General features: G+C 49.2%; 54 protein-coding genes (2 of these 54 cut by a window edge). 25 read left to right on the top strand and 29 right to left on the bottom strand.

Going from position 1 to position 57,362, the window contains the following annotated elements:
- The 3 genes from N3Z11_RS14800 to N3Z11_RS14790 form a co-directional block, all read right to left on the bottom strand.
- On the bottom strand, positions 1-46 hold the 5' end (the start) of the coding sequence (locus N3Z11_RS14800) for an ATP-binding protein (RefSeq protein ID WP_260657971.1). It extends 1,274 nt beyond the left edge of the window; only the first 46 of its 1,320 coding nucleotides appear in the window; it begins with the start codon at positions 44-46; the stop codon falls past the left edge of the window.
- Complete coding sequence (locus tag N3Z11_RS14795; protein WP_260657970.1) at positions 46-723, bottom strand: response regulator transcription factor; 678 nt, start codon at positions 721-723, stop codon at positions 46-48. Before N3Z11_RS14795 ends, N3Z11_RS14800 begins: the two co-directional genes overlap by 1 nt.
- 115 nt (positions 724-838) lie before the next feature.
- Positions 839-1,348, bottom strand: coding sequence for a glycine zipper 2TM domain-containing protein (locus N3Z11_RS14790; protein ID WP_260657969.1), 510 nt, complete (start codon positions 1,346-1,348; stop codon positions 839-841).
- A 233-nt stretch (positions 1,349-1,581) separates the two neighbouring features.
- On the opposite strand from N3Z11_RS14790, the gene N3Z11_RS14785 reads away from it, so the two are divergent.
- On the top strand, positions 1,582-1,917 hold the full coding sequence (locus tag N3Z11_RS14785; protein WP_260657968.1) for a ComEA family DNA-binding protein: 336 nt from the start codon (positions 1,582-1,584) through the stop codon (positions 1,915-1,917).
- 179 nt (positions 1,918-2,096) lie between these two features.
- On the opposite strand, the gene N3Z11_RS14780 is transcribed toward N3Z11_RS14785, so the two are convergent.
- The 10 genes from N3Z11_RS14780 to N3Z11_RS14735 all read right to left on the bottom strand — a co-directional run bounded on the left by N3Z11_RS14780 (position 2,097) and on the right by N3Z11_RS14735 (position 13,558).
- Entirely contained in the window at positions 2,097-3,320 is a 1,224-nt protein-coding gene (locus N3Z11_RS14780) for an EAL and HDOD domain-containing protein (protein WP_260657967.1), read from the bottom strand.
- 134 nt (positions 3,321-3,454) lie between these two features.
- Entirely contained in the window at positions 3,455-4,945 is a 1,491-nt protein-coding gene (gene putP / locus N3Z11_RS14775) for a sodium/proline symporter PutP (protein WP_260657966.1), read from the bottom strand.
- Positions 4,946-5,134: 189 nt separating this feature from the next.
- Complete coding sequence (locus N3Z11_RS14770) at positions 5,135-5,857, bottom strand: DUF3379 domain-containing protein (RefSeq protein WP_260657965.1); 723 nt, start codon at positions 5,855-5,857, stop codon at positions 5,135-5,137.
- On the bottom strand, positions 5,850-6,362 hold the full coding sequence (locus N3Z11_RS14765; RefSeq protein ID WP_260657964.1) for a sigma-70 family RNA polymerase sigma factor: 513 nt from the start codon (positions 6,360-6,362) through the stop codon (positions 5,850-5,852). The genes N3Z11_RS14770 and N3Z11_RS14765 overlap by 8 nt, the downstream gene beginning before the upstream one ends.
- Before the next feature lie 188 nt (positions 6,363-6,550).
- Positions 6,551-8,263 carry a BatD family protein gene (locus tag N3Z11_RS14760; RefSeq protein WP_260657963.1) on the bottom strand — a complete coding sequence of 571 codons (1,713 nt, stop codon included), beginning with the start codon at positions 8,261-8,263 and terminating at the stop codon, positions 6,551-6,553.
- Positions 8,257-10,092 (bottom strand): VWA domain-containing protein, encoded by a 1,836-nt coding sequence (locus N3Z11_RS14755; RefSeq protein WP_260657962.1) that lies wholly within the window; start codon positions 10,090-10,092, stop codon positions 8,257-8,259. Before N3Z11_RS14755 ends, N3Z11_RS14760 begins: the two co-directional genes overlap by 7 nt.
- On the bottom strand, positions 10,082-11,083 hold the full coding sequence (locus N3Z11_RS14750) for a vWA domain-containing protein (protein ID WP_260657961.1): 1,002 nt from the start codon (positions 11,081-11,083) through the stop codon (positions 10,082-10,084). Before N3Z11_RS14750 ends, N3Z11_RS14755 begins: the two co-directional genes overlap by 11 nt.
- Positions 11,076-11,627: a DUF4381 domain-containing protein gene (locus N3Z11_RS14745; protein WP_260657960.1), complete on the bottom strand. Its 552-nt coding sequence runs from the start codon at positions 11,625-11,627 to the stop codon at positions 11,076-11,078. The genes N3Z11_RS14750 and N3Z11_RS14745 overlap by 8 nt, the downstream gene beginning before the upstream one ends.
- A complete protein-coding gene (locus N3Z11_RS14740) occupies positions 11,614-12,594 on the bottom strand; it encodes a DUF58 domain-containing protein (protein ID WP_260657959.1) in 981 nt (326 codons plus the stop codon). Before N3Z11_RS14740 ends, N3Z11_RS14745 begins: the two co-directional genes overlap by 14 nt.
- Before the next feature lie 13 nt (positions 12,595-12,607).
- Positions 12,608-13,558: an AAA family ATPase gene (locus tag N3Z11_RS14735; RefSeq protein WP_260657958.1), complete on the bottom strand. Its 951-nt coding sequence runs from the start codon at positions 13,556-13,558 to the stop codon at positions 12,608-12,610.
- 236 nt (positions 13,559-13,794) lie between these two features.
- Here N3Z11_RS14735 and fadI point away from each other — a divergent pair, with 236 nt between their 5' ends.
- Both fadI and fadJ read left to right on the top strand, forming a co-directional pair.
- Positions 13,795-15,105, top strand: coding sequence for an acetyl-CoA C-acyltransferase FadI (fadI, locus tag N3Z11_RS14730; protein ID WP_260657957.1), 1,311 nt, complete (start codon positions 13,795-13,797; stop codon positions 15,103-15,105).
- Positions 15,105-17,279 (top strand): fatty acid oxidation complex subunit alpha FadJ, encoded by a 2,175-nt coding sequence (gene fadJ, locus N3Z11_RS14725; protein WP_260657956.1) that lies wholly within the window; start codon positions 15,105-15,107, stop codon positions 17,277-17,279. The genes fadI and fadJ overlap by 1 nt, the downstream gene beginning before the upstream one ends.
- A 276-nt stretch (positions 17,280-17,555) precedes the next feature.
- Here the strand turns inward: fadJ and N3Z11_RS18065 are convergent, their stop codons facing one another.
- On the bottom strand, positions 17,556-18,365 hold the full coding sequence (locus tag N3Z11_RS18065; protein WP_313771363.1) for a LysR family transcriptional regulator: 810 nt from the start codon (positions 18,363-18,365) through the stop codon (positions 17,556-17,558).
- Between the two features lie 129 nt (positions 18,366-18,494).
- Here N3Z11_RS18065 and maoP point away from each other — a divergent pair, with 129 nt between their 5' ends.
- Both maoP and N3Z11_RS14710 read left to right on the top strand, forming a co-directional pair.
- Positions 18,495-18,842 carry a DUF413 domain-containing protein gene (gene maoP / locus N3Z11_RS14715; protein ID WP_260657955.1) on the top strand — a complete coding sequence of 116 codons (348 nt, stop codon included), beginning with the start codon at positions 18,495-18,497 and terminating at the stop codon, positions 18,840-18,842.
- A 9-nt stretch (positions 18,843-18,851) separates the two neighbouring features.
- Positions 18,852-19,040, top strand: a complete 189-nt coding sequence (locus N3Z11_RS14710; protein WP_260657954.1) for a hypothetical protein — start codon at positions 18,852-18,854, stop codon at positions 19,038-19,040.
- A gap of 274 nt (positions 19,041-19,314) precedes the next feature.
- Here the strand turns inward: N3Z11_RS14710 and N3Z11_RS14705 are convergent, their stop codons facing one another.
- Both N3Z11_RS14705 and N3Z11_RS14700 read right to left on the bottom strand, forming a co-directional pair.
- A complete protein-coding gene (locus N3Z11_RS14705; protein WP_260657953.1) occupies positions 19,315-21,564 on the bottom strand; it encodes a putative bifunctional diguanylate cyclase/phosphodiesterase in 2,250 nt (749 codons plus the stop codon).
- A gap of 158 nt (positions 21,565-21,722) precedes the next feature.
- Positions 21,723-24,497, bottom strand: coding sequence for an insulinase family protein (locus N3Z11_RS14700; RefSeq protein ID WP_260657952.1), 2,775 nt, complete (start codon positions 24,495-24,497; stop codon positions 21,723-21,725).
- A 170-nt stretch (positions 24,498-24,667) separates the two neighbouring features.
- Between N3Z11_RS14700 and sixA the strand changes: the two genes are divergently transcribed.
- Positions 24,668-25,156: a phosphohistidine phosphatase SixA gene (gene sixA / locus N3Z11_RS14695; RefSeq protein WP_260657951.1), complete on the top strand. Its 489-nt coding sequence runs from the start codon at positions 24,668-24,670 to the stop codon at positions 25,154-25,156.
- Between the two features lie 36 nt (positions 25,157-25,192).
- Here sixA and smrB read toward each other — a convergent pair whose 3' ends face one another.
- Positions 25,193-25,720 carry an endonuclease SmrB gene (gene smrB, locus N3Z11_RS14690; protein WP_260657950.1) on the bottom strand — a complete coding sequence of 176 codons (528 nt, stop codon included), beginning with the start codon at positions 25,718-25,720 and terminating at the stop codon, positions 25,193-25,195.
- Positions 25,721-25,755: 35 nt separating this feature from the next.
- On the opposite strand from smrB, the gene prmB reads away from it, so the two are divergent.
- The 4 genes from prmB (at position 25,756) to N3Z11_RS14670 (ending at position 30,330) form a co-directional block, all read left to right on the top strand.
- On the top strand, positions 25,756-26,706 hold the full coding sequence (gene prmB, locus N3Z11_RS14685; RefSeq protein ID WP_260657949.1) for a 50S ribosomal protein L3 N(5)-glutamine methyltransferase: 951 nt from the start codon (positions 25,756-25,758) through the stop codon (positions 26,704-26,706).
- Positions 26,707-26,708: 2 nt separating this feature from the next.
- A complete protein-coding gene (aroC, locus tag N3Z11_RS14680; RefSeq protein ID WP_260657948.1) occupies positions 26,709-27,815 on the top strand; it encodes a chorismate synthase in 1,107 nt (368 codons plus the stop codon).
- A 455-nt stretch (positions 27,816-28,270) separates the two neighbouring features.
- Positions 28,271-28,837 (top strand): 2OG-Fe(II) oxygenase, encoded by a 567-nt coding sequence (locus tag N3Z11_RS14675; RefSeq protein WP_260657947.1) that lies wholly within the window; start codon positions 28,271-28,273, stop codon positions 28,835-28,837.
- A 314-nt stretch (positions 28,838-29,151) separates the two neighbouring features.
- Positions 29,152-30,330 carry an MFS transporter gene (locus N3Z11_RS14670; protein WP_260657980.1) on the top strand — a complete coding sequence of 393 codons (1,179 nt, stop codon included), beginning with the start codon at positions 29,152-29,154 and terminating at the stop codon, positions 30,328-30,330.
- 94 nt (positions 30,331-30,424) lie between these two features.
- Here the strand turns inward: N3Z11_RS14670 and N3Z11_RS14665 are convergent, their stop codons facing one another.
- On the bottom strand, positions 30,425-31,825 hold the full coding sequence (locus N3Z11_RS14665; protein ID WP_260657946.1) for a coniferyl aldehyde dehydrogenase: 1,401 nt from the start codon (positions 31,823-31,825) through the stop codon (positions 30,425-30,427).
- A 152-nt stretch (positions 31,826-31,977) separates the two neighbouring features.
- On the opposite strand from N3Z11_RS14665, the gene N3Z11_RS14660 reads away from it, so the two are divergent.
- From N3Z11_RS14660 to N3Z11_RS14650, 3 genes are all read left to right on the top strand, one after another.
- The gene (locus N3Z11_RS14660) at positions 31,978-33,153 is read left to right on the top strand and encodes an ATP-NAD kinase family protein (protein WP_260657945.1); all 1,176 of its coding nucleotides are present in this window, start codon (positions 31,978-31,980) and stop codon (positions 33,151-33,153) included.
- Between the two features lie 2 nt (positions 33,154-33,155).
- Positions 33,156-33,437, top strand: a complete 282-nt coding sequence (locus N3Z11_RS14655) for a YfcL family protein (protein ID WP_260657944.1) — start codon at positions 33,156-33,158, stop codon at positions 33,435-33,437.
- A gap of 140 nt (positions 33,438-33,577) precedes the next feature.
- Positions 33,578-34,195 carry an FKBP-type peptidyl-prolyl cis-trans isomerase gene (locus N3Z11_RS14650; RefSeq protein WP_260657943.1) on the top strand — a complete coding sequence of 206 codons (618 nt, stop codon included), beginning with the start codon at positions 33,578-33,580 and terminating at the stop codon, positions 34,193-34,195.
- A gap of 90 nt (positions 34,196-34,285) precedes the next feature.
- On the opposite strand, the gene dsbB is transcribed toward N3Z11_RS14650, so the two are convergent.
- Positions 34,286-34,819 carry a disulfide bond formation protein DsbB gene (gene dsbB, locus N3Z11_RS14645; RefSeq protein ID WP_260657942.1) on the bottom strand — a complete coding sequence of 178 codons (534 nt, stop codon included), beginning with the start codon at positions 34,817-34,819 and terminating at the stop codon, positions 34,286-34,288.
- Positions 34,820-35,006: 187 nt separating this feature from the next.
- Here dsbB and fadR point away from each other — a divergent pair, with 187 nt between their 5' ends.
- The gene (fadR, locus tag N3Z11_RS14640) at positions 35,007-35,723 is read left to right on the top strand and encodes a fatty acid metabolism transcriptional regulator FadR (protein WP_260657941.1); all 717 of its coding nucleotides are present in this window, start codon (positions 35,007-35,009) and stop codon (positions 35,721-35,723) included.
- 237 nt (positions 35,724-35,960) lie between these two features.
- A complete protein-coding gene (locus tag N3Z11_RS14635; protein ID WP_260657940.1) occupies positions 35,961-38,222 on the top strand; it encodes an aminotransferase class V-fold PLP-dependent enzyme in 2,262 nt (753 codons plus the stop codon).
- A 138-nt stretch (positions 38,223-38,360) separates the two neighbouring features.
- On the opposite strand, the gene N3Z11_RS14630 is transcribed toward N3Z11_RS14635, so the two are convergent.
- Both N3Z11_RS14630 and N3Z11_RS14625 read right to left on the bottom strand, forming a co-directional pair.
- On the bottom strand, positions 38,361-39,068 hold the full coding sequence (locus N3Z11_RS14630) for a ChrR family anti-sigma-E factor (protein ID WP_260657939.1): 708 nt from the start codon (positions 39,066-39,068) through the stop codon (positions 38,361-38,363).
- A complete protein-coding gene (locus tag N3Z11_RS14625; RefSeq protein ID WP_260657938.1) occupies positions 39,052-39,645 on the bottom strand; it encodes a sigma-70 family RNA polymerase sigma factor in 594 nt (197 codons plus the stop codon). Before N3Z11_RS14625 ends, N3Z11_RS14630 begins: the two co-directional genes overlap by 17 nt.
- A 308-nt stretch (positions 39,646-39,953) precedes the next feature.
- On the opposite strand from N3Z11_RS14625, the gene N3Z11_RS14620 reads away from it, so the two are divergent.
- The gene (locus N3Z11_RS14620; protein ID WP_260657937.1) at positions 39,954-40,559 is read left to right on the top strand and encodes an FMN-dependent NADH-azoreductase; all 606 of its coding nucleotides are present in this window, start codon (positions 39,954-39,956) and stop codon (positions 40,557-40,559) included.
- A gap of 267 nt (positions 40,560-40,826) precedes the next feature.
- The gene (locus tag N3Z11_RS14615) at positions 40,827-43,289 is read left to right on the top strand and encodes a prolyl oligopeptidase family serine peptidase (protein WP_260657936.1); all 2,463 of its coding nucleotides are present in this window, start codon (positions 40,827-40,829) and stop codon (positions 43,287-43,289) included.
- Positions 43,290-43,389: 100 nt separating this feature from the next.
- Here N3Z11_RS14615 and N3Z11_RS14610 read toward each other — a convergent pair whose 3' ends face one another.
- Positions 43,390-44,187: a pseudouridine synthase gene (locus tag N3Z11_RS14610; RefSeq protein ID WP_260657935.1), complete on the bottom strand. Its 798-nt coding sequence runs from the start codon at positions 44,185-44,187 to the stop codon at positions 43,390-43,392.
- A gap of 83 nt (positions 44,188-44,270) precedes the next feature.
- Between N3Z11_RS14610 and N3Z11_RS14605 the strand changes: the two genes are divergently transcribed.
- Entirely contained in the window at positions 44,271-44,945 is a 675-nt protein-coding gene (locus N3Z11_RS14605; protein WP_260657934.1) for an RluA family pseudouridine synthase, read from the top strand.
- A gap of 10 nt (positions 44,946-44,955) precedes the next feature.
- On the opposite strand, the gene rrtA is transcribed toward N3Z11_RS14605, so the two are convergent.
- The gene (gene rrtA, locus N3Z11_RS14600; protein ID WP_260657933.1) at positions 44,956-45,582 is read right to left on the bottom strand and encodes a rhombosortase; all 627 of its coding nucleotides are present in this window, start codon (positions 45,580-45,582) and stop codon (positions 44,956-44,958) included.
- 153 nt (positions 45,583-45,735) lie between these two features.
- On the opposite strand from rrtA, the gene ggt reads away from it, so the two are divergent.
- Entirely contained in the window at positions 45,736-47,484 is a 1,749-nt protein-coding gene (gene ggt / locus N3Z11_RS14595; RefSeq protein WP_260657932.1) for a gamma-glutamyltransferase, read from the top strand.
- 12 nt (positions 47,485-47,496) lie between these two features.
- The gene (locus N3Z11_RS14590) at positions 47,497-48,243 is read left to right on the top strand and encodes an enoyl-CoA hydratase (RefSeq protein ID WP_260657931.1); all 747 of its coding nucleotides are present in this window, start codon (positions 47,497-47,499) and stop codon (positions 48,241-48,243) included.
- 1 nt (position 48,244) lies between these two features.
- On the opposite strand, the gene N3Z11_RS14585 is transcribed toward N3Z11_RS14590, so the two are convergent.
- Together N3Z11_RS14585 and cysK are read right to left on the bottom strand one after the other, a co-directional pair.
- Entirely contained in the window at positions 48,245-48,724 is a 480-nt protein-coding gene (locus tag N3Z11_RS14585) for a hypothetical protein (protein ID WP_260657930.1), read from the bottom strand.
- A gap of 112 nt (positions 48,725-48,836) precedes the next feature.
- The gene (cysK, locus tag N3Z11_RS14580; RefSeq protein WP_260657929.1) at positions 48,837-49,805 is read right to left on the bottom strand and encodes a cysteine synthase A; all 969 of its coding nucleotides are present in this window, start codon (positions 49,803-49,805) and stop codon (positions 48,837-48,839) included.
- Between the two features lie 109 nt (positions 49,806-49,914).
- Here cysK and N3Z11_RS14575 point away from each other — a divergent pair, with 109 nt between their 5' ends.
- The 4 genes from N3Z11_RS14575 (at position 49,915) to N3Z11_RS14560 (ending at position 54,381) form a co-directional block, all read left to right on the top strand.
- The gene (locus tag N3Z11_RS14575; protein ID WP_260657928.1) at positions 49,915-50,760 is read left to right on the top strand and encodes an AAA family ATPase; all 846 of its coding nucleotides are present in this window, start codon (positions 49,915-49,917) and stop codon (positions 50,758-50,760) included.
- Positions 50,761-50,763: 3 nt separating this feature from the next.
- Positions 50,764-51,939, top strand: coding sequence for a vWA domain-containing protein (locus N3Z11_RS14570; RefSeq protein WP_260657927.1), 1,176 nt, complete (start codon positions 50,764-50,766; stop codon positions 51,937-51,939).
- A gap of 99 nt (positions 51,940-52,038) precedes the next feature.
- Positions 52,039-53,094 carry an RDD family protein gene (locus tag N3Z11_RS14565; RefSeq protein ID WP_260657926.1) on the top strand — a complete coding sequence of 352 codons (1,056 nt, stop codon included), beginning with the start codon at positions 52,039-52,041 and terminating at the stop codon, positions 53,092-53,094.
- A 165-nt stretch (positions 53,095-53,259) separates the two neighbouring features.
- A complete protein-coding gene (locus N3Z11_RS14560; RefSeq protein ID WP_260657925.1) occupies positions 53,260-54,381 on the top strand; it encodes a beta-ketoacyl-ACP synthase III in 1,122 nt (373 codons plus the stop codon).
- Positions 54,382-54,406: 25 nt separating this feature from the next.
- Here the strand turns inward: N3Z11_RS14560 and N3Z11_RS14555 are convergent, their stop codons facing one another.
- Positions 54,407-54,709 (bottom strand): isoamylase early set domain-containing protein, encoded by a 303-nt coding sequence (locus N3Z11_RS14555; RefSeq protein WP_260657924.1) that lies wholly within the window; start codon positions 54,707-54,709, stop codon positions 54,407-54,409.
- Between the two features lie 114 nt (positions 54,710-54,823).
- Between N3Z11_RS14555 and N3Z11_RS14550 the strand changes: the two genes are divergently transcribed.
- The gene (locus N3Z11_RS14550; RefSeq protein WP_260657923.1) at positions 54,824-54,949 is read left to right on the top strand and encodes a hypothetical protein; all 126 of its coding nucleotides are present in this window, start codon (positions 54,824-54,826) and stop codon (positions 54,947-54,949) included.
- 111 nt (positions 54,950-55,060) lie between these two features.
- On the opposite strand, the gene N3Z11_RS14545 is transcribed toward N3Z11_RS14550, so the two are convergent.
- From N3Z11_RS14545 to pabB, 3 genes are all read right to left on the bottom strand, one after another.
- A complete protein-coding gene (locus tag N3Z11_RS14545; RefSeq protein WP_313771362.1) occupies positions 55,061-56,440 on the bottom strand; it encodes an L-serine ammonia-lyase in 1,380 nt (459 codons plus the stop codon).
- Between the two features lie 299 nt (positions 56,441-56,739).
- Positions 56,740-57,306 (bottom strand): CoA pyrophosphatase, encoded by a 567-nt coding sequence (locus N3Z11_RS14540; protein ID WP_260657922.1) that lies wholly within the window; start codon positions 57,304-57,306, stop codon positions 56,740-56,742.
- A 6-nt stretch (positions 57,307-57,312) separates the two neighbouring features.
- Positions 57,313-57,362, bottom strand: partial view of an aminodeoxychorismate synthase component I gene (pabB, locus tag N3Z11_RS14535; protein WP_260657921.1) — the final stretch only. It continues 1,330 nt past the right edge of the window; 50 of the gene's 1,380 nt are visible here — the last part of the coding sequence; its start codon lies beyond the right edge, outside the window — the gene reads right to left on this strand; it ends in the stop codon at positions 57,313-57,315.

Below are 57,362 nucleotides of genomic sequence, written 5' to 3'. Positions count from 1 at the left end.
GTACCAGACTGATCACTGCCTGCCGGACTTTCAGCGATAACATCATTAGTTCACGGCCAGGTTAAAACGGTAACCACGGCCACGTAATGTTTCGATAGGTTTTAACTCGCCATCAGGGTCGAGTTTTTTCCGAAGCCGCAGTACAAAAACTTCAATGACGTTGCTGTCGAGGTCAAAATCCTGATCGTAAATATGTTCGGTCAGTTCAGTTTTTGACACCACTTTGCTGGGGTTATGCATAAAGTACTCAAGTACTTTGTATTCGTAAGCGGTCAGCGGCACTTCGGTGCCCTGACAAAATACCTGCTGTGTTCTGCTGTTCAGACTGATAGGGCCGGCATTGAGTGTTGGATCGGGTTGACCCGCAGCGCGGCGGATCAGCGCATTACAACGTGCCAACAGTTCTTCCACATGAAAAGGTTTGGTCAGGTAATCGTCGGCACCTGCGTCCAGCCCCTGTACTTTCTCCTGCCAGCTGCCGCGGGCGGTCAGTACAATGATCGGGGTTTTGATGTCTTGTTGCCGTGCTTTTCTAATCAGCGACAAACCATCCATTTTGGGTAAACCAATATCAATAATGGCCAGATCGTAGGGGTATTCGCTAATTTTAAAAAAACCATCAGTACCGTCATGCGACACATCCACACTGAACTGTTGTTGGGTTAAATGGTTTTTCACCTGTTCAGCCAATAATGTTTCGTCTTCTACCACCAATACCCGCATGTGCATTCCTTATGACAGTCAGCCGCACTCTGGCGGCAGCAATGGTTTACTGATCAGTAAACCTGTTGATCTATATATTGATCTCAAAATAGCAGTGCCTGAATTTGGCCTGCTATCAGCGTGATTTCACCGGTTCCACATAAACCGGCATTTGTGGGCCAGGGTCTCTGTCCATTAAGGTGGTGTATTCCCGGCCGTTGAGCTGATAGGTCACCTGATAACCGTCAATGACACTTTGGTATTCCACTTCAGTTCCGGCCTGATAACAAACGGTTTCGTGATGCATCACATCTGTGCCATTTTGCTTGCCGATATCATGACCCACAGCACCCCCCAACACAGCACCAGCGGCCATACCAACTTTTTTATTGGAGCTGTTATGACCAATGGCGTTAACCAAAGCACCGCCAATAATAGCGCCAACAATAGCAGGAGCGGCAGAGTCAGCGTGGCGTTTGACCACCTGGCGCTCTTCACAAACACGTTTTGGCTTATGCACTTCAATGGTCCTATACACCGGCTGCGCCGAGGTGACAGTGGCCATCTGATACTGATCACGGTACTGCTGGGAATAACTGGTACAAGCCGTGATGAGCGGTAACAACAAAGCCAGATATTTCATCATATACCTCCACAGACAATGATTACATCAGGGTAGAGCACAAACTCTTAATTGCAGCTGAATCTAAAAAACCGCTGCATAAAAAGCTAAAAGTATATAAAAAGTTAAATAAATGAAAATAAATTAGCTATCTTCTGTAAGGTTGAAGCTGCAATGAAGCTGCAGTTTCAATCAGCTACAGCGGAACAATTCAGGTTCCGTATTGTAATACCGGACAAACAAACAAGGAAAGTCACATGGATGCAAAATCATTATTATTCGCGGGCCTGGTGGTGGCTGCAGCTATCAGCTTAAACCCGGTGCTTGCCACCCAAAACACCGGGGTGGTAGCAAAAGTAAATGCCAGCGACAGCAAAACCGCTGTTGTTAAAAACACTGCAAATAAACTCAGCATTAATCAGGCAAATCAGGAACAACTGGAAGCAATTCCGGGTATTGGTGCCAAAAAGGCGCAGGCCATTCTGGAATACATTAAAAAGAATGGTCCTATTAAAAATCAGCAACAGCTGATGGAAGTGAAAGGCATAGGTGCCAAACTGGCGGAAAAAATCAGTGGTTTTGTCAGTTTTTAACCAGGGGGTCGTGTTGATTTGTCAGGCGTATAAGGTGTTGAACCTGAAAACCTACTGACAGCCAACAGCCTGCATCAAAGCAACACAGCAATAAAAAAACCGGTTCAAGCCTGCACTTGACCGGTTTTTTTGTGCCGTTGTATTTGTGCCGTTGTAACAGCCAGCCTTTTTACACGGTACTAAGCGTCGCCCAGGGCCCGCATCTGTTCATTGGCCCATTGCACTGCTTCATGGTAGGCGTCAGGCAGAGTTTTGGCGTCAAGACCTAAGTTCGCTATAGCGCTGTTGGCATCCTGCCAGTGCGCCTGTTCATAACATTTAACCAGCGACAGATATTCAGCCAACAACCCCTGATTATCCACCAAAGCGTCTTTGATATCTTTGGACAGCGGCAATTTGCTCATCACCGATGTCATAGGTTCATCCAGAATAGCGTCCATCAACGACATCATGCCGGTTAAAAAAGCTTTGGCTACATCAGTTTTACGATGCAGCTGGGCGATACCTTCGGCAAACTTCGCCCTTGTCATGGCCAATCGCATCAGCTCTGCCGGTTTTTCACTGCTGACCTGAGCAGTAAACAGCACCGACAGGAATTTTTTTAACTCATATTGGCCAAGTACCACCAATGCCTGTTTGATGGTCTCGATTTCGGAGCGGCGTTTAAAAATGGCTGAGTTAGAGTAGCGCAGCAGTTTATAAGACAGGTTCACATCACGTTCAAAAATAGAGGTGATTTTCGACAGGTCCATCTCAGACTTGGACGTTTCATACAATAATTCTGCCAGGGTCATCTGAGCGGGGGACAAAGCCTTGCTTTGCAACATTTCAGGTTTGGAGAAAAAATAACCCTGAAAATAACTAAAGCCCATTTTTAATGCCGATTGGAATTCTTCGTTGGTTTCCACTTTTTCGGCCAGCAGCTTAATGTTGGGGAAAGCTGCTGTTGCCTGCAGCACTTCCTGAATGATTTCAGCTGAAGTACTGCGAAAATCTATTTTGATGATATCGATATGCGGATAAAAATGGCGCCAGACCGGCTGATGAATATAGTCGTCCAGTGCAATCACATAACCCTGTTCTTTCAGATGCTGTACTTCAGCCAGTAATCTTTTGCCGGGTTGCACTGTCTCTAAAATTTCAACTACGACCTGTTCTTTCGGCAACATAGACGGAAATTTTTTCAGCAGGGTATCCAGGGTAAAGTTGATAAAACCGAGCTTATCACCAAGAAAATCGTCCAGGCCAAAGTTAAACTGGCTGCCGGCAATCATCCTTGACGTTGCTTCGTCACCATCAATATCCGGGAAAACGTTCTCAAGACCGTCACGAAACAACAACTCATAAGCAAACAGGTTTTTGTCACGATCCAGAATGGGCTGGCGGGCGGCATAAAAATACATACAGACTACTGTTCCTTACTGGGTATTCTGCCAAGCAATGTAGCAAAGAATTCTACTGCAAGGGAACTAAAATTTAGCACAATGCGCGTTTGACAAAACCCGCTGTAAAAACAGCGGGTTTTGTTGTTTGGCGCTTAAGAATTCAGCTTTTGCAGCATCATGTCAAATTCATGCTGCTGACTTTGATCCGGAGCTTTGGTGATTTTACTTACCAGCACTATGGCGAGGGTAGAGAACAACACTCCCGGTACCATGGCATAAATAAAGTCATCCAGTTGTTTTCCATCAATGGTCAGCGGGCTGAATACCCAAACCAGTACTGTCACTGCTCCTGTCACCATACCTGCCAGGGCGCCCCAGTGATTCATATTGCGCCAGTACAGACTCATCAATACCAGCGGACCAAAAGCAGCACCAAAACCGGCCCAGGCGTTACCCACCAGACTTAAAATAGAGCTGCTGCGATCGAGCGCAATCACAATAGCGACTAGCGCAACGACAAAAACCGAAGCCCGGCCCATCATCACCAGATGTTTGTCCGAAGCTGTTTTATTTAAAAATGTTTTATAAAAGTCCTGGGTTAAGGCACTGGAAGTCACCAGCAACTGGCTGGAAATGGTGCTCATCACTGCAGCCAATAAGGCTGCCAGTAAAAAACCGCCGACAAAAGGATGGAACAACACCTGCGACATCAGAATAAAAATGGTTTCCGGATCTTTGAGCGCCTGACCACTTTGCTGCACATAAGCAATGCCGACGAAACCTGTGGCAATAGCACCTAACAGCGAAATAATCATCCAGGACATACCGATACGACGCGCAACCGGGAAGTCTTTTACCGAACGAATGGCCATAAAACGCACAATTATATGCGGCTGACCAAAATAGCCCAGGCCCCAGGCTAATAACGAAATAATACCAAGCACGCTGGTACCGGTAAAAATATCCAGATGGTTTGGGTTCAGGCTTTGTACAGTGCTGAGCACAGGCTCAATGCCACCAACTACATTGAGCGCGACCACAGGCACCAGGATCAGTGCCACAAACATAATAATGCCCTGCACAAAGTCAGTCATACTGACCGCAAGAAAACCACCCAGCAGGGTATAAGCAATGACCACACCTGCGGTCAGTGCCAGACCCCAGAAATAATCCAGCCCGAACACTGACTCAAACAATTTACCGCCGGCGACCACGCCGGATGCGGTATAAAGAGTAAAGAACACTACAATGACCAGTGCCGAAATAAGCCTTAACATCCGGGTGCGGTCGGCAAAACGGTTTTCCAGATAATCGGGCAGGGTAATAGAGTCTTTGGCGTGTTCGGTATAAACGCGAAATCTTGGCGCCAATAAAAGGTAATTAAGCCAGGCACCGATCACCAGGCCGACAGCCAGCCAGATTTGCGAAATACCCAGTGCATATAAAGCGCCGGGTAAGCCCATCAGCAACCAGCCGCTCATATCCGAAGCGCCTGCTGATAAGGCTGTGACCGCGGGCCCAAGTTTGCGACCACCTAACATATATTCAGATAAATTACTGCTGGACTGACGATAAGCGTAAAGCCCGATGGCCAGCATAGCGGCGAAATAAATCGCCAGTGCGAGAATAGTGCCCGTTTCCAAAATAACGACCTCATCTGAGTGATTGATTTTGTTTATCGTTGTTAATGCGCTCAGGTTCTGAGTTGTGATGCAGTGAGGGTAAAACTGCAGCAGGCGAGCGGCGGCACATGCTAACAAGGGCGTCAATTTTCAGCCAGTGCTTTTCTGTGAGCACACCAACAGATGCTACCAGTTGCAAACCATCAGGCTTTAACTCTGTTGTTTCACGGCAAAGCTGAATTGTTGTTGTATTTTGCCGGCCAGCGGTTCCAGCTGTTGCTGTCTGGCGGCCACCAACACCAGATCTGCACCTGCCAGGCTGAGGCTTTGACCATGAAAATTATCATCGGCAAAAGCACCTGCATTTTGCCAGCCATGATCTTTGGGTAACACAAAGACTGTCACAGTGCCTTCATTGCTGTCGAGGATCAGATGCAAAGAGCGCACACCGCGAAAATGGCAAAATCTGGCATAACGTACCTTGCCGTCAAACTGTTCCAGCCGGCCGGCAAAAGAGGCCATCAGCTGATTGACTTCTGCAAGTGGCATTTGCGTGTTGTGACTTAACAGTGCACTGGCTTCATGGTAGACATGGGCCAGCGCGTAACTGCCTAAATCCTGGCCAAAGTGCAGGGGTTCAAAGCGCAGTTGCAAAAGCCCCAGGGCCAGAGCGATGGACGCCGCAACACCATAACGCCATTGTTTACGCCGGCGTTGTTGCCGGTAGCTGGCGACTTGTTGTTGCAGTAATAGTCTGGCCTGTAAATCATCTGGTACACCTATACGCAGCGCCTGCTGTAGTCTTTCATCCAGTTGCAATAATTCCTGCTGCAGCTCTGCTTTGGCGCTGTCGTTTTTGACACTTTGCTGCAATGCCGGATCTGTTGCGCTGGGATCGCTGAATAACCGACGACGAAATTCCAGTTCATCCATGCTGATGCCCCTCTAAATCTTTGGTGTTGATCAATTCGCGCAGCTGATGGCGGGCGCGGTACAGTCGGGTATTGACAGTGTTGAGATTGAGTTCAAGGCAACTGGCGATTTCTTCGCCTGTCATGCCGAGCAGCACCTGCAACACCAGTGGCTCACGGTATTCGACATCCAGCTGCAACATAAGCCCTTGTAACTGCGAGAGTTCAGCCTGCTGTTCGGGAGACGCTGAACTGAGATCATGCAGTTCGTCCTGTTCAATGTCTTGATAATCAAACTGTTTACGTTCAAAACGCCGCGCATTTTCCCGTCGCAAAATGGTAATAAGCCAACCTTTGGCAGCACCCACGTCAAGCAGGGAATCCAGATGTTTCCAGGCCCGTAAAAAGGTTTCCTGCACCAAATCATCGGCGATGGCTTTGTGCTGGCATAACCAGTAAGCGTAACGGTATAAATCGGCATAAAAAGCGTTGACCAGTGCCTGATAGCGCAGATCTTTACTGCTCATAAGGGTCATACCCCAAAAAGTGCACCACGAATAATGACCATAGACCGCCCTGGTGGCAAAAAATGTTCAGCCTGCAGAAAAAAACGCAAAAAACAGAAAAGAGTGATTTGCTGTCTGATAACAGTCGGTGAGCACCAACAAAGAAGTGGCAGCCAGACCAGGCTGCCATCCCGGGATCATCCAGCTGTTTAAGCCGGATAGAGTGGTTTGAGCGGTTCTGTAACTGGCAATTGCTGCAAATGTTTGTATTTGGCAAAAGCTTCAAATAACGCCTGGCCCTGCCACTGCAGCGTGTTTGACTGATATGGCTGATGACAAAGTTTTTCCACTTCACGCCTGAGCTCACAATCCGGCAGATGGGTTAATAACTGCGACAACCGCATGATTTGCGGGTCGATGCCTTGCTGCGCCCATTGCAGCAGCTGGCTCGTGGCTTCCGCACTGTTATTGGCAAGGCAGGCCGCTTTTAATTTGCGAGAGCTGAATTTTAATACCGAAGCCTGGTTTTGTGCCTGCGCTTGTACCGCCGATTTTTGCTGTAGCGGCCGGATAAATTTGGGCGCTAACCACAGCACCAGGGTGCTCAGCCATAACAACAACAACACAGTGCTGCTATAACTCCAGTGCCATGGACTGACGGGTTCAATCGCTGTGACCGGCGTTGTGCTTGTCATAGGGGCGGCAGGTTCTGCAGCAGCTTGTGCTTCCGGTTGCGCCGGATTAGGCGATGCTTTTAAGGTGCGCTCAGGCAACTCAGCGTAAGAGAGTTCATTGGTTTTGCTGTTCCACCATGGAATGCGGATGGCGGGCAGCACCAATTCACCACTTTTGGTGGCAATTACTGCTGAGGTAAATACTTTTTGTGCCACCAACCGGCCATTACGCTCAGCCTTTTTGCTTTGCGGTTGTTCGGCATAACTTTTAATGCCATCGGGCAGGCTGAAGTTCAGATCCGGTAACTGATGATCGGACAAATCAAGTGCCGTCAGAGTAATGGTGCGGGTGACAGGCTCACCCTGAGTTAATTCCTGACCAGGTGGTGTCCATTCTTCAGTCAGTGCCACCAGCTCAGACACCAGCCACTGGCCGTTAAAATTGTCGGGAATAGGTTTTACACTCAGTTTAAGCGCCTGTCCCTGCGCCGACACTGTTTTGGTTTTGGCAAAATAATCATAACGGGAACTTTGCCGGTCTATCATTTCACCTTTAAACCAGGGCGCAGCCAATTCAAAGTCACCATGCTTTTCTGCAATCAGGGTATAACGACGGGTAATGGTCTGATAACGCTGGCCATTGACCAGCTCGGAACCTTCCACATCTTTACCCAGCTGTTCTATGGTTGCGCCCGGTAATTCAGGCTGGCTGAGGCTGCCGCGCTGTAAGTCACCGTTAAAATAAATTTTGACGTCGTAATAGGCCAGTTGCTGCACATAAAGTTCGCTGCTGCTTAAGCTGCTTTGGATAAACAGCTCGTCCGAGCCGGTGCCGTTTGGATCGGCCGGCACTACGGTCAGGGTAATAGGCTCGCTGCGTAAACCGTCAATTTCAAAAGCTGGGATCACAAAGGTGCCGGTTTTTTTGGCAAATAAACTCAGTTGCCAGCGCGTGCTCTGGCTGGAGCGGCCATTGATAATTTGCATACTCTGACTGATAGCTGGCGCACTGAAGTTAAAGTCGTTAGCGAGCACCGAAAAATCCAGCTGATTGCCCGATACTTTTTCATCCAGTTCAATTTGCAGCAGCAGCTCTTCGCCCAGCATCACCGGATTTTTATCGACACTGGCCTGCAACAATGTTGCGGCCTGCAGAGGGCTCTGGCTCAAACACAGTAGAAGCAGGGCCACAGACTTCAGCAAATTGACAACTTTTTTGGCGCTGTAGCCCAGACACAGGGTTACCATTCTTGTTCTGCTCCTTTGGGTAAACGTTGTTGCTGGCGCTTTTGGTATTCCAGTAGCATTTTATTGCGCAGTAATAACGCCGGATCGTCCTGCACTTTGCGCATCAGGCCATCCAGTTGCTGACTTTGTTCCGGGCTGGCATTGGGCCAGGCTTCGCGCACTGCTTTTTGTTGTTCTGTTTGTTCGTTTGGCTGCTGGTCAGCTTCTTGCCGAGCTGGTTCTTTGTTTTTCTCTGCCTGCTCTTGCTGAGCACCTGGCTCAGCCTGGTTATTTTGTTCAGCTTGCTCGGGGTTTTGGCCGTCTTTGGCGTCGTTTTGCGCACCGCTATCAGACTGTTCGCCCTGATCATTTTGTTGCTGCTGACCGCTTTGCTGTCCCTGTTGCTGTTGACCTTGCTGCTGTTGACCATCCTTCGATTGCTCGCCTTGCTGGTCCTGCGCTGAATTTTGTTGCTCGTTTTGCTGTTGTTGCTGCAGTTGTCTGGCAAGTTCGATGTTCTGTTCAAGGCCTGGCAAATCAGGCGCCAGTGCTTGTGCCTGCTGATATGCGGCCAGAGCTTCTGAGAATTTTTGCTGCTGCATCAGACTGTTGCCCAGGTTAAAGCGGCCATTGGCGCTTTTATCCTGTTGGTAGAGTTGTTCGGCCGTCTGATAGTCTCCACTGCGATAAGCGGCGTTGCCCTGCCACAAAGGATCGGCAAATTTTTCCATGGCTTTGGCATAATCTTGTTGCTGATAGGCCTGCTTGGCCTGTTGCTGCTGACTTTGCCATAAATCGCGCCAGTCAAAAGCGTTGGCCGGGTTTGGCAATAGCAACAACGGCAATATGGCGAGCAGCGCGGCTCTTTTGCCAAGCCATAACGCCAGCGGCAATAACAGCCAGCATAAATACACGCCGGCATCCTGCCACTGATCACCACTGATTTTACTGCTTTGTGTTGTGTCGGCCTGAGCCAGCGTTAACTCCGGCAACGCCAATAAAGCCTGAATATCGGACTGATCAAAACTGCTTTGCCGGAACACACCACCGGTCAGACTGGCCAATTCTTTGAGCTGTGTCAGCGGAACTTTGGGCAGCACTATGCTGCCGTTGCGATCTTTTAACAGTTCGCCCGAGCTTAATTTTACCGGTGCACCATCGCTGCTGCCCACGGCCAGCACCGACAAGCGGTGCGGGAATTGATTCAGACTCTGGCGCAGTGTCTGATAGTGGCTCTGACTAAAACCGTCAGTAATCAGCACCACATCGCCTTTGGGATAACCCGCTTGTTGCAGCAGTTTACTGGCAAGTTCCAGTGCACTTTGTACGTTCGAACCCTGAGCCGGCATAATTTCCGGTGACAGATCCGGCAATAACAGCTTGATATTGTTGTGATCCGGCGTCAGTGGCGAAATCACATAAGCATCAGCAGCAAAGGTTAACAGCGCCAGCTCACCTTCTTTGAGTTGACTGGTAAAATCCAGTGCTTTAAATCTGGCCTGGGTCAGCCGGTTTGGTTTGACATCCGTGGCCAGCATTGACAAGGACATATCCAGCACCAGTACTGTGGCTTTATTCAGCGCAAAAGCAGGCTGGGGCAGCTTATGCACGCTGGGACCGGCCAGTGCGATTACGGTTAGTACCAGGCCAAACAACAACCAGGCAAAAGGTGTTTTAGCTTGTTGCCGCTCCAGTTTGTCCTGTAGCAACGTCAGTTGCAGGTGGCGGGGCAGCAATTGTTGCCATGGGCTACCCCCTTGCTGATAACGCCATGCCAGATACACACAGAGCACCACCAGCGGCAGCAGTAATAACCAGAGCGGCCTTAACCAGTGCAGTTCAAAGGGCATGATCACCTCCGCGCCGCCATTGTTGCCAGGGCAGTTTGCTCAGTAATACCAACATTATCAGCAGCAGAGCTGCGCCAAGGGGCCAGTGCAGCAGGCTTTGTTGTGGCCGGTAATTGAGCTGATCCCGTTCGATAGGTTCAAGCTGATCCAACAGCTGATAAATTTGTGACAGCTCAGCCAAATCACGGGCGCGGAAATAACGCCCGCCTGTGGCAGTGGCAAGTTCGGTCAGCAGGGCTTCATCCAGATCATCAGATGGATTGACCAGTTGCGGGCCAAAAATACCCTGTTGCACCATCTGCTCAGCACCCACACCTACAGTATAAATTTTTACGCCGGCCGCTTTTGCCAGCTCCAGCGCTTCGCGCGGCTGAATATTCCCGGCGGTATTGGCGCCGTCACTGAGTAAAATCAGCACCTTATTGGAGCTTTCATAGGTATTAAATCTTTTTACCGCAAGGCCAATAGCTTCACCAATGGCAGTGCGCTGCCCAACCAGCCCAAGCACTGCCTCATCCAGCATTTGTTGCACTGTCTGGCGGTCAAATGTAAGCGGCGTTTGCTGATAAGCTGCATCGGCGAACAATACCAGCCCAAGCCGGTCACCCTGACGTTTCTGGATAAAATCCGATAACACAAATTTCACCGCATCCAGCCGGTTGGCGCTCTGGTCGTTGATCACCATGTCATTGATATTCATTGAACCCGATAAATCTACCGCCAGCATCATGTCGCGGCCTTGCTGCGGCAATGTGATAGCTTCACCCAGCCACTTAGGCGCAGCGGCGGCGCTGACCAACAGAAGCCAAATCAGCATCAGTAACCATTGTTGCCGTTTTGAGTGTCCGGCTTGACTGTCAGTACTCTGAGTTTTGGCAAGGCGCGCCAGCGGCGGTAACATCAGACTGGCACCAGCTCTGGGCTGTGTTGCTTTGATAAAATAGGGCAGGGCCAGCAGCACAAAAAACCAGGGATAACTGAATTCAAACATCTGCAGCTCCTTTGGCAAGCTTTGCTTTTTCTGCTGCATTTTTTTGTTGGTCAGCATATTGCTCAAGGTCCGCATATTGCAGCCAGAGCGCAGCAAAATCAGCATATGCCTGAATTTCAGTCTGTTGTGGCGCGCGCTGATAATGTAAAGCCAGTAAATCAGGTAAGGCCACAACCGCAGCTTTCGGTTTGGTTTTAAGGCTATTGAGCAAAAATTGCCGCCAGGCCTCACCGCTGTAGCTTAACGCCGGATGGCCGGGGTTTTGGCTTAACAACCAGCGTTTTAACAAGGCAGTGATTTGCGCCGGCGCACCTGCTGCGCCCTTATCCAGGGCTGCCAAAGCTTTGAGTGCAAAACGTTTGGGCGCCTGTTTTAACTGTTGCTGGCGGTATTTGCGATAAAGCAGCCACAACAGGGTGAGCACCAGAGTGGCAAGCAGCCACCAGCCGGGGGCCAGATACCAGTCATTAACAAGGAGTGGTTCCTGAATATCAGCCAGTTGGGCCAGTGCCTGTGGCTGTGCGGCTGTGTTAGCTGTAGCCATGGTTTCTCCCGTTCAGCTGACTGAGCAAGGGCATTGCAGCGCTCAATTGCCAGTTGGCGAGGCCAAGCGTGGTCCAGTGCTGCTGCAGCTGCTGTGAAAAAAATTGCTGTTGCTGTTGATATTGCTGCTGCAGTTTTGTTGACCCCAGTTGTAACGTAACAGGTTCACTACCGTCTGAAACCCGCGCCAGGCCATAAGCCCGGGCTGGCAGATGTTGTTCCAGCGGATCATCAAGCTGGCAAATCCGCACTTCGTTATGTAACGTCAACGCCCGCAGATGACGCAGGCAAGTATCATCGAGCTTCTGAAAATCCGAAATGATAAAAAGCAAACTGCCGGGACGGGCCAGACGACGCAGTTGTCCTAAAGCTTCTGATAACTGGATTGGTGCAGCCCCTTGTGTTGCGGGCGTTTTAATAAGCTTCAGCGCCTGCTGCTGCAATTCTGTGAGCTGATGCAAATAACGTAACACCGCCTGTGAGCGGCCGGCGGGTTTTAACTCACGGATCTGCTGTTGGTGAAACACTATGCCACCGAGTTTATCGCCGGTTTTTTTTACATGCCAGGCAATCAGCGCGGCCAGATGACAGGCCTGCACCGATTTTAACAGCAGCTCTGAGCCAAACTGCATCGAGTCGCTCAAATCGGTCAGAATAAACACCGGCCGCTCTTTTTCTTCGCGGAATAACTTGGTGTGAACCTTGCCGGTGCGGGCAGTAACACGCCAGTCGATGGTGCGTACATCATCACCGGTCTGGTAATGCCGGACCTCGTCAAACTCCATGCCGCGGCCTTTGCTTTTGGCCAGATAACTGCCGGCCAGTTTACTCTGAATAGTACGAGCCGGTGTTAAGTCAAATAGCTGTGTATGCCGCTGATATTGCAGCAGTTGTTTTAAATCCACTTCAGTGCCGTTGCTGTGTAAATCCTGCAACCACTGATTGATCTGGCTTAAACTGGCGCTCATTTTCGCCTTCACCTCAGGCAACAGGCACCAACGACAGAATTTCGCTCAGCACATGGTCGGTGCTGACACCTTCAGCTTCTGCTTCATAGGTTAGCAGCAGACGGTGGCGCACCACATTATGGAATACCGCCTGTACATCATCGGGTGTGACAAAATCACGGCCGGCCAACCAGGCTTTGGCACGCGCACAACGTTCCAGCGCTATGGTGGCGCGTGGGCTGGCGCCATAGGCAATCCAGCGGCCGAGTTTAGCGCTGTAGTCGCCGGCGCGGCGGGTGGCCATGATCAGCTGGACTACATATTGCTCCAGGCTGGGTGCAAAATGCAGTTTTAAAATGGCTTTACGGGCAGCAAAAATATCGGCCTGACTGATCCGAACCGGTTGTTCTGTTGCTTGCTCAAGTGCTTCACCGCGCGTGAGTTTTAAAATGGCGAGTTCAGTTTCAGCGTCCGGGTAATCCACTTTTAAATGTAATAAAAAGCGGTCGAGTTGTGCTTCCGGCAGCGGGTAAGTGCCCTCCTGCTCCAGCGGGTTTTGCGTTGCCATCACCAAAAATAATTCCGGCAGCTTGTAACTGTGCCGGCCGACGGTAATTTGTTTTTCCGCCATCGCCTCTAATAACGCCGACTGCACCTTGGCCGGAGCACGGTTAATTTCATCGGCCAGAATAATATGGTGAAACAAAGGGCCGCTTTGAAATTCAAATTTACCGGTTTCAGGACGGTAAATATCTGTGCCGGTTAAATCAGCCGGTAATAAATCGGGCGTAAACTGAATACGGTGAAAGCTGCCTTCCACGCCATGCGCCAGTGCATTGACGGCGCGGGTTTTGGCAAGACCTGGCGGGCCTTCAACCAATAAATGGCCATTGGCTAGCAAGGCCAGCAAAATACCTTCAGTCAGCGAACTTTGGCCTAATACCTGTGAATCCAGATAGCTTTTTAATTGATTAAATGCGTTCACAGCTGCACTCTTCCGTTGTTTTTAGGGCTTGCCCGGCACTTTTGCTGGCCGGTCAAGGCTGAATTAATTGATTATTTATCAAGCGTTTCCGCTTAAATACGACTAGGCTTTCTGCGAAGTCAGGATATAAGGTCTTTATGGCATTAAAACAACTGTTTTAATTTGTCAGATCTCTCGTTACAATCAAAAAAAATTACAGGTCAGACCTGTATCGGATGCAACCAAGAGGATCATTCATGTCCAGCCAGATTAAATTAACCAACCGCCAGGGCGATCGGATTGCGATAGTTCGCGGTTTACGCACGCCGTTTGCCAAACAAGCAACTGAGTTCCACGGGGTATCTGCCCTGGATTTGGGCAAATTGGTGGTCAATGAACTGTTGATCCGCAGTGAGCTGGATGCCAAATTAATTGATCAGGTTGTTTACGGTCAAGTTGTACAGATGCCGGAAGCGCCAAATATTGCGCGGGAGATTGTGCTGGGTACCGGCATGAACGTCCACACCGACGGTTTTAGTGTGACCCGGGCTTGTGCGACCAGCTTCCAGTCTGTAGTCAGTGTAACCGAAGCCATGATGGCAGGCGTCAGTAAAGTAGCCATTGCCGGTGGTGCAGATTCAAGCTCAGTGCTGCCTGTTGGTGTCAGTAAAGCTTTGGCCCGTGCGCTGGTGGATTTAACCAAAGCTAAAACCTTTGGTCAGAAGCTGGCTATTTTCCGCCGCCTTGGCCTGCGTGATTTACTTCCTGTTCCACCTGCTGTGGCTGAATACACCACAGGCTTGTCGATGGGTGATACCGCTGAGCAAATGGCCAAGAGCCATGGCATCAGCCGCGCTGATCAGGACGCTATGGCGCACCGCTCTCATACCCTGGCTGCTAAAGCCTGGGAGATGGGGCTGATGAAAGATGAAGTGATGGCGGCCCATGTTGAGCCTTACAACAAGTTTCTGGAGATGGATAACAATATCCGCAAAGACTCCAAACTGGAGTCTTACAGCAAGTTAAAACCAGTGTTTGACCGGAGTTATGGCACTGTAACCGCGGCCACCAGTACCCCGTTAACAGACGGCGCTTCAGCTGTACTGATGATGCCGGAAAGTTATGCTAAAGCATTGGGTTACAAACCATTGGGTTATGTACGCAGTTACGCTTTTGCCGCCATTGACGTGTGGGAAGACATGCTGATGGGCCCATCTTACGCCACGCCTATTGCGCTGGAGCGCGCAGGTATGACGCTCAACGACTTAACCCTGATTGAAATGCACGAAGCTTTTGCCGCTCAGGCACTGGCCAATATGAAAATGTTTGGCAGCAAAAAATTTGCCGAAGAAAAACTGGGCCGTTCCAGTGCTATTGGTGACATTGATATGGCGAAATTTAACGTCAACGGTGGCTCTTTGGCTTATGGTCATCCGTTTGCCGCTACAGGCACCCGGTTAATTACCCAAACGCTGAATGAATTAAACCGCCGTGGTGGTGGTATTGGTTTAACCACAGCCTGTGCAGCCGGTGGTTTAGGCGCTGCCATGATAGTGGAGACTGAATAATGACGGAGCAAATTGTGACTGAACAAACAGGGACTGAGCAAACAGTGACAGCAAAAACTTTCAGCCTGAGTCTGCGTGATGATGGTGTGGGTGTGATCACCATGGACGTGGCAGGCGAAAGCATGAATGTGCTTAAAGCCGCTTTTGCTGATGAAATTAAAGCTTTATTGGAAGAAATCCGCAGCAACAAGAATATCAAAGGTTTGGTGATTATTTCCGGTAAAGCCGACTCTTTTATTGCCGGTGCCGATATCACCATGCTGGATGGCTGCAAATCAGCGCAGGAAGCAACAGATATCGCCGCAATGGGGCAACAAATGTTTGGCCAGCTTGAAGCGTTAAATATTCCGCTGATTGCCGCTATTCATGGTCCTTGTTTAGGTGGCGGTCTGGAACTGGCCATGGCTTGTCATGGCCGGGTGGCCACCGATGATGGCAAAACAGTATTGGGCTTACCGGAAGTGCAACTGGGCTTATTGCCGGGCAGCGGTGGTACCCAAAGACTGCCAAAGTTGGTTGGGTTGCAAAAAGCACTGGATATGATGCTGACTGGTAAACAACTGCGTGCTGTGCAGGCGAAAAAAGCCGGTTTAGTCGATGCTGTGGTGCCAAAAAGTATTCTGCTGGAAGCTGCGGTGAAAATGGCGCTTGCCGGTAAGCCTGATCGCAGCAAAGCAGTCAAACTGCCTTTTGTTGGTCAGCTGTTAGAGTTTACGTCAATTGGCCGGGGCATTTTGTTCAGTCAGGCGACCAAACAAACTTTGTCAAAAACCGCTGGCCATTATCCGGCGCCGTTAAAAATCATTGAAGCGATCAAAGCCGGTGTGGATAGCGGCATGGCGAGTGGCCTGCAGGTTGAAGCTCAGGCTTTTGGCGAGCTTTGTATGACGTCGGTTTCCAAATCTTTACGTGGATTGTTTTTTGCGACCACTCAGATGAAAAAAGAAACCGGCGCAGGGGATGTAAAACCTGGCAAGGTGCATAAAGCGGCGGTGCTGGGTGGTGGTCTGATGGGCGGTGGTATTGCCAATGTCACAGCAGGTAAAGCCGGTATCCCGGTGCGTATTAAAGACATCAACCAGCAGGGCATCAGTAATGCGCTGAAATACAGTTACAGCCTGCTTTATAAAAAGTTTAAACGCCGTTATATCAGCCGTACTGAAATGCAAAAACAAATGGCGTTATTAACAGGTACTACAGATTACAGCGGTTTTCATGATGTGGATCTGGTGGTAGAAGCCGTGTTTGAAGATTTAGCGCTCAAACAGCAGATGGTGAAAGACATTGAAACCCATTGTCATGAGAATACTATTTTTGCTTCCAACACCAGCTCTTTACCTATTGGCCAGATAGCTGCACAAGCGGCAAGGCCGGAAAACGTCATTGGCCTGCATTATTTTTCACCTGTGGACAAAATGCCGCTGGTGGAAGTGATTGCCCATGAAAAAACGTCGGCTCAGACTATTGCCACTACTGTTGCTTTTGCCCGTAAACAAGGCAAAACCCCGATTGTGGTTAAAGATGGTGCCGGTTTTTATGTCAACCGTATTCTCGCTTTATATATGAACGAAGCGGCCAATTTATTGCTCGAGGGCGAGCCGGTAGAAAAACTGGACAAAGCCCTGACCCAATTTGGTTTGCCGGTCGGTCCTATTACTTTGCTGGACGAAGTGGGCATTGATGTTGGTGCCAAAATTTCGCCCATTCTGGAGCGTGAGCTGGGTGAACGTTTTAAAGCACCTGCAGCCTTTGACAAGCTGATTGCCGACGGCCGCAAAGGTAAAAAAGTGGAAAAAGGCTTTTACCTCTATGGCGCCAAAGCACACAAAGGCAAAAAAGAAGTCGATACCTCAGTGTATGCCCTGCTGGGTGTGCAGCCAGCTGGCAAATTATCCGCTGAGCAAATCAGCAACCGTTGTTTAGTACAGATGCTGAACGAAGCGGTGCGTTGTCTGGAAGAGGGCATTATTGCTTCGGCCCGTGATGGTGACATAGGCGCGATTTTTGGTATAGGTTTCCCACCCTTTATAGGTGGCCCATTCCGTTATATTGATGCGATGGGTGCAACTACCTTGGTTGCCGACTTACGCCGTTACGAAGCGCAATTTGGCAGCCGTTTTGCTCCCAGTGCGTTATTGCTGCAAATGGCTGAGCAAGGTAAAACATTTTATTAAAATGCGATAAGCCGTGTGGCTTCAGTACTGCTGATGAAAAAAAGAGCTGCTATAATGCGGCTCTTTTTTTGCGGAGGGTTGTGCCTTGTTGTTGTTGCTGTTGTCACCACTTTGCTCTTTATACTTTTTTATCCAGGCACGCCGCTCGGGTTTGAAATCTTTGCCCTGGGTTGTGCTCGGCGCTCTGACGGGCCCGTTGTTATTGCCGTTATTTCACAACCACAAGCGAATGGCGCTGAAAAAAGCGCTCGGGCATGGGGTCGTGTGGTTCAGACCCTAAACAGGCGCCTGTAGTACACCACAGCTTTGTAGTGCCTGTTGCCACTGTTCTATGACTGCATCACTGGCATGATGATAAGCCCAGACAGGTTGCAGTATCACAGTAGCGTCCAGTTTGTGTAGTTTTCCCTGCTCTACGGCAGCTTGCACCAATGGCGCCGGCAAATAACCGCAACCTTTGTTTTGTTGTAGCCATTGCCACAGCAGCCGGACATCTGTACTTGAGAAACTTAGCGGCGAAGTGGTGAGCCTGGGTAGTTCCAGCTGCTGTACACTGCATTCTGCCTGCAAATTTACTGCTTCATTGACCGACACCGGCCACCAGCACAGATAACCCAGACAACTGGCCTGTAAAGGTAAAAGCTGCAGTGGTTTTTCACCAAGCTGGATCACCACGTCAAAATCGCTGCCATTCACATTCTGATAAGCACCGCTCTGCGTATGTACCTGCCAGCACTGTTGTGGTGGAAACAAGGCTGTAAGCTGTTTTGGCGGCAATAAAACAACAAATTCAGCCGGCAATAACACCTTGCGATGTGTTTGTAACTGATATTGCTGATTTAATTGTTGTTTTGCTGCGGAGATAGCGGTTAACACCGCCTGCGCGTGGGGCAGTAACAGCTCACCAGCTGCGGTGAGCTGAATATTATTGCGAAAGCGGCTGAACAAGGTTACGCCTAAACTTTGTTCAAGTTGGCGTACCCTGAAGCTGACCGCTGACTGGGTCAGATATAAATTCTCGGCGGCTTTACCAAAGTGACGGGTTTTCTGTACTTCGAGGAAGGTTTTTAACAGCTCAGTATCCAAAGTGGATCCTTAGAAAAATTGATTGTAACCATAAAAAATATTTGTTTTACGATCGGAATTTTGTTTACCATACTCCGCACAGTTTAATTGGGATAGCTTTAGATTCAACGAGATCAGGGGAAAAAAGTGATGCAGCAAAGTTTTGTGGCTAAACGTCGCTTTTTTGATGACCGGAATTTCCCAAAGGGGTTCACCCGGTCAGGGCGCTTCACACTGGCAGAAGGTAATCTGCTGGAAAAACATGGTGCGGCGATGCAGGAGCTGGAAGACGGTCAGCGTCAACCGGTGAATGAAGAAGAGCAACGTTTTTTATCGGTTTGTCGCGGCGAAGCCGAAGCAGAATCCAGCTTCGAAAAAGTCTGGACTAAATACAAACAAAAAGTGCAGGAAAAGAAAAAATTCCACACTGTGTTTGGTAAAAAACGGATTGCGGATGGCAGTGACGATTTCTCCTATGCAGAAACGGACAACGACTGATAACAATAAATGGCCTTGAGGCCAAAAGCAGAGGGTATTGCTGTGGGCGAATTATTCAGTAGTATTTTACGACCAGATGTACTGGTGTTTTTAGTTCCACTGGCTGGCATTGGTATTGGCGGCTTTAGTATGTGGTTAAAACATCAGGAGCGGATGGAAAAAATTCGCCAGGGTATAGATCCGGACAAGCGGCACTAAGCGCTGATTGTTATCTCGTTGCAGCTGTTATGTCTGCAACAAAACAAAAGGAGCTTCGGCTCCTTTTGGCATTTATGCGTGCTGCAATAATGATATTTTCCGCGATGCAGTTACTCCAAAGCAGTTGCTCCGCATGCTCTTTGCAGCTACAACCTTTGCCTGGATCCAAAGCAGGGGTGTATAAATAAAGCGGTAACGCAAATGTCAGTGGGCCTGAGCACGGTTTGAAGTTTTAACAGTAGGGGCTTTAGAACTGCAGTAGGGCCTGTTGTGGTTAAAGCACTGCAGGCACGGCACTGAGTTTGGGTTTTTGCTGTTTCTGATCTTTCAGGAACTGGGTAAAGTCGGCTGCCGACAATGGTTTACTGTAATAATAACCCTGAATAATTTCACAGCGCAGCTGCTTTAACTGCTGCAATTGTTCTGCGTATTCAACACCTTCTGCTACGACTGTCAGGCTCAGGTTGTGGGCGATAGTGACAATAGTGTCCACCATATTGCGACCACGGGCAGTATTCATATCATCAATAAAAGCTTTGTCGATTTTGAGGGTATTGAGCGGAAACTGCTTTAAATAAGCCAAAGACGAATAACCGGTGCCAAAGTCATCCATCGCCAGGTGAATGCCGCGGGCGCGCAATTTCTTCATGGTATCAATCGCCATTTTTGGCGACTGCATTACCGTGCCTTCAGTAATTTCCAGCTCCAGATGATAAGAGGGTAGTTCAGTTTGCTGTAAAACATCGTCTATCTGCTCACACAAATAAGGCAGCATAAACTGTTTCACCGACAGGTTAACGGCGACACGGCCATGAAATAAGCCCTGATCAATCCAGCGTTTTACGTCCAGACAAGCTTTGCGCAATACCACTTCGCCAATTTCAACAATCTGACCTGTTTCTTCTGACACCGGAATAAAAGACGCCGGGCTGATTAAACCACGTTTAGGGGTAATAAAACGCACCAGCGCTTCCATGCCCACCAGCTGGCCGCTCAGAATGTCCATTTTGGGCTGATAAAACACAGTGAAATAATCTTCTTTTAAACCATGGCGGATCAGGTTTTCCAGCTGCAAACGTTTGACCGCCAGTTTGTTCATCGAATCATTAAAAAACAAATAACGGTTTGCACCTTCATGTTTCGCGTGATACATGGCGGTGTCGGCGTTGCGTAGCAAAGCTTCCGGATCGGCACCGTCTTCCGGATACAACACAATACCAATACTGCTGGTGACTGCCAGCTCATGCTGATTGATAAAAAATGGCAGGTTAATTTGTTTAATCAGCTCCTTGGCCAGAGAAGTGATGGTATGAATGTCGTTGGTGTCTTCCAGCAAAATGGCAAATTCGTCACCACCAAGCCGGTACAACCTGTTTTTTTGCCGGCTGCGTTCAGTCAGCCGCTCAGCCAGCTTCACCAATAAAGTATCACCCAGCTGGTGGCCTAGTGAGTCGTTGATTTTCTTAAAGTTATCTAAATCGAATACCAGAAGCGCATGGCGCACTTCACGTTCGACCAAACGGCTCAGTTCAGCCGAGAATAAAGCCCGGTTTGGCAAGCCGGTCAGGGTGTCGGAGTTGGCGAGGCGGCTGAGCTCAGCTTCTTTGCGCTTGCGTTCAGAAATATCTGAAAACACGGCGACGTATTGTGTGATGGTGTTGTGTTCGTCTTTCACCACATCAAAGTTGAGTTCAGCCTGGTAAATTTCACCGTTTAAACGTTGATCCTGAATTTCACCTTGCCAGCTGCCTTGTGACTGCAGTTTCAGGCCTATATCCTGCAAAAAGCGGTTGGGGTACAGCGCCAGATCAAAAGGTTTTTTGATCACCTGCTCGCGGCTTTTGCCGGTGATGGTGCTAAAGGAGTTGTTGACTTCAATGACGGTAAAATTGGTGTCACAAATCACCACAGCGTCGGAAATGTTTTCAAGGCAACGGGCAAAAAGTTCCAGCCGTTCTTCGGTGTGTTTAAGCAACTGAATATTTTTTAAGGTGCCTGTCATACGGGTGGCGGCACCGTCAGCATCTGTGCTGACCACTTTGCCGCGGTCCAGCACCCAAATCCAGCCCCCATCTGAAGCCCTTAAACGGTAGGCTGCTTCAAAGTGCGGCGTTTCGCCGGCCAGATGCTGATACAGCTGTTCAGTAACCCGTTCAATATCTTTGGGGTGAATTTGCTCGCGGTTGGGCGGAAACTGATTCGTTTCAGGTTTAAGCTCAACCGCTTGTTGCCAGGAACTGGAGCGATATAAAGTGCCGGCACTGATATTCCAGTCCCATAATTCGTCGCCGCTGCCCCACAAAGATAAACGCAGCCGTTCTTCACTTTGTTCCAGCCGGCTCTGGTAACGGCGCATTTTCAGAATAGATAAATGTGCCAGCAATAAAGCGCCAAAAGAGAATAATAAAATGGACGACAGAATGTAGGGCATCGACCCCTGCCAGTCTAAGGCAAAAGCAGGAAGTGGCGAGGTTAAAAAAGTAACAAACAGCGCCTTGTGATTGATTTTTTTATTATTTTTCACACGTCTTTACGTCAGAAAGTCTGATAGAGCTAAGTTATATAAAATTAACAGGGCTGTCAAAGCCAATCTGGCGGCAGGCCTGCTGCTGCAGGCAAAAGCTGCCGGGCCCTAGCGCTTATCTGCCGGTGATTTTTCTGTTTGTAACGGATGCAATGTTTTTAGTCAGCTTTGGTCAGCGTTTTTAATAAATCAATGGCCGCCGCAGCATCCATAGTTCTCATATGGGTATGCGCCGGCGCTTCACTGGTTGCCAAAAAAATAGCGTCATAATCAGGCGCCAGTAAACTTTGACAGAACTCAGTAAAATCGAAAAGACTGAGTTTATTCAGCTCCTGCTGGATCTGATCAGATAAAGCACAGTGTTCATCACCCTGACCAATGGCCAGCCATATGCGTTTGGCTCTGTTGCTAAGGCTGTTGTCGCGCTCACGGATTTGACTGGCCAAACTTTGTTTCAGAGCCTGCAACTCATCTGCTGACAGCTCTGGCAGTTCGCTTAGAAAACGCTGATAAAAACTTAAAGTGGCCTGATATAAGGTTTTGGCATCGGATCTTGGTGACTGGATATAAAATGCCATGCCAGGGCGCAGATTCATCGGTACATAACCTGTACCCACCAGATAACCCAGTTGTTGTTCAGTGCGAAGTTCATGAAAATACTCTGGTGAAATCAGATGATTGGCGAGCATAAACAGCGCCATATCCAATGCGTTGCGCGCACGGGCCGGCAGGTAAATCACCAGCGCCTCATCGTCCTGCGGCATCGGCAACTGCAGCCAGATTGGGCCAACACCTTCAGTATTGTGACTGTAACGGGGTAAACGCTGACAACGTTCAGGCACTGTCCCAAGCCATTTGGCCAGCTGTTGCTGCAAACTTATTACGTCTCGCTCTTTCCAGTGACCAATCATCAGCGCTTCGAGATGCACTTTTTGGAACATATGCGCATAAAAACGCTGAAAGTCATCAAATGTGCAGTCGGCCAGCACTGCGGCCAGAGTTTCTGATTCCGGATTCAGTGGTTGCAATAGTGCAGATAACTTACTGAATAACTGTGTAATAGGTTTATTTCTGGCTTGATTCTGCCAGTGACGCACCAGTTGACGCTTTAGTTCATCAAACCGGTTTTGGCTAAAGTGGCGGTTCGGCATCTGCTGTAAAATATCGTACAACAACGCAATCTGATTACCGGCCAGGCCGCTGCAGTGTAAAGTCAAACCGTGCTGCTGCACATGCAGGTTGTAGTTGAGACCTGCTGTGGTGGCGGCATAAAACTGCTCGTTAATGTCGTCCAGAAACAGCTCCAGCCAGAGTTTACAAAGGGCCAGCTCGGCAATACCGATGATAGTGTTTGGCAAGGTCAGTTCTACAAATACATGGCCTTTGGGCGTGCGAAAATCGGCATCGGGTTTAAACCAGAGTTTCATGCCGTCGGCCTGATAATACAGCTGTGGTAGCGCTATGCCTTCCGATGTCTCCAGTAACCTGGGTTCATCCACCAGATAAGGGTTGGTTTTAGGCAAATGACAGTCCGGCAGCGGTGTTGCCTGCTGTAACTTTTGCAATAAATCCGGCGTAAGCGGCAACTGGCTGTAAGGGGTGTGGTACCAGCGCGCCTGGCGATCTACCTTCACTTCCGGCGCTATCAGCATCAGGCGCAGATTGCGCTCATGGAAAAAACTTAACAAATGTTGATACAGGGCGGCGTCGGGCATTTCCATCCGGTAGTCGCCAAATACATAATCTTCTACCGGATAATGCTGCAGATTTACCGCCAGATCGCTGGCCAGCTGCAGCGGTGTTTTCTGTTCCTGATATAAAAAGCTCCAGCGCACCAGTTTTTGCCTTTCCGCAAAAATTTCAGAGGGAAAGGGCTGCTGTTTCAGCATGGCGAGATAAGAAAAACTGGCGAGCAGAATTTCATCCTGCGCCAACATGCCTTGGGGTGTCAGTTCAAAAGCCAGGGTGAAGTCTTTGTAGTTACTGCCGTCAATGCCACCACCGGCGCTTAATGAATTCACCAGCCCACGGCCTTTTAAATGGCTTAATAACGAACCCGGTCCTTCATCACCCAACAGATGCGCCAAAAAACTGACCAGCTTATAGCGGTACCATGGCTGAATATCGGGTAAGGCAAAACTGGCAACAAAACGCTGTGTTGGTTTATGTGGCTGAATATTCAGCTGAATACCCAGATGTTCATCTAAATAAAGGGGCGGCACCAGTGCCGCTTTCGGCGGAAGCGAAGCCGGTAAAGCAGAAAAATAGTGCTGAGCCCACTGCGCCTGCACTTCAAGCGGTGCGTCGGACACCAGGGTTAAGGTCATGCGGCTGGCGCTGTATTGCTGTTGATAAAAATCACGCACTGCCTGCTGCGCACTTTGGCCAGGTCTGTCATCCAGCGTCGACAGGTTACCCACGGAAAACTTCGCAAAAGGATGTTGTGGATTAATACTTTCTTTATGCGCCTGATAAATACGCCTGCCATCATCTTTAAGCTTCATTGAAAACTCGGCTTCAATGGCATGGCGTTCTTTGTCCACAGCGTCGGCACTGAACAGCGGAGCGCTTAACATATCGGCAAAACGCTCAAGTGCAGCGGTAAATGCTTCGTGGCTGATGTCAAAATAAAAACAGCTATGCTCTGTGCCGGTCCAGGCATTGTGACTGCCGCCATTGCTGGCAATAAACTGTTGATATTCACCGGATTGCGGAAATTTTTCTGAGCCTAAAAATACCAGGTGTTCGAGAAAGTGCGCTAAACCTTCGCGGTCTGCCGGATCGTCAAAATGGCCGACATTGACTGCCATAGCCGCGGCGCTTTTTTCCGCGTCCTGTTGCTGCACCAGCAATACCCGAAGGCCATTATCCAGCGTCAGGGGCTGATACAAACGTTGATCGTTAGGGCTTTGCACCATATGACTTTTTTTCAATTCGGGCCTCTTCTGGCAACCTGTCAGCAGCAGCGATGGTTATTGTTATCATATCGAATCGGAATATAAAGCTGAAATTTTATGCTTTATTAACAGTTACTGTGACTGCAAACTTTCATTATCATAGCGCACTCTTTTCGCGTTGGTCGCGAAGTTGTCTAGGTGTACTCATGGTCAATCTGGTTATCATGCGGCACGGTGAAGCCGAGCCACACAGCAGTCAGGATAGTCAAAGGCAGCTTACTGCCAAAGGCCGGGATGATGTCAGCCACATGGCGTTATGGTTATCGCAGCATTATCAGGCTTTTGATCTGGTGTTATGTAGCCCTTTTGTGCGGGCACAACAAACGGCGGAGCTGATGCTCAAAGCCCAGCCAGCAACGACCCGGCTGGAGACCATGCCGGAACTGGTGCCGGAAGGCGATAGTCAGCAGGTGCAGCTATATCTGGATGCGCTGCGCACTGAAACCCCTGAACTTCGGGTACTTATGGTGTCGCATATGCCGCTGGTCAGTTTTCTGGTCGAGACCTTCACCAAAACCGGCAACACGCCCATTTTTGAAACTTCAGGTCTGGTGGGTATCCATTATCAACCAGGTGAGGGCGGCAAGTTACTGGAACGCCTGGCGCCTGCTGATCTGGCGCTGCTGAGCCACTAATCCCTAAGGTGCCGACCTGCTATTAAAAACGCCGCGCTAAAGCGGCGTTTTTAATAGCACTAATAAAGCACCATCCCGGCCCCAATGGGTGGGGGCTGTGTGAAAAGCCCGCACATTCGGATGTTGAATCAGCCAGTTTGGTACTTTGCGGGCCAGAATGCCACTGCCTTTGCCGTGCACAATACAAGCGCAGTTCAAATGTTCCTGCTGGCAATAGGCTAACAGGCCGGCCAGTTCAGTTTTTGCCTGTTGCTGGCTTAAGCCATGGAGATCCAACACCACGCCTGGCTGATAATCGCCACGCTTGAGGTTTTTGGCCAGGTGCGGGTCTTCCCCAGGTTGTACATAACGAATAATGCTACCGTCGGGTTGATAACCTTCAAACTCATCGGAGAAGTAGAATAAATGGGGTTCTTCTGCTTCGATAGACGTCTTTACGGATGTTTTTTTGTTGCGACTCGGGCGGGCAGGCGGTATCTTGTCCTGCGCCATAGGGCGGGCGCCCGTGATTGAATCCCGGAACAGCTGAATTTCTTCTTCACTAAGTAACTGAGGTTTGCGCATCTGCGCAAGTCTATACAAAGAGCAATGCGAAATAAATGACTGAACATCAACCTTTTGAACTGACCGCAGAATTAATCAACGAAGCCGTCAATGAACTTTTTACTATTCATGACTGGCTACGCTGGGCCGTTTCACAGTTGAATGCTGCCGATGTGTATTTTGGTCATGGCACGGACAACCCCTGGGATGACGCTGGTCAGCTGATGGCTTTTACCCTGCATTTTACCCATCTGGCTGAGCCTGCATTGTTACAAACCCGGCTCACCAGCAGTGAAAAACGCCGTTTTGCCGCTCTGGTACAACAACGGATTGAACAGCGTCTGCCGTCCGCCTATTTAACCAACCAGGCCTATTTTGCCGGTTTACCTTTTTATGTCGACGAGCGGGTGCTGGTACCTCGCTCGCCCATCAGCGAACTCATAACCCGTCAGTTTGCTGACTGGTTCCCGGTTGAAGCGCCACAACGTATTCTGGATTTATGCACTGGCTCTGGTTGTATTGCCATTGCCTGCGCTCATTATTTGCCGGAGTCAGAAGTGGATGCGGTGGATATCAGTGAAGATGCGCTGACGGTGGCAGACTTGAACATCAGCCAGCATGGGTTAGAGCATCGGGTGTTTCCGATCCAGTCTGACTGTTTTACCGCCTTGCCTGGCCAGCAATATGATTTGATTGTCACCAATCCGCCTTATGTCGACGCTGACGACATGGCCGATTTGCCGGCCGAGTATCATCACGAACCTGAGCTTGGGTTGGCATCCGGTGTCGATGGCCTGGAGCTTACCCGCAAAATTCTGCGTGAGGCCGCTGCGCATTTAACAGACCGGGGCGTGCTGATTTGCGAAGTAGGCAATTCAATGGTGGCACTTGCTGAACAAATGCCGGACGTGCCTTTTCACTGGATCACTTTTAACAACGGCGGTGATGGTGTCTTTGCCCTGACCAAAGCACAGCTGGTGGCTCATCAACAGCAGTTTGAGGAATAACCATGGCCGGTAACAGCATTGGCGAATTATTTCGTTTAACTACTTTTGGCGAAAGCCATGGTCCGGCCATTGGCGGTATTGTGGATGGTTGTCCACCGGGTTTAACACTGGATTTAGCAGCTATTCAGCATGATTTGGATCGCCGTAAACCAGGCACGTCCCGTTACACCACGCAAAGACGCGAAGATGATGTGGTGAAAATTTTATCTGGCGTGTTTGAAGGTGTGACCACAGGCTGCTCTATTGGTTTGTTGATTGAAAACACCGATCAGCGCTCGCAGGATTATTCCACCATTAAAGATGTGTTCCGCCCCGGGCACGCCGACTACACCTACTGGCATAAACACGGTATCCGTGATTACCGCGGCGGTGGTCGTTCTTCTGCCCGCGAAACTGCCGTAAGGGTGGCGGCAGGTGCTATTGCAAAACAATATTTAAAACAGCGGTTTGGTGTGGAAGTCCGCGCTTATTTAGCCCAGCTTGGGCCTGTCAAAGCGGAAAAACTGGACTGGGATCAAGTAGAACAAAACGACTTTTTCTGCCCTGATGTGGATAAAATCGAAGCGCTGGATACCTTTATGCGGGATTTGAAAAAATCCGGTGACTCAGTCGGCGCCCGTATTAATGTGGTGGCCAGCAATGTGCCGGTCGGTTGGGGCGAGCCGGTGTTCGACCGCTTGGATGCCGATATTGCTCATGCCATGATGAGTATTAATGCGGTGAAAGCCGTTGAGATAGGTGATGGTTTTGCGGTGGTGGAGCAGCAGGGCTCAACGCACAGAGACGCACTGACACCCACAGGTTTTACCGCTAATCATGCCGGTGGCATTTTAGGCGGCATTTCGTCAGGCCAGGATATCCGCGTGAGTATTGCGCTTAAACCCACCTCCAGCATCAGTATTCCTGGTGCGAGTATTAATACCAGTGGTGAGCCGGTGGAAATGCTGACCAAAGGCCGGCATGACCCTTGTGTCGGCATCCGAGCCGTTCCTATCGCAGAAGCCATGCTCGCAATAGTGCTGATGGATCATTTCCTGCGCCATCATGCCCAAAACCATCAGGTATCGGTGACAACACCGGATATTGCCCGTATTGGCCGTGGTGGTTAGCGCAGACAGCTGACAAACTTTGCCAGTCAGTACCGGCAGTGGTGGCAAAAGCTCGAAATGGGTTTTTGCAAACGCTGCCGTTCAATACAGGTGTTCACTATCAGTGTCGTTCGCCCCAATAAACCCGGATAGTAATTTGCTGTGCCGGCCCGGTTTAAACCGAACATTTGACGTTGATAATAACCGCCAGCGATGTAGGGCGATTTTAGCTATTCACTGACTTTGCCCGACAGGCTTTGAGTAATCGGTGCTGGGGGGGGGCCCGGCATCATAGCGCAGGTTGGCGTTTAGCATAAAATCTGGTGTCTTATTTAATTTTCTAAGTTTCCCCGCAGTGCCAACTTCAGACAAAGCTGAACTATTGCGCAGCACAAAGATGTATTGCGCGTTGCAAATGCACGTCTTTAACGGTAAAACATGGCGGCGTCTTAATCTACTTTATCAACCGGATTATTATGAAGTACCAACCAAAATACGAAACGTCGATTGAAGGCAGAAAAATATGGGTTTTTGATAACCTGTGTTCTACAGAAGAGTCGGCTGTCATTGCGATGAATCTTGAGAACAGTCCTTTTGTTCGTAATGAAATCGCACGACCAGATACTGCAGCATTTCGACATTTTGTGCTCAATTTAAACGCAAATCAATTATCAGCCTTACCGGTATACCATCGTAGTATTGAGGCGGTACTGGAATTGACCGGACAGCGTTTTAAAGCCTACCGTGCTTATTGTAACCTTGCCTCCTACGGCGATATGTTGTTTACACATACAGATTGCCTGCCCGGCAGCTCAGAGTTAACTGTGTTGATGTACGCCTGCCCACAATGGGATATCGAATGGGGTGGTGAAACCATGTTCTATAACAGTGATGATGATTGTGTCTATGCCTGTACCCCCAAGCCTGGCCGGGTGGTGATTTTTGATGGCGCAATTAAACATGTTGGCAGACCGCCGAACAGAGTGTGTTATGCCTCCCGCTTTACGTTAGCCTTTAAGCTTGAACTTGAAACCTCGGGTTAATCAGGTTTTGTGTTCAGACTCGTTTCACAATGTTTAATGTTGTTTTGTTGCAGGCGATAGTGCTGATGGGGCACTGCCTGCGTCACCATGCACAAAAGCATCCGCTGTCTCAGTGAATATGCCGGATATTGCCCGTCATGGTCGTGCTGGTGAGTTGAGACTGTGAACTGATATTGGCGCTATGCCATCGACCGCTACAGCGCTACAATAACGCCCCCTTGCATGCCAATTGCTGAAAATACCAAACGACGCTTTGGCGTCGTTGTTGTTTTTGTATTTTCAGCGCAGTTATCCCGATGGAGTTTTTTGTGAAAATGTCGAGCGCACAAACGCTGAGTCTGGCTTATTTTGCCTATTTTGCAGTACTTGGCGTTTTTGTGCCTTATATCGGCCTGTTTCTGGATAACAGGGGACTGAATTCGGAAGAAATTGGCTTGTTGCTGGCGCTGGTGACTGGTATGCGGATTATTGGCCCCAGTTTATGGGCCAGTCTGGCGGTGAAACGGCAGGATCCGATTGGCGTGATGCGTTTTGGTGCAGTGCTCGCCACTATCGGCTGGTTAACGAGCTTTTATGACGGCGGTTATTGGCCGCTGGTGGCCGGCCTTGCACTTTACAGCTTGTGCTGGACTGCAATTTTGCCGCAGCTGGAAAGTTCGGCTTTTTATTATCTCGATAACAACACGTCCCGTTACAGTAAGGTGCGCACAGCAGGATCTGTGGGTTATATAGTGTTGGTGATGCTGGGCGGCTGGTGGTTTCAGCATACGGGCCCACAGATGTTGCCACACAGTGCTCTGTTATTTTTGTTGCTGATGCTTTGCACCCTGTGGTTATTGCCCAAGTTTTCACTGGCTCAACATAACGACACTCAGCCGGTGCAGTTTCGCCGCCTCTGGACCCACAGCAGCTTTTTAAAATTTATGCTCGGTGCATTTTTCATGCAGATGAGTTTTGCGCCTTTTTATGGCTTTTTCACCTTATACACCCGTGACTTAGGTTATAGCGGCAGCGACGCTGGTTTGTTGATTGCCCTGGCCGTTGCTGCCGAAATAGTGGCGTTTTATTTTGCCGGCCGTATTTTGCAAGGCCGTAGTTATCAGAAATTATTAGGCCTTTGTTATGGTTTGACCGCAGTGCGCTGGCTGATGGTGGCCTTTTTAGCCGACAGCGGCCTGTTGCTGTCTGCCAGTATGCTGTTACATGCTTTTAGTTTTGCCATTGCCCACAGTTGCGCTATGCAGTTTATTCAGCAGTTTTTCCCGCCGGCGCAGCGCAGTCGCGGCCAGGCGTTGTATGCCGGAGTCATTTATGGCGGCGGTGGCGCACTGGGAGCTTATGCAGCCGGTATTGCCTGGCAGGACGGCGCAGGTTCGGCTTTTACCTTTGTGCTCGGGGCTTTGTGTGCGTTGTTGTCCATGTTGCTGGCGTTAGCACTTCCGAAAAACATCCAGCCGCTTAAGGCCGGATCAGAAGATAAACCTGTAGCCTGAGCAAGGTTTGATGTTGAATAAAATATTAAAAAACAACGTTAAACAAAAAGCTTAAATAAAAAAGGGCGGTGTGCACACCGCCCGATAGCTGCAGTTAAGGGCGCAACAGATAGTTCAGCAATTTATCAAACAGTTTGGCTCTGTGCTGCGGATAGGCCATCTGACCTGTATTCAACCTGCCTTTTTGATGCACAGCTTTGGCGTGACTAAAGGTTAAAAATCCTTCTTTGCCATGATAAGCACCTATACCGCTCGGCCCTATGCCGCCAAAAGGTAAATCTTCCTGACCCGCATGGATTAAGGTTTCATTGATACAAACCCCTCCGGCATGGGTCTGCTGCAGCACCTGCTGTTGCAGTGCACTGTTGTCACTGAATAAATAAAGCGCCAGTGGCTTTGGTTTTTGCTGCACAAAATGAAGTGCTTCTTCAATACTCTGATAACCATAGACCGGCAGCACAGGGCCAAAAATTTCCTCACGCCAAAGTGCTGAATCAAGCGGTGCATTGAGTACCAGGGTGAGCGGCATTAATCTTTGTTGCTGCTGTTTTGGTGTTACATCCAGGCAACTGATTACCCGGGCGCCCGCTGCTTTGGCTTCTGTTAAATAATTCTGCAGTCTCTGGTAGTGGCGCTCGTTAATAATGGCCGGGTAACTCTGTTCAAATTGTGCCTTTGGGTAAAACTGCAAAAACTGCTGCTGAAGTACGCTGACACATTGCTCAATGTTATCTTTGGGGACCAGCAGATAATCCGGCGCCACACAGGTTTGGCCGGCATTAGCGGTTTTGCCAAACACAATACGCTCGGCCATTTGGTTGATATTGGCATCGGGGGCGATGATTAGTGGCGACTTGCCGCCAAGCTCCAGTGTCACAGGCGTCAGATTGGCGCTGGCAGCGCGCATCACCTGATAACCTACAGCCGTTGAGCCTGTGTATAACAAATGTGCAAAAGGCAGTTGGCTAAAGGCTGCTGCCACGCCGGCGTCGCCTTCTATCACCAGTGCCGTGTCCGGCAATGCAGTTTCAATGATGTTTTTTAACACCTGATTGGTTTGAGGGGTGAATTCCGATAATTTCAGCATCACTTTATTACCGGCACTGATTGCTGCCACTAAAGGCCCCAGGCTTAAAAACACCGGATAATTCCAGGGCACTATAATGCCGACCACCCCCAACGGCTGATGCACCACATAGTTTTTTGCCGGTAAAAATAACCAGCTGACATGGCGTTTTTCTGGTTTGAGCCATTTTTTTAGCCGCTTTAAGCTGTAGTCGATACTGCCGACACTTGGCAGCAACTCCAGCATCTGACTTTCGCTGGCACTACGCTGGCCAAAATCAGCGTTCAGTGCGGCCAATAAAGCTGGTTTTTGTTGAAGTAACTGCCCACGTAGCGCCTGAAGTTGCATTTTGCGTTGTTGCAAATCCGGGTAGGGCTGCTGCTGATAAGCTGCCATCAGGCGGTCAAAACTGTCTTTGAGAAACTGCATCAGAAGATCCGGTTGACTATCAAAAAGCCTAATCTACTTGAGGTTGGACCTCTGTGCAATGCTGCCGCTTTGCCAGCTCAGGTCTGATTGGTTACAATGCCGGCCACTTTTACCTTGGCTTTGTGTTTTGTTTTGAGAGGCCGGAATTTTTTATGTTGCCAAACTCCTCTGCAGTACCGGTTAAACTACAAAATAGCGCCTTTCGGCTGGGTTTGATTATCAATCCATGGGCCGGTATTGGCGGCAGTGTTGCCCTCAAAGGCAGTGACGGTATGGCAGAACAGGCCATTGCGCTGGGTGCTGTGCCGCTGGCGCAGCAGCGCGCCAAAGCTGCGCTGACCGAACTGTTAAGTGTGCGTAAGCAAATCCGTGTGTACACTTTTGCCGGTGATATGGGGCAGGATGTGGCTGCAGAGCTTGGTTTTGCGGTTGAAGTGGTCGGGCAGGCACAAAGCCAACCTTCTACCGCTGCTGACACTGAGCAGGCTGCCGCAATTTTAGTGGAACGGGGCGTGGATTTATTGTTGTTTGCCGGTGGCGACGGCACAGCACGCAACATTTGCGCTGTGATTGCCAATCATCACAGCCAGTCCCATACCACAGTGCTTGGTATTCCGGCCGGCTGCAAAATTCATTCAGGTGTGTATGCCATTACCCCGGCAGCGGCTGGCAAAGTGGTGGCGCAAATGGTGCGTGGTGAACTGGTCACGGTGCAGGACGCGCAGGTGATGGATATTGACGAAGTGGCGTTTCGCCAGGGCACAGTACGCGCCAAAAGATATGGTGAAATGCAAATCCCGAGTGAGCTTCGTTATGTGCAAAGTGTAAAAAGTGCCGGCAAAGAATCTGAAGCACTGGTGCTGGATGATTTGGCCGCTTATGTTGTCGGTCAAATGGAAGATGGCGTGCGTTATGTGATGGGCTCAGGCTCAACAGTGGCCGCGGTGATGGACGAACTTGGCTTGCCTAATACGCTGCTCGGTGTGGATGTAGTAGAAAACGGTGAAGTGATAGCCTCCGATGTAACAGCTTCACAGCTGCTTGAGCTGGTGCAGGGTTATCCCTGCAAACTGGTGATCACGCTCATCGGCGGCCAGGGCCATATTTTTGGTCGTGGCAATCAGCAGTTATCTCCTACAGTGATCCGTGCCATTGGCCGCGACAATATTATGCTGATTGCGACCAAATCCAAATTACAACAGTTAAACGGCAGGCCACTCATCAGTGACAGTGGCGATGCCGCACTCGACCAACAATTGCAGGGCATGCTCAAAGTGCTGTGTGGTTATAACGATTATGTGATGTACCGGCTTGGCCTTGAGGAGTAAGCATGCAACAAACCGAACAATTTATTCAGGCTATCAGCCAGTATTTTGACCAAAGTGTGGCAACGGCCAGCGACGACGAGCTGTTTGCCGCCGGTTATCTGCGGGGGCATGTCGACCTTGGTGTGGGGCGGTTGCAGGTGGCTGAGCAGCCTTTTGTCGCAGCAGATATTATCAACATGGTTGATGAAAGCCTGGCTTCTGCTATTGCTGGCGGTGAGCTCAGCGAAGCCGACGAACAACTGGTCCGGCAAATTTGGCAAGAAGTACAGGCATTGTCTGCCTGAGTCTGCCTGAATTACAGCGGCCGGAATATTGCGCTCAAGACAAGCGGGGCAAAATCGGCTAGCATCAGCAGTTTCCTGATAATGCTTTAGCGTTATCTGTGTTTAACGGCGCCCCTGGCGCATCATCAAAAGTGATTTTTATGTCAACATTCACCACCCTTGAACAACACGCCAGTTATGGCATAGGTCTGCAAATGGGTCAGCAACTGGCTGATAACCCATTTGAAGGTTTGGATATCGCCGCTGTTGCCGCTGGTTTAGCTGCTGCTTTTTATGGTGATGAGCCTGAAGTGTCAGAACAACAAATCCGCGCCGCATTTGAAGTGATCAGCGCCCGGATGCAGGCTGAACAGGAAGAACAAGCTAAACTGGCCGCTGGTGCCGGTGAAGCCTTCCTGGCAGAAAATGCAAAAAAACCAGGTGTGGTGACCACTGCATCAGGTTTGCAATATGAAGTGCTGGTGGCTGGTGACGGTGAAAAACCAACACGTGCCTCTACTGTACGTACTCATTACCACGGTACTTTAATTGACGGTACTGTATTTGACAGCTCATACAACCGCGGTCAGCCTGCTGAATTCCCGGTCGGTGGTGTGATTGCTGGCTGGACTGAAGCATTGCAGCTGATGCCGGTGGGTTCAAAATACCGTTTGTACATCCCACATCAGCTGGCGTACGGCGAGCGTGGCGCCGGCGCATCTATTGCGCCTTTTAGTGCGCTGGTATTTGACGTTGAACTGCTGGCGATTGTTGCATAACTCAGTTTTGCTGAGTAGATAAAAAAACCGCCTTTGCTGGCGGTTTTTTTATGTTGGTTGTTTTGCCCAAAAGTTTATTGCAGCGGACGATTAATCATAAGGATTATATTTATGTTTTTTCAGCTGACTTGCCATCACCACTAAAGCCAACACCAGATAAACGGCGAATACAATACGCATCCAGAATGGCATTGAATAACCTAAAAATTGCCAGGCAATTTCACCACAAACACCGGTTGGATTAAAAATAGCAGGGAACCATTGATCTAAAGGTAACCAGGTAGGGAATTCGGCAAAAAGGCCACAGCTGGAGAAACCGCCATTTTTAACGACCTCTTCGATTAACACCTGATCATGGGCAATTTTTAAACCCCAGCCAGCAGAGATAGTCCAGCTGCTATAGGCCAGCCAACGCACCAGTGCCGACTCGCGACCCCACAAGCCAATCAGACCGGCAAATAAAATACCGGTAATGGCAAAGCGCTGATAGACACACATAATGCAAGGCGCCAATGCCATGCCATATTGGAAGAACAAGGCCACCAACATCAAGGCCAGTGCACTGAAGGCTAAAAGAACCCAAGGCCAGCGTTGTTTTGGCCAACGAGCCACTGCTGCAAACATCTGATTTCCCTTGTTGGAGTGGTAAAAATAATCCAACGCACAATCTAAGCCAATTTGTTATCTAAAACAACCTTTGCGATCAATCACTCAGGGCAATTTTTATAGCATGGCTTGTTAACTGATTCCGCTCTGGTACAATCAGTGCCAATCGTGGTGAGACAGACAACTAATAAACGGACAAATCCGGATGACCAACCTCATAAAAGCGCAGAGCCCGGCAGGTTTTGCTGAAGAATACATTGTTGAATCCATTTGGAATGGCAAGTTTGCGCCAGGTTCTATTTTACCTGCCGAACGCGAACTCTCTGAGCTGATTGGCGTCACCCGTACCACGTTACGTGAAGTATTGCAACGTCTGGCCCGTGATGGCTGGCTGACCATCCAGCATGGCAAACCCACCAAAGTAAATAATTTCTGGGAAACATCCGGCCTGAATATTCTGGAAACGTTAGCCCGTCTGGACGAAGACCGGATGCCGGAATTAGTGGATGAGCTGTTATCAGCCCGTACCAATATCAGTGCTATTTATATCCGCGGTGCTATTAAAACCCACCGTGATGAAGTGATTGCGGTTTTTGCCGGTGCTGAGCATCTGGAAGACACAGCAGAAGCTTTTGCTGATTTTGATTACAATCTGAACCATGAGCTGGCGCTGCACTCGTCAAACCGTATTTATGTGTTAATCCTGAACGGTTTTCGCGGTTTGTATCGCAAAATTGCCCGTTTTTATTTTTCTCATCCGCAAGCCCGTGAATTAGCACGTAAATATTATCACCAGTTGAAATTGTACGCCGAAGCCGGCAAACACGACGAAGTGGTATTTGCCGTGCGTAAATATGGTAAAGAAAGTGGTAAAGTCTGGTCGGCTTTAAGACCTGATATTCCAAAAGATTTGGTTGAATAAAACCTAAAAACACTCCGCATGCCGGAGTGTTTTTTTATCGGCAGTTTTTGGTTTTAAGATGTTGCAAAGCGCCAAATAAGCTAGACCACAGACTTTTTACCACCCTGAAATGCGTTGACAGGCATCTCAGCTGGTCGGCGCTGCTTGTTGAAAGAACAGATTACACTTGTCGGAACCTGGATAGCTACTTATCATGTGCAGGAATAAGGTATAACCGATAGTTATAAGGGCGTCTTTATGTCAACAGCATCAGCACAGCACCAGAGACTGCGTCAGCAGGAAGTGTATCTGGACAACAATGCCACTACGCCGGTACTTCCGTGTGCAGCAGCGGCGGTGATGCACCATATGCAAACCTGTTTTGGTAACCCAAGCAGCAGTCACAGCACCGGTATTAAAGCGAAAGTAGAACTGGAAGCAACCCGGGCTTTGGCACGCAAGGTTATAGGCGCCAGTAGCGGTCAGATTGTATTTACATCAGGTGCTACTGAAGGCATTCAAACCTCCATAGTTGCCGCCTTGCAGGCCGCTAAAAACAGGGGACAAACCGGCCCTGAGGTATTGTTGTTGTATGGCGCGACCGAACATAAAGCCGTACCTGAAAGTTTAAAACACTGGAATCAGGTGTTACAGCTGGGCGCGACGGTCAAAGCCATTCCTGTGAACAGTCAGGGATTGCTGGATTTGGATTTTATCCGGCGCCATTTGCCACAGACGGCGCTGATTTGCACTATGGCTGCCAATAATGAAACCGGAGTTAAACAGGATTTAGCGCTACTGGAAAAAGTGATCCGAAGCGCCAATCCTGATGTGCTCTGGATGGTGGATTGTGTGCAGGCACTTGGCAAAATGCAGCTGGATATTGCCAACACCAGTATTGATTACGCACCTTTTAGCGGCCATAAACTGTATGCACCTAAAGGCATTGGCTTTTTATATGTGCGCCATGGTGCGCCTTATCAGCCTTTTATTGCCGGGGGGGGCCAGGAAGCAGGTTTGCGCTCCGGCACCGAAAATTTGCCGGGTATTGCCGCCTTGCATGCCATTTTTACTGAGCTTGATAAAAAAGCCGGTTCAGTGTTTCAGCCCGAAACCGTGCTCTGGCAATACCGTGAAGCTTTGTTATCTGCGTTACGAGCTGTATTTCCAACTTTGGTGCTTAATAGTGATGCGCCTTTTATTGTGCCCACCACGCTGAATTTTTCTGTGCCTGGTTTTTACAGCAAAGACATTATGGATTTGTTTGATGCCGCCGGCATTCGTATCAGTTCAGGCTCTGCCTGTAGCTCTAAAGTGCCCAGTAGTTTTGTGCTCGATGCCATGGGTCTTGAAAGCTGGCGTAGTCAGGGCGCTATCCGGTTATCCTTTGGCCCTGCCATGACAGCTGCTGAATGTGAAACCGCTTGTCATGCCATTCGCCGGCTGGCGGTGATAGTGCAGCGTTGTTGTCTGGTGTTATCAGATGCTGAACCGCTGTCAGATAACGCCGTCAGTGGTTTAACCCAACTCAAACACGAAGATATGTGCAGTTACCTGCTGGTGTGTGCCAAAAGCCAGCAGGCGGTGATTATCGACCCAGTGATGGCACTTGCCAACCGGCTGGCCAACATGGTGCAGGGGCAGGGGTTACAGCTGGTGGCCATACTGGATACGCATTTACATCAGGACCATCGTTCAGCCCGTGATGATTTAACGGCATTACTGGGTCTGCAGCAAGAGGGGGCCACAGATGTGCTGGGCTGGCCTTTTAGTCAGGCAGTGATTGAGTGTGGCGACTATCAACTCAGTAAAATTGCCACCCCTGGCCACAGTGCAGAAAGCCGCAGTTATCTGCTGTCGCAACAGGGTGTCAGGGTTGCAGCTTTTGTTGGTGATTTATTATTGCCAGGTGGTGTTGGCAGGCTGGATTTAGCGGATTCAGATCCGGCCGCTTTTCAGCAAAGCCTGAAAACCTTAAATCGCATGGTCACGCCTGATACCTTGTTGTTATCCAGCCACGATTATGCCCAGCGCTTTTTTACCACTTTTGCCATAGCCACAAAAGAGCAACCGTTGTTTGGCGCCTTACTGACAGAAAACGACAACCCACCAGGTTGGTTGCAGACGCTACGACAACAAAGCGCCGCACTTTGTCAGGCCAGTCAGTATCAGTGTGGGGTGGTTGAAGTCAGTTGGTCAGATGCCAAAGCTGTAGTTGATACGCCAGAGTTGCAGGCATTTTTGCAACAACAACCCGATGTGATGGTGGTTGACGTGCGGGAGCCTTATGAACAAAGTGCCGGTGCTCTGGGCCCTTATTTGCCTGAAGGCACTGTGGTTCAGCAATGGCCTTTATCCAGACTTTGTGACGCACTGTTAAGCGGCGCTTTACGCAAAGAGCAGCGGCTGCTGTTGGTATGCCGCTCCGGTAACCGCAGTCTGGTCGCTGCCAAAGTATTAAACCGCGCCGGTTTTGCTGAGGTGTATAACCTGAAGGGCGGTTTTGCCATGTTAAGTTAACTGTCGTTAACCGTAATTAACTGAAGTTACCTCAACTTATTTTATCGAAGTTCGAAGCAAATTAAAAAAACAGCGCCTCTAGGCGCTGTTTTTTTTGGTGCGGACAACCACTGAGCGATGTCAGGCTTGTGGCTCAGTCTAATAAAAAAAACGTTGCAGCGGGTTTAATAACCTTGTCAGGCCTTGCTTAAACTCCAGTGGAGCTGTCAGCACCGATAAACATAAACAGGGCTCTGCGGCGATGTTTTTTGGCGTATGGGTATGATCAGGGGTGTTAATAATTAAATCCCCTGCGGCATAGTGGCCCATTTCGTCAACCATTTCACCCGCCAGCACCAGGGTGATTTCCAGACCTTTGTGGGTATGCAGTGGTACTTCGGTGTCGGTTTCTATACAAAGCAACGACAGATGATTTTCTTCGCTGCCCGGCAGTTTAGCCGTGGAAATACCACCAAGCGTTAACCATTTATTTCTTTTAGCGACAATACGTTGCAAGCTGCGCGGCACTGTAAAACGGTGAGCGCCCACCAGGAGTTCGCTGACACCACCTGGCTTGTTATCTGCACTGTGCAGCGCCTGTTGTTTGCTGAGCACGTCCCTGGGGACTGGTTCAGCACTCAGGATCTGATCCAGCATCTGCTCCCACTGCGAGCCATCGGCGAGCGGCGCTTTTTGCATCGCCAGATCACAGCCCAAATCTGCTTCAATATCGCGGTGCAAAGTTTGGCAATGCGGGCAAAAATCCAGATGTGCCGCAACTATCAGACAAAGCTCGGGCGCCAGCGTACCTTCGCTGTATTGCTCTAACAAGCTGATACTTGGGTGATATTTAACTACGTGGGCCATCGATCGCCTCTCTTAACCTGTCTAATGCCAGCCGGATCCTAGATTTAACCGTGCCAAGCGGGATGCCGAGTTGTTCCGAAACTTCCTGATGAGACAACTCATCCAGATACACTTTTTCCATCACCAACCGTTGTGCCGGTGGTAATGCATGAAAATGCGGTGCCACTTTTTCCGCCACCAGATGGACATCCCACTGTTGACTCTGATTGTCTTCCTGCTCCGGATAATCGCCATCTGCCCATAAATCATCGGCGCTGATATCATCCTTGCGGCTTTGTTTTTTACGTAACATATCAAAGCGCACATTACGCGCTATGGTAAAAATCCAGGTTGAAGCACAGCCGCGGCTGGCATCAAAAAGTGCGGCCTTTTGCCACACATTCAGCATGGTGTCCTGCACCATTTCCATCGCCTGCTGCTCGTTACCAAACATTTTGATGCCAAAGGCTCGAAGCCTTGGTGCAAAATAACGAAATAGCTCGGCATACGCGCTTTTATCACGGTGTAAGGCGACGATAGCCAGCGCTTCTTCCCACTGACCGGCGGCTATGGCCGGTGTTATCTCTTGCGTTGTCATTGGTCTGCTCTGAAGAGAAATCTCAGCACCATAATGACCGCTTCTTTGCTGTGGATCCAACATTATCAATCAGCCTCTGTGTGACATCGCACCGGAACCTCTGCAATCTCTGCACTTTGCAGCTATTCGTTCGGTTAGGGTGCTTTGTTGGGTCTGCTTTTTGGGTTTCATCTTTTATACGCAGCTTATTGCTGATTAGATCTGTAATTAGATTATTGAAATAAATCGAATGGTATGTGCGAAATTATCTGGTTTTTAGTCGCAAAAAACGAACTTATACTGAGCGCATCAACTTAAGGAGACTTGTGATGCGTAACATCTTAGTGGTCAATAGCTCTATCAGCGGTGAAAAAGGTCAATCAAGCCAGCTTATTCATAGTTTTTTATCGGCATTGCCTGCCTCTGCCAAGGTGCAGGAGCTGGATTTAAACCAGGCTGGCTTAACACATTTAACTATGCCGGAAATTGCCGCCTGGATGACACCAGAGAACGATCGCAGCGCAGATCAGCAGCAACTGGCTGCAGTGTCTGACGGCCTGATTGCGCAGGTAAAAGCAGCAGATGTGATTTTGATTGGTGTGCCTATGTACAACTTTGGCGTGCCAAGTCAGTTAAAAGCCTGGTTTGACCGCATTGCCCGTGCTGGTGTGACTTTTAAATACACCGACAAAGGCCCTGTTGGTTTACTGGATGACAAGCCAGTGGTGTTTTTCCTGACACGCGGTGGTCTGTATAAGGATTTACCCCAGGATACCCAAACGCCTTATCTGGTGAACTTCTTTAACTTTATCGGCCTGCGTAACCTGCATTTTATTTTTGCCGAAGGCCTGAATATGGGCGCAGAACCGGCAGCTGCCGCACTTGAGGCGGCCCGGGTTGCCATAGCTGAGCTTCGCGGCAATCTTGCCGCTTAATCCAGGGCCAGAAAAGTTTAAAGGCTACAGAATTTCCCCTTTTTTCCTGTAGGTCGGGATCCGACCTTTCTGCCAGCGGTACTGCGTTTGCAGTACCGTTTTTTTTTGCTGTGCAGCTGCTGCGCTGGTGGCATGTTTTGCGCGCATACGCTTTTTGCGGTTAACCGTCCTGTCCTCTGTTCGCTTAGCCGCAGAAGGTTGAATTCAGCAAACTTCCTTTGTATAAGTGAAGCTCCCTACAATCATCAAAAAGCAGCATTTATATCCATGAAGCCATTTGCCAAAACTGCGCTGACTCTTGCGCTCAGCTCTTTATTAACTTTCAGCAGCGGCACTTTGTTTGCCGCAGAACCTCAGACTTATCAGACAAAAACTGTGCAGCTGCCATCACAGCAGGGCACCACACTGATGACGATGGAGCAGGCCATGGCACATCCGGACTGGATTGGCCGTCAGCCTGAAGCCGCTTATTGGTCTGCTGACAGCAAAACTGTGTATTTTGAGCGTAAACAGGCAGGTTCAGAGCTGCGTGATATGTATGCCAGTGCGCTGGATGATAGTGACAATGGCGCAGCTGTGTCGCTGAAAGATTTAGACAATATCGGCGCTGCCGATCAGCGTTTTTCTGCCGATGGTCAGTTTGTTGCCTGGACTTTTGAAGATCAGGTGTTTGTGAAGGCATTAACATCAGGCAAAGTGACGCAGCTGACCCGTAACAGTGAAAAACAGCAGGATCTGCAATTTTTAACCGATGGTCGTTTGAGCTGGCGTCAGGGCTGGAATTTCCTCGCCGTGAATTTGCAAACCGGTGAGCTTCAGCAACTGGCCAGCCTCACAACCGAAGATGCGCCAAAAGCACCGGCCATTGCCGACAGTTACCTGGCTCGTGAGCAGCACAAGTTGATTGCTTTTATTGCACTTGAGCATAAAAACGCCAAAGACGCGCACCAGTATCAGCAGCAGCTGCAGGCGCAAAGTGATGTGCTGGCACCTGCACCTTTTTATCTGGGTAAAGATCAGCAGATTGCCTCTGCAATTATGTCGCCCAAAGGCGATAAAATTCTGCTGGCGCTGGAAGCAGCCTCAAAACGCAACAGCAGCGACATTATGCCGAACTACATTACCGCCGATGGCAATATAGCTGCGCAACCGGTACGTGCAAGAGTACATGACCAAAAACCAGAACCACAAAAGCTGGTGTTGCTGGATTTAACCAGTGCCAGCCAAACTGAACTCAGTTACGACAGTCTGCCTGGTTTTGATGAAGATGTGCTGGCCAGCGTGAAAGCAGAAAACGCCAAACGTGAAGGCAAAACTTATCAGTCGAAAAAAGCACCACGCGCCATTACGCTGTTAAACGACTGGAGCTGGGATCAATCTGCCATTCGCTGGCACGCCGATGGCCGTCAGGTTGCTGTGATGCTTAAAGCCTGGGATAACAAAGACCGCTGGCTGGCAACAGTTGATTTTAAAGAGAAAAAGCTGGTGAATCAGCACAGGTTGCATGATGATGCCTGGATCAACTACGACTTTAATAACTTCGGCTGGTTGCCGGCCGATCAGGGGTTGTATTTCCTGTCGGAAGAAAGTGGTTATTCACATCTGTATACCAAGGCCCTCAATGGCAAAGCAAAAAAACTGACTGCCGGTACTTTTGAAGTCAGTCAGCCGGTGCTGAATAAAGCCGGTGATGCTATTTATTTTCGCGCCAACGTGAATCATCCGGGCATTTATAACGTCTATAAATTTGATCTGAAAAATGCGCAGCAAAGCCAGCTGACCCAGCTGCAGGGCAACCTGAGCTTTGAGTTATCACCGGACGAGCAAAAAATTTTAGTGCGTTATTCCACCTCAGTACTGCCGGAAGAGCTGTATGTGATGGACAATAAAGCCGGCAGCACCTTAAAACGTCTGACCTTTACCGTATCACCCCAATTTAGCCAGATGACATTACAGGCGCCACAAGTAGTGGCAGTGCCATCCAGCCATGGTGAACAACCTGTGTTTGCCAAGCTGTATTTACCGAAAGATTATCAGCAAGGTGAAAAACGCCGTGCGGTCATTTTTAACCACGGTGCCGGTTATCTGCAAAACAGCGATTTGGGCTGGTCGAACTATTTCCGTGAGTTTTTCTTTCATAACATTCTGATTGAGCAGGGTTATGTGGTGCTGGATATGGATTACCGGGCATCAAAAGGTTATGGCCGTGACTGGCGCACCGCCATTTACCGTCAGATGGGCACGCCTGAAACTCAGGATTTAGTCGATGGTGTGAAATATCTGGTGGCCAATTTTAATGTGGATGAAAAACGTATTGGCACTTACGGTGGCTCTTACGGTGGTTTTATGACCTTTATGGCGATGTTTAAGGAGCCTGATCTGTTTAAAGCAGGTTCAGCGCTGCGTCCTGTCGCCGACTGGGCTTATTACAATCATCCTTATACGTCCAATATTCTGAATACGCCGGATGTTGACCCTATTGCCTACGAGCGCAGCTCGCCGATTTATTTTACCCAGGGCCTGAAAAACCAGCTGCTCATCAACGCCCCTATGGTCGACGACAATGTGTTTTTCCAGGATGTAGTGCGCACAGTGCAAAGGTTAATTGAGCAGGAAAAACAGACCTTCGAAACGGCAATTTTCCCGGTAGAGCCGCATGGTTTCCGTCAGCCAAGCAGCTGGCTGGACGAATATCGCCGTATTTATAAACTGTTTGAACGTGAGCTATGAGTTGTTGAGCGAACGGTTGTTCTGACAACAGATGAAAAAAGCGCAGTAACGACTGCGCTTTTTTTATTGATGACATCAGGCACTGGCAACAGCGGCTGCTTTACAGATCCGGGCGTGGCGGCAGCTGAATATCAGCCAACAGCCCAAAAGCAGCTGCATCCGGCTGGCAGCTAAAGGTTAACCGGGCGCCTGAATAAGGCTGGTTAATTTCAAGTTCCATGGCATGCAACAATAAGCGGCTGGCAGCTGCCTGTGCTTTTGTGGGGGCGTATAACGCATCCCCCAGAATAGGGTGCCCAAGCTGCTCTAAATGTACCCTCAATTGATGGGCGCGGCCTGTCACTGGAAAAAGTGCCAGTAGTGCATTGTGTTCTGTTGTTGCTTTGCCGTTTTCTATTGGTTCAAGCAGCAGCTGATAATAGGTGGTCGCTGCTTTTCCGCTGTCAAAACACACTTTATTGCGGGGGGGCGCAGTTAAATCGGCAATCAGTGGAAGATCAATCAGGCCACTGGTTTGCCCTGGCGTGCCGTACACTCTGGCTACATAGGCTTTTTTCACAGTACGGTTGGCAAATTGTTGTTTTAGCTCCACTTCTGCTTTTTTGCGAAGTGCAAAAACCACCAGGCCTGAGGTGGCCATATCCAGCCGGTGTACTAATAAAGCCGTAGGGTAAAGCGCCTGTATCCGGCTTAATAAACAGTCCGCTAAATGTGCGCCTTTGCCCGGGTTGGTCAAAAGACCGCTGGGTTTATTGACCACCAACAGGTCTTTGTCCTGATAGATAACTTGGGGCGCGCCTGGCGGCGGCTGATAAATAAATGCTGTGCTTTGTGTATTCATGCCGGATGTCGTTTTCTTCGTTGTTGCCGCTGGCTGGAACCGGGTATGAAGCTGCACGGGTTTAGCCTGAACGTAAGCTAGGCGTTCGCCTGTGGCTCTGGCATAATGCGCGCCTGCTTTTTACTGCCGGTGTAATTGTTATGGCTGATGATATCTCTGAACTTGCTATTCTCAAAGCGACCGAACAGCCCTGGCAATTGTTGTATCAGGACGAACAACTATTGGTGGTGAATAAACCGGCGATGTTGTTAACAGTGCCTGGCCGGCATCCGGACAATGCTGATTGTCTGATAAGCCGGGTGCAACGGGAATTTCCGCAGGCGCAGGTGGTGCACCGCCTGGACTATGATACTTCTGGTTTAGTGATTTTACCGCTGACAAAAGCGGCGCTGTCACATATCAGCAAGCAGTTTCAGGCGCGTACTGTGCACAAAGATTATCAGGCGCTGGTGAGTGGCATTGTAAACCCGTCGCAAGGCAGCATCAATTTGGCTATTGCTGCGGATCCCGAACGCCGGCCTTTATATAAAATTTGCCAGCAAAGTGGCAAAGCGTCGTTAACCCATTACCGCACTTTGAGTTTTGATCAAAGCCTGCAACAGAGCAGGTTGTTGTTAAGTCCGGTGACAGGACGTTCGCATCAGCTGAGGTTACATTTATCGGCCATTGGCCATGCCATTTTGGGTGACAGTCTTTATGCCCCGAAAGAGGTGGCCGCAAAAGCAGAGAGATTGTGTTTACATGCGGCCTTTATTGAGTTTATCCATCCGGTGACGGGCGAGCGCATGCAATTTAGCGCTGCCCCGGAGTTTTAATCAATCGCCTTTATTCAGCGCTATGTTTGTTGGAAGCTGTGGTCATTGTTGTTGAGGTCAGCGCTACAGTGCGGCGAAATAACATACTGACATACAATAATAAACCAACTATAGCGCCAAATAAGTGCGCATCTGTTGCCACGTCAGCGCCGATCAGCGTAACCACTTCGGTGCTGGCGCCTTGCCATTGTTCCCAGATCACTTTGCCAAATACCGCCAGCAGAATAAGCCAACCGCTGCTCCACTGACGTTCTATATCAATACAGCAGCCGCACACCAGCAATGCATGTAACCAGCCGGATAAGCCCACATAAAAACTGATATCCGGGCTCCAGCACAATAAAGCTAACCCAATCAATAAGTTGCCAAGAAACAGATTCAACACAAAACGGCGGTTACTGTAATAAACACCATGTAACAACATGATTAGCACAAAACCACCCAGATTCATCAGCAGATGCCAGTTGTTGGTATGAAACAGGTGGGCTGTCACCAGACGCCACCATTGTCCTTCATAAATAGCGGTGCGGTTAAACTCGAACAGCGGCTGTAGCTGTTCCTGCAACAGATGTAACAGGATCAGTGTAAAAAACAACAGAACTGCCATTAAATGGCTACGTAAAAAACTCAAAAACATCAAATTTGGATCTCAGGTGATAATTCAATGAAAAAGGAATAACAACAAAGTGTTTCAACAAGGGCGCTATCTTATCTTATTTTTAGCCGGCATTGATCTGTTTGCGGCAGATAAGTTAAGGTTGCCGCGATTCGAAGTTATTTTGGAAACACCATGAAGTTTAAGCCAAGCCTGCGTTTTGTGCCTGTGATCCTGAGTTTGTATTGTCTGAGCTGGCAAGCTTTTGCCACAGCAGCCGATGTTGATCCGGAGGCTGCGACCGGCGTGGCCAAAAAGCATCGGGTTGATGGTAAATCGGCGATGGTCGTATCGGCGAATCCGCTGGCCTCTGCGGCCGGAGCAAAAATGCTGGACGCCGGTGGCTCTGCCACAGATGCTGCTATTGCCATGCAGTTGATGCTGGGATTGGTTGAACCACAAAGTTCCGGCATAGGTGGTGGTTTGTTTATGCTGCATTTCGGCAGTAAAACAGGAAAGCTGCAAAGCATAGATGGCAGGGAAACTGCGCCAAAGGCCGCACATCCGGACTGGTTTGTGGAACACAATAAAGTGATGGACTGGCGCCGCGCTTATGTCGGCGGTAAGTCAGTAGGCAGCCCGGGGGTGATCCGTGCGCTTTATCAGGCCCATCAACAATGGGGCAAACTACCCTGGGCTACTTTATTTGAGCCAGCCATTCAAACGGCGGAACAGGGTTTTGTGGTGTCGCCACGCCTTGCGATGTTGCTGGATATTTATCAGGACGGCGGTTTATCCCATTTTTCCGCCAGCAAAGCTTATTTTTATCCGGATGGCAAAGCGCTGCAGGCCGGGCATCTGCTGAAAAACCAGCCTTATGCCGATATTTTGCGCAAAATTGCCAAAGAAGGCGATACCGCGTTTTACCAGGGTGATAACGCCAAAGCGCTGGTGGCTGCAGTGAACACAGCACCGGTGAATCCCGGCAAGCTGAGTCCCGATGATTTAAGCGGTTATCAAGCCCTTATGCGCGATCCATTGTGCCGCAGTTACCGGCAGTACAAAGTCTGTGGTATGGCACCACCAAGCTCGGGCAGCCTGGCTGTGTTGCAAATTCTCGGCATGCTGGAGCAATTTGATATGGCGGCACTAAAGCCTAACTCAGTACAGGCGCTGCATTTATTTGCTCAGGCCAGCCGGCTGGCTTTTGCTGACCGCGAGCGTTTTCTGGCCGATCCGGCTTTTAGCAAAGTTCCGGTACAAGGATTATTGGCTGCCGATTATTTACGCAAGCGCGCCGCACAAATTAATGTCAAACGCGATGCCGCTGTGGTTGAAGCAGGTGAGCCCAAAGGTGCAGAGCAGTTACAAAGCAGTAAAGCGGTGGAATTTGACAACACCAGCCATTTATCTGTGGTGGATAAAGACGGCAATGCGGTAAGTATGACCACCAGTATTGAAAATGCCTTTGGTTCCGGCATTCTGGTCAATGGTTACCTGTTGAATAACCAACTAACAGATTTTTCGCTTGATGCCCGTAAAGATGGCGTTTGGGTGGCAAACCGGGTGGAAGCTGGTAAAAGGCCGCGCTCTTCAATGGCACCTATGATGGTGTTTAACACAAAGGGGGAACTGCTGATGCTGGCGGGTTCACCGGGCGGTAGCCGTATTATTGATTATGTGGCCCAGGCTTTAGTGGCAATGATTGACTGGCAGCTGGACCCACAGCAGGCAGCCGATTTGGCCAAAGTAACCCACCGTAATGATTTTCTGGCGCTGGAGCAGGGCACCGAACTTGAGAATTTGCTGCCGCAGCTTCGCGAATTAGGCTACCAGCCAAAACTGGTGGAACTGAATAGCGGTTTGCATTTAATTAAAAAATCAGCAGATGGCTGGCAGGGCGGCGCCGATCCGCGTCGTGAAGGCCATGCTATTGCCAAATAACAGGATTGAACCATGACAATTTTGCAGAGCACCCAGCATGGAGTGCTGACGCTGACGTTACAGCGACCAGAGAAAAAAAACGCCTTATCAAGTCTGATGTATCAGGCGCTGACAGCTGCTTTACAACAGGCAGAGCAGAACCCAGATGTTCGTGTGCTGGTGCTCAGAGGCCAGCCGGACTGTTTTTGTTCAGGCAATGATCTGGCCGATTTTGTTGCCGCAGGTGCCCTTGACGCTGAACATCCGACTGTGATGTTTTTACATGCACTGAGCCATTTTCAAAAACCAGTGGTTGCAGCTGTGGCCGGCCTTGCCATTGGCATCGGCACTACGGCATTACTGCACTGTGATTTGGTCTATGCCGCACCAGGCTGTCGTTTCCAGTTGCCTTTTACTGCGCTTGGGTTATGCCCGGAAGCTGCTTCGAGTTTATTGTTGCCAAAACTGGTTGGTTATCAGAAGGCGGCGCAGTATTTATTACTGGGTGAAGCTTTTGATAGCAACGAGGCCCATCGCATGGGCCTGGTCAACGACGTGGTTTCGGTTGACGAGCTTTTTGCTTTTGCAGAACAAAAAGCACAAAAACTGGCGGCTTTGCCCTCAGAGGCTGTGATGCAGTCGAAAAAGCTGTTGCGGGCGCCACAACAACAGCTGGTGCAGCAGGTGTTACATCAGGAATTGGCGGTGTTTGAGCACTTGCTGCACACAGATGCCTGTCAGCAAGCGCTCAGCCAGTTTTTTGCGCGTAATAAGGGTTAAGTTAAACGCCGGTGCGGGCAAATGGGTCGGTTTTTATTTCAGAAATCAGCCATTTGCCTTTTTGATTGACCAGTTTCACCATGCGCATATCCACTCTTTTGCCGCCATCATATTCACCGGTAAAAATCAGCATCACTTCGGCTTTATCGGTATAAAATTCCCGCACGTTTTTATTGGTGTCTTCAACGGTAATTTCCAGTTTATCAAAGCGCATATTAAATAAAGTGCGGCCGGCGGCTTTGCCGGTGGAGTAACTGTCCAGCACCCGCGCCAGTGACGGCACCGCCAGTTTTTTGGCTTTAGTTAAATCATTTTCAATCAGAATGGCATTAAAAAACTTTACGGCATTGGATTCAGGAACCTCAGCGATAGTTGCGGCGGAGGAGGTGGGCTCTTTGGTGTCCGGATCGTCTGAACAGCCCGCCAAAAACGCTGCGCTGCATAACAATGCCGGAATCAATAACAGGGAGTGAAAACGCATATCTTAACCTTGCCGTTTGAACGAACACAGCTTTTAGTGTGCTGCTTTTCCCAGGCGCTGTAAAGAAAAAGGCCACAAAGTGGCCTTTAGCAAAGTAAAAACCTGCAACAAATCAAGCCTGTAATTCCTGCTCGGTAAATACGTCAGCAAAGAGCGGGCTGGATAAATAACGTTCTGCTGCAGAAGGTAAAATCACCACAATGTTTTTGCCTTCGTATTCAGGCAGTTCAGCCAGACGTTTGGCAGCAACCACAGCAGCACCCGATGAGATACCGGCCAGAATGCCTTCTTCGCGCATCAGGCGGTGTGCCATGGCAATGGCTTCGTCGTTAGTGACTTTTTCTACCCGGTCAATCAGGCTTAAATCCAGGTTGCCCGGAATAAAACCGGCACCAATACCCTGAATTTTATGCGGGCCTGGTTTTAACTCTTCACCGGCCAGCGCCTGGCTGATGACAGGTGAGTCAGCAGGTTCTACCGCCACGCTGATGAGCGGGTGTTTCTTTTCATTTTTGATATAACGGCTGACCCCGGTAATGGTTCCGCCTGTGCCGACACCAGCGACAAAAATATCAATTTGGCCGTCAGTGTCGTTCCAAATCTCAGGGCCTGTGGTATCAAAGTGAATTTGTGGGTTAGCCGGGTTTTCAAACTGTTGTAATAACAGATATTTCTCCGGGTTAGATGCCTGAATTTCTTTGGCTTTTTCAATGGCACCTTTCATGCCTTTTGGCCCTTCAGTCAGCACCAGATTGGCGCCCAGCGCTTTTAACAGTTTACGCCGCTCCAAAGACATGGTGGCCGGCATGGTCAGCGTCAGCGGGTAACCGCGGCTTGCGGCAACAAAAGCCAGCGCAATACCTGTGTTCCCTGACGTAGGCTCAATCAGCTCTTTGCCAGGGCCCAACAAACCTTTTTTCTCAGCGTCCCAAATCAGCGCTGCACCTAAGCGGCACTTGACGCTAAAACTCGGGTTACGCGCTTCAATTTTGGCAAACACATTGCCAGAAGTGACGCGGGAGAGTTTAACCAAAGGTGTATTGCCGATTGACAGTGAATTGTCCTGATAAATTTTTGCCATGCTAAGCTCCAGCACATTAAGATGCGATTTAGCATAACGCCTCTCGTTAAAAACGAAAGTAGCGTTTTGGCATAAGTTATAAAATTTTTAGTTATAAGCAGGGCAAGGCATGGCATTTCAAAGTACCAAAGATTATATCGTCAGTCCGGAACTGGCATTGGCGGTTAATGCGGCAATTTCCTTAGAAAAACCTTTATTAATCAAAGGTGAGCCCGGCACAGGGAAAACAAAGCTGGCCGAGCAGCTGGCGGCGAGCCTGGGTACACAACTGATTCAGTGGCATATCAAGTCCACCACCAAAGCGCAGCAAGGGCTGTATGAATATGATGCAGTATCGCGCCTGCGTGACAGCCAGCTTGGCGATAGCAGGGTGCATGATATTCAGAACTACATTAAACCCGGTAAGCTGTGGCAGGCGTTTACTGCAGAAAAGCGGCCTGTGCTGCTTATTGATGAAATTGATAAAGCCGATATTGAGTTTCCAAACGACTTGTTGCATGAACTGGATCAGATGGCCTTTGATGTCTACGAAACCGGCGAAAGTATTAAAGCCAAAGTACGGCCTATCGTGATCATCACGTCCAATAATGAAAAAGAGCTACCCGATGCTTTTTTACGCCGTTGTTTTTTCCACTATATCCGTTTTCCGGATGCCGACACTTTAAGTGCAATAGTGGAGGTTCATTTGCCAGGGCTGACCAAAACTTTATTAACAGAAGCGCTGGAGCTGTTTTTTGGCCTGCGCGACATGACGCAATTAAAGAAAAAACCCTCGACCTCTGAGCTGATTGACTGGCTGAAGCTATTGCTGGCTGAACAAATTCCGCCACAGGCTTTGGCGCAGAGTAAAGAAAAAGGCGGTTTAATGCCGCTTTATGGTGCTTTGTTAAAAAATGAACAGGATGTCGCTCTGGTCGAAAAACTGCTGTTTATGGCCAAAAGAGCCCGGCGTTAAGCCATGCTGATTGATTTTTTCCTGACGGTGCGAAAATACGGTGTGCCTGTAAGTATCACCGAATGGCTGGATTTACTTAAAGCGCTGGAAAAACAGCTGGTGTTTGCCGATATGGCAGAGTTTTATCTGTTAGCGCGGTTATGCCTGGTCAAAGATGAAGTGCATTTTGATAAGTTCGACCGCGCCTGTGCTGAATATTTTGAAGGTGTGGAGAGTCTTGATTTAGCCAGTTTAATTCCACCCGAATGGCTGGTGCCCAATCTGATCCGGCAGTTGTCGGAACAGGATAAAGCCGCCTTGCAAAAAGCCGGCGGGCTGGAACAGCTATTAAATAAATTCCGCGAGCGGCTTAAAGAGCAGCAGGAGCGACATCAGGGGGGCAATAAATGGATCGGCACGGGGGGCAGCTCGCCTTTTGGCGCTTTTGGTTATCATCCGGAGGGGATCAGAGTTGGGCAACAAGGCTCTGGTCAGCGCCGTGCTGTCAAAGTATGGGATGAACGCCAGTTTGCCGATTTGGACAGTAAAGCCGAATTAAATAACCGCAATATTAAGCTGGCTTTGCGTCAACTGCGCCGTTTTGCCCGCACCGGTGCAACGCTCGAGCTGGACTTATCCGGCACCATCAGCGCCACCTCCAAACAAGCCGGTTATCTGGATTTACAGTTTCAGCGGGAACGGCATAATGCGGTGAAAGTGCTGATGCTGTTTGATGTCGGTGGCTCGATGGACGACCATGTTGAACAGGTGCAACAGTTATTTAGTGCCGCACACAGCGAATTTAAGCAGCTGGAATTTTTTTATTTTCACAATTGTGTGTACGAGCATGTCTGGCGCAGCAATAAAAGGCGACCCCAGGATCTGGTGTCAGTCCAGGAGCTTATCCGCACCTACCATTCAGATTACAAACTGATTTTTGTTGGTGATGCCACTATGGGGCCTTATGAAATTACCTATCCGGGCGGCAGTGTGGAACACTTTAACGCCGAAGCCGGCGCTGTCTGGCTTTCGCGGCTCACCCGGCATTTTGGCCATTATGTCTGGCTGAACCCGCAGCCGGAGGAATGGTGGCGAAGTTACGATTCTATTGCTGTGATCAAGCAGCTGATGCAACAGCGGATGTATGCACTGTCGCAGGATGGGTTAACCCAGGCCATTCGCACTTTGCTGCAAAAATAACAGCCAGTGCAGGACAGTTTAATTGCCGCACAGTGGTGAAAGATAACTGAAAACGTTATGATAAGTTTCTGAAAATAATAAAAATTATAAGGTTGAATCATGGAAGTTATACCACAGAATTTACCGTCGGGTGAGCAAGGTCACCAACCGCTGACCAAAAAAGAATGCCGGGAAATTGTGACGCCTTATGCCTTTATGGTGGCCGATGATTTACTTGGCACCCCATTGGCAAGCCCCTGGCGCCGCGCCGCAGCTATGGCCATAGACGGTATTATTATTGCGGGCCTTGCCAGTGCCAGTTTGTTGTTTATTTTGCCCGTGATGCTGTATTTATGCTGGTTACGTTACCAGCTGAAAAAATATACCCATCTGGTGCTGTTGCTGCTGGCAACCTTGTTTTTGTCGACTACTGCCACTGTGGCACCTGAGCTTATCAGCGAGCAAAAAGATGTTCGGACTAATAATCTGGTTGATGACAGGCTGGATGCTGCCGGCTCTGCCGCTCTGGCCTTTTCATTGCTTAAGTTAAACCGCGACGACTGTAAAACTGATTGTATTGTGGCTGAACTCAAAAGCAGCAGTGAGCAATTGGCCAAAGCAGGAGTGCCTGCAGCTGATGCACGCGAGCTATTAGCTGATTTGTTGGAAGTGACTGAGTTAAGTGGCAAAGCAAAAAGAGCTTTGCTTGAACGGGAGCTCAAATCTTATCAGCCGGTTGCCCAGGTTCCGGCTGTGGAAGCTAAGGCTGTTCCTGCATCAGATGCAAAAGTGCTGAGCACAGACTCTGTGGAAAAGCCCTGGTATCAGCCTTCCGAAGGCACCCAAAGTATTATTGGCTGGGTCAAGGGCATTCTGGCGGATTTTGGCCTGGGTTTGGGTTGGGCGGTGTTTTATTTTACCGCTTATATTCACTGGGCCCATGGTCAGACTATTGGCAAAATGTTATGTAAAATCAAAGTGATTCAGCTTGATGGTAAGGAACTTGATGTTTTTGCCGCTTTTAGCCGCCAAGGTGGTTATGGTGCCGGTTTTGCCACAGGTTTAATGGGTTTTTTGCAGGTGTTCTGGGATCCAAACCGTCAGGCCATTCAGGACAAAGTTGCGTCTACTGTGGTGATCCGGCTTAATCAGCCGAAACGTCCATTGCATCATTAAGGGGCGGGTGAGTGCAGTTCGCCTTTGCGCAAATCAAGGCTTCAAATCAAACCCCGGAAAAATTGACAGCCCGCGTCCAGCGGGATCGGTTATACTGGTACGACATCTAAAACAGCGGCCATATCAAGAGCCGCGCCCAGACAAGATAGCGCCCCGGAGTAAATGATGAAAGATGTGGTGATCAGTGGTTCAGGGGTTTTTACCCCAGAGTTAACCATCAGTAACGAAGAGTTAGTGGCCAGTTTTAATCAGTATGTTGATTTATTTAATGCCGAAAATGCACAGGCGATAGCTAATGGTGAAGTTGAGGCGCTGGAATATTCCAGTTGTGAATTTATTGAAAAAGCCTCCGGCATTAAATCACGCCATGTGCTTTATAAAGAAGGTATTCTCGACCCTTATGTGATGCAGCCAGTCTTCCCTAAACGTGGTGAAGACCAGGTGCCGGAAATGGTGGAAATGGCCATTGTTGCTGCTCGTGAAGCTATGGCACAGGCTGGTAAAACCGCGGCCGATATCGATTTAATTATTTGCGCCGCTTCAAATATTCAGCGTGCTTATCCGGCGTTGGCTATCGAATTACAGCAACAGCTCGGCGCCAGCGGTTATGCCTTTGATATGAATGTGGCTTGCTCTTCGGCAACTTTTGGCATCAGCAACGCCGTCAATGCGATTCGGGGTGGTACTGCCAAAGTAGTGCTGGTGGTCAATCCGGAATTCGCCTCACCTCAGGTTAATTACACCAGTCGCGACAGTCATTTTATTTTTGGTGATGTCTGTACCGCCACTATTATCGAAGCCACTGATACCTGTACTGCTAAAAATGCCTGGAAAATCTTCGGCATGCGACTCAAAACCGAGTTTTCCAATAATATCCGTTGTGATGTCAGTTACACCGATCACTGCCATCCGGACGTTGACCCGGAAACGCCGTTTTTTAAACAGCAAGGCCGCAAGGTATTTAAAGAGTTGTTGCCAATAGTGGCGGACATTATTTTAACCGAGATGGCGGCGCAGCATGTGCAGCCTGAAGATTTAAAAAGGTTATGGTTACATCAGGCCAATATTAATATGAATATTTTTGCTGCCCGTAAAATTCTCGGCCGTGAGCCCGAGCAAGGTGAAGCGCCGCTGGTGCTTGATACCTATGCCAACACAGCCTCAGCGGGTTCTGTTATTGCTTTTCATCAGAATAAACAAGGTTTGCAGGTCGGTGATAAAGCCGTGCTTTGTTCTTTTGGTGCCGGTTATTCAGTAGGTTGTTTAATGCTGGAAAAATTCAGCTAAGAAGCTTGGGTGGAATAGTCCTGCGTCACAGACGCAGGACAGAGTTCTGATCATAAGAAACAGGCGAAGGCACAAAAGCATCGGCTTCGCTGTCATTACACCAGTTGTCGCTGTCAATCAGATAACGAAACTGGAATTCCTGCGCCGTGGGCAGGGTTAAAGTGGTGCTGAAATCGCCGTTTTTTTGCTTTTTCATCGCCGTAGCCTGCCAGTTATTAAATTCACCCAGAATGGACACCGAAGCTGCAGTGGCAGCCTGCTCTTTGGGCACGACGAAAGTCACTTTACATGCTGGTTTGGTTTTCAGATATTGTTTACTGATCGACATTTCCTGCTCCTTTTGGTGAGACGTCTAAGGCCCATAGTTCGCGGCTTGTGCCGGAACTTTTAAAAGCTAGCACAAAAATGTGACCAAAAAAAATACAAATAATTCAGCAATGCTATGCAAACGTATGCTGAAACTTCAGTGGTAAAACAGCGTGTTTTTGTTGTGTATGACGCTGAAATCACACAGCAGTATCAACATGGTGTGATGAACCATGATTTAGATGCGGGGTTGTCAGGCTGACAGCCTCCTGGCGTGCTGATGCAGTAAAAACCAACAGCAATGGCGGTGGTTTTAAATTGGCAATAAAAAAACCGCCTGGCGGCGGTTTTTTCAAAGTAAAGGCTTAGTGTATTAACATTCGATAATGTTCACTGCCAGGCCACCACGGGATGTTTCCTTGTATTTACTTTGCATATCACGGCCTGTGTCCCACATGGTTTTAATTACTTTATCCAGTGATACTTTGTGCTCACCCGTGCCGCGCAGTGCCAGGCGCGAGGCATTAATGGCTTTTACCGCACCCATGGCGTTACGTTCAATACAAGGCACCTGAACTAAACCGCCGACCGGGTCGCAGGTCAGGCCCAGGTTGTGTTCCATGCCAATTTCCGCGGCGTTTTCCACGTTATCTACAGAACCACCCAGAATTTCAGTTAAAGCACCGGCCGCCATAGAACAAGCCACGCCCACTTCACCCTGACAACCCACTTCAGCACCAGAGATAGACGCATTCTTTTTATATAAAATGCCAATAGCCGCAGCAGTTAACAAATAGCGGGTGTAAATGTCCGGGGTCACCGGTTGAATAAACTTGTCGTAATACATCAGTACGGCAGGAATAATACCGGCCGCACCATTGGTTGGGGCTGTCACAACACGGCCACCGGCGGCGTTTTCTTCGTTCACAGCAAGCGCAAATAAGTTCACCCAATCCATGGCCTGTAATGGGTCAGAACTTTTTTCAGCCATTAAACGGCGGTGCAAGGCAGGGGCACGGCGTTTGACTTTCAGGCCACCTGGCAAAATACCTTCGGTTTTCATGCCACGTTGAACGCAGTTGTACATGGTTTGCCAAATCTGGCCAAGCTCTTGCTGAATTTGTGTTTCAGAGCGCAGTACTTTTTCGTTTTCCATCATCAGAGCTGCGATAGATAACCCGTGCTCTTTGCACAGTTTTAACAGCTCGGCGCCGCTGTTAAACGGAAACGGTGGCGGATTGTCTGCAGCAAACTGGCTGGCGGCTTTTTTTTCATTGTCAAAGTCTTCGGCTTTAACAATAAAACCGCCGCCAATCGAAAAATAAATTTCGCTGAACAGCACATCTTTACCGGCATAAGCAATCAGTTCCATGCCGTTGCTGTGCTCTTTTAAAGTTTTACGGCGATGAAACACAATAGCGCCTTCACGCGGGAAGCTGACCGCATGCACGCCGTTTAACAAAATTTGTTGGGACTCATCCACTTGTTTTAATAAACCTGGGATGAGATCCGGATCGCAGTTCTCAGGTAAAAAGCCGGCCAGGCCTAAAATCACCGCTTTGCCGGTACCGTGGCCAATGCCGGTTTGACCTAAAGAGCCAAACAGCTCCACTTTAACGCTGGTTACTTTATCAATCAGATTGGCGTTAATCAGATTGTCGGTAAATATTTTGGCGGCGCGCATAGGCCCAACGGTATGAGAGCTGGACGGGCCAATGCCGATGCTGAACATGTCAAATGCGCTGATAATCATGAAAATACTACTACTGTGACTAATGTTGTGGCGCCATTGTAGCCCAAGCTATCTGATTCTGTAAGTGAGCTGGTAACTGGTCAGTGCTGCTTCTGTTTTGCCTTAGTTTTTCTAATGTATGGAACTGGTGGATTGCAGTATAAAATCGCGTTCGCTGCAGCAGCTTTGGATGTATGAGAAAAAATGCTGTGTGGGAAATAAACAAAAAGGCTAAGAGATAAGGCTGAAAATAACATTGATTATTGTAATGGATTTACCGAAGATAAAAACGCACGCAAAGCATTCTTTACAAAGTCGCGTTACCAGGTGGTTTGCTCAGCCAGTTGCTGCAAAATGGCTGCTGTTGCGCCCCAAATCAGCGAGCCCTGGTAGGGAATAAAATGCAGCAGCTGTTTTTGCGCTTTGCGCTCAAACCAGAGACTGGTGCGATGCTGTGCCGATAACGCCAGCGACAGCGGCAGTTCAATCAGACTGTCGACTTCATTTGTGTTGATACACCACTGCGGTTTTTGCTCGATAAAACCGAGCCAGGGCGATACCACAAAACCTGTGCTGGTGTTGATGAGCGGCAAAGAGCCCAGCAGCTGAATATGGCTGGCACTAAGTCCAACTTCTTCTTCAGTTTCACGAAGTGCGGCCGCAGCGGCGGATTCTTCAGGTTCAATTTTGCCACCAGGCAAACTGATTTGGCCCGGGTGATGGCGCAAATGTTGGGCGCGGCGGGTTAATAATAATTTCAGGCCATCACTCTCCGGCCACAATAACAACATTACAGCAGCATTGGCCGGGCCTGTTGCATTGGTGCTGCCCTGGCTGTGCTGTTGTCTCGTCAGTAAAAACCTGGGATAAAAGTCGGCAAAATACATATCACCTCAGAGCGCGGTTAATACCGGCAAAATTCTGGCTACTTTATCAAAGGTTT

Origin of the sequence: Rheinheimera sp. 4Y26 (assembly GCF_025245835.1) — a bacterium.
Taxonomy (GTDB): domain Bacteria; phylum Pseudomonadota; class Gammaproteobacteria; order Enterobacterales; family Alteromonadaceae; genus Pararheinheimera.
The sequence above is the reverse complement of the archived record's forward strand: the minus strand, read 5'-3'. Positions and strand labels throughout refer to the sequence as shown.

Bases quoted from the DNA above. Each gene is read 5' to 3' on its own strand.
- N3Z11_RS14560 (WP_260657925.1), top strand. From the start codon at position 53,260: ATGAAAGATGTGGTGATCAGTGGTTCAGGGGTTTTTACCCCAGAGTTA.
- dsbB (WP_260657942.1), bottom strand. From the start codon at position 34,819: ATGTTTGCAGCAGTGGCTCGTTGGCCAAAACAACGCTGGCCTTGGGTT.
- N3Z11_RS14780 (WP_260657967.1), bottom strand. From the start codon at position 3,320: ATGTATTTTTATGCCGCCCGCCAGCCCATTCTGGATCGTGACAAAAAC.
- cysK (WP_260657929.1), bottom strand. From the start codon at position 49,805: ATGGCAAAAATTTATCAGGACAATTCACTGTCAATCGGCAATACACCT.
- N3Z11_RS14675 (WP_260657947.1), top strand. From the start codon at position 28,271: ATGAAGTACCAACCAAAATACGAAACGTCGATTGAAGGCAGAAAAATA.
- smrB (WP_260657950.1), bottom strand. From the start codon at position 25,720: ATGCGCAAACCTCAGTTACTTAGTGAAGAAGAAATTCAGCTGTTCCGG.
- N3Z11_RS14575 (WP_260657928.1), top strand. From the start codon at position 49,915: ATGGCATTTCAAAGTACCAAAGATTATATCGTCAGTCCGGAACTGGCA.
- N3Z11_RS14765 (WP_260657964.1), bottom strand. From the start codon at position 6,362: ATGAGCAGTAAAGATCTGCGCTATCAGGCACTGGTCAACGCTTTTTAT.
- ggt (WP_260657932.1), top strand. From the start codon at position 45,736: ATGAAGTTTAAGCCAAGCCTGCGTTTTGTGCCTGTGATCCTGAGTTTG.
- fadR (WP_260657941.1), top strand. From the start codon at position 35,007: ATGACCAACCTCATAAAAGCGCAGAGCCCGGCAGGTTTTGCTGAAGAA.
- N3Z11_RS14770 (WP_260657965.1), bottom strand. From the start codon at position 5,857: ATGGATGAACTGGAATTTCGTCGTCGGTTATTCAGCGATCCCAGCGCA.
- maoP (WP_260657955.1), top strand. From the start codon at position 18,495: ATGCAGCAAAGTTTTGTGGCTAAACGTCGCTTTTTTGATGACCGGAAT.
- N3Z11_RS14540 (WP_260657922.1), bottom strand. From the start codon at position 57,306: ATGTATTTTGCCGACTTTTATCCCAGGTTTTTACTGACGAGACAACAG.
- N3Z11_RS14790 (WP_260657969.1), bottom strand. From the start codon at position 1,348: ATGATGAAATATCTGGCTTTGTTGTTACCGCTCATCACGGCTTGTACC.
- N3Z11_RS14655 (WP_260657944.1), top strand. From the start codon at position 33,156: ATGCAACAAACCGAACAATTTATTCAGGCTATCAGCCAGTATTTTGAC.
- N3Z11_RS14740 (WP_260657959.1), bottom strand. From the start codon at position 12,594: ATGAGCGCCAGTTTAAGCCAGATCAATCAGTGGTTGCAGGATTTACAC.
- aroC (WP_260657948.1), top strand. From the start codon at position 26,709: ATGGCCGGTAACAGCATTGGCGAATTATTTCGTTTAACTACTTTTGGC.
- N3Z11_RS14635 (WP_260657940.1), top strand. From the start codon at position 35,961: ATGTCAACAGCATCAGCACAGCACCAGAGACTGCGTCAGCAGGAAGTG.
- N3Z11_RS14590 (WP_260657931.1), top strand. From the start codon at position 47,497: ATGACAATTTTGCAGAGCACCCAGCATGGAGTGCTGACGCTGACGTTA.
- N3Z11_RS14650 (WP_260657943.1), top strand. From the start codon at position 33,578: ATGTCAACATTCACCACCCTTGAACAACACGCCAGTTATGGCATAGGT.
- sixA (WP_260657951.1), top strand. From the start codon at position 24,668: ATGGTCAATCTGGTTATCATGCGGCACGGTGAAGCCGAGCCACACAGC.
- N3Z11_RS14760 (WP_260657963.1), bottom strand. From the start codon at position 8,263: ATGGTAACCCTGTGTCTGGGCTACAGCGCCAAAAAAGTTGTCAATTTG.
- N3Z11_RS14750 (WP_260657961.1), bottom strand. From the start codon at position 11,083: ATGTTTGAATTCAGTTATCCCTGGTTTTTTGTGCTGCTGGCCCTGCCC.
- N3Z11_RS14630 (WP_260657939.1), bottom strand. From the start codon at position 39,068: ATGGCCCACGTAGTTAAATATCACCCAAGTATCAGCTTGTTAGAGCAA.
- rrtA (WP_260657933.1), bottom strand. From the start codon at position 45,582: ATGTTTTTGAGTTTTTTACGTAGCCATTTAATGGCAGTTCTGTTGTTT.
- N3Z11_RS14745 (WP_260657960.1), bottom strand. From the start codon at position 11,627: ATGGCTACAGCTAACACAGCCGCACAGCCACAGGCACTGGCCCAACTG.
- N3Z11_RS14785 (WP_260657968.1), top strand. From the start codon at position 1,582: ATGGATGCAAAATCATTATTATTCGCGGGCCTGGTGGTGGCTGCAGCT.
- N3Z11_RS14795 (WP_260657970.1), bottom strand. From the start codon at position 723: ATGCGGGTATTGGTGGTAGAAGACGAAACATTATTGGCTGAACAGGTG.
- N3Z11_RS14660 (WP_260657945.1), top strand. From the start codon at position 31,978: ATGTTGCCAAACTCCTCTGCAGTACCGGTTAAACTACAAAATAGCGCC.
- N3Z11_RS14625 (WP_260657938.1), bottom strand. From the start codon at position 39,645: ATGACAACGCAAGAGATAACACCGGCCATAGCCGCCGGTCAGTGGGAA.
- N3Z11_RS14555 (WP_260657924.1), bottom strand. From the start codon at position 54,709: ATGTCGATCAGTAAACAATATCTGAAAACCAAACCAGCATGTAAAGTG.
- N3Z11_RS14585 (WP_260657930.1), bottom strand. From the start codon at position 48,724: ATGCGTTTTCACTCCCTGTTATTGATTCCGGCATTGTTATGCAGCGCA.
- N3Z11_RS14570 (WP_260657927.1), top strand. From the start codon at position 50,764: ATGCTGATTGATTTTTTCCTGACGGTGCGAAAATACGGTGTGCCTGTA.
- N3Z11_RS14565 (WP_260657926.1), top strand. From the start codon at position 52,039: ATGGAAGTTATACCACAGAATTTACCGTCGGGTGAGCAAGGTCACCAA.
- N3Z11_RS14615 (WP_260657936.1), top strand. From the start codon at position 40,827: ATGAAGCCATTTGCCAAAACTGCGCTGACTCTTGCGCTCAGCTCTTTA.
- fadJ (WP_260657956.1), top strand. From the start codon at position 15,105: ATGACGGAGCAAATTGTGACTGAACAAACAGGGACTGAGCAAACAGTG.
- N3Z11_RS14665 (WP_260657946.1), bottom strand. From the start codon at position 31,825: ATGCAGTTTCTCAAAGACAGTTTTGACCGCCTGATGGCAGCTTATCAG.
- N3Z11_RS14710 (WP_260657954.1), top strand. From the start codon at position 18,852: ATGGCCTTGAGGCCAAAAGCAGAGGGTATTGCTGTGGGCGAATTATTC.
- prmB (WP_260657949.1), top strand. From the start codon at position 25,756: ATGACTGAACATCAACCTTTTGAACTGACCGCAGAATTAATCAACGAA.
- N3Z11_RS14755 (WP_260657962.1), bottom strand. From the start codon at position 10,092: ATGCCCTTTGAACTGCACTGGTTAAGGCCGCTCTGGTTATTACTGCTG.
- N3Z11_RS14550 (WP_260657923.1), top strand. From the start codon at position 54,824: ATGCAAACGTATGCTGAAACTTCAGTGGTAAAACAGCGTGTTTTTGTT.
- N3Z11_RS14605 (WP_260657934.1), top strand. From the start codon at position 44,271: ATGGCTGATGATATCTCTGAACTTGCTATTCTCAAAGCGACCGAACAG.
- N3Z11_RS14670 (WP_260657980.1), top strand. From the start codon at position 29,152: ATGTCGAGCGCACAAACGCTGAGTCTGGCTTATTTTGCCTATTTTGCA.
- N3Z11_RS14545 (WP_313771362.1), bottom strand. From the start codon at position 56,440: ATGATTATCAGCGCATTTGACATGTTCAGCATCGGCATTGGCCCGTCC.
- N3Z11_RS14620 (WP_260657937.1), top strand. From the start codon at position 39,954: ATGCGTAACATCTTAGTGGTCAATAGCTCTATCAGCGGTGAAAAAGGT.
- fadI (WP_260657957.1), top strand. From the start codon at position 13,795: ATGTCCAGCCAGATTAAATTAACCAACCGCCAGGGCGATCGGATTGCG.